Genomic DNA, 57322 nt, shown 5'->3' on the forward strand with positions numbered 1-57322 from the left:
TCGCCTGACGCGGGTCGCGGCTGAAGGTCGGCGAGGCGCCGCGCGTGCACAGCATCTCGACATAGGCGGCGCGATGGCCCGACAGCGCGACGCAATTGTGCAGGATTTCGGCAACGCCGTCGCGGTCGAACGGGATGGTCATGCGAAGCTTTTCCAGCCCGCCAAAGAAGCGCTCGAGATGCAGGTCGAGACGGAAAAAGCGGCCGTCCCAGACATGGACCGTGTCGTAAGTGGCGTCGGAATGCAGAAAGCCCCAGTCCAGCACCGAGACCTTGGCCTGCGACATCGGCAGATATTGTCCATCCAGGTAAGCGACGCCGCGCGGATAGGCATGCGGATCGAGATGACGCTCTGATAGAACGGGTAGAGGCGCGGCAGGCGCGGAGGCGGCTTGGCTCATTTCGCTCCTTCTTCGTCGTTGTAGAAAGGCAGGCTAGCGTCCAGCTTCGAATGAAGTAGAGCCAGGCCAGCGTCGCTGCCTAGTCTAGTCTGTGCTTCACTCGTCCTCGTCATCCTCTTCCAGCAAGCGCGTCGCGCGCCAGCGGGTCAGCATCTCATTGGTTTGGTCGATGACAAAGAAGCGTGCGGAGTCCCGGTCATAGCCTTCGGCCAGCAATTTGTCGTAGTCGGTGTGTGCGTGGCGAACATGAGCGATGGTTGCCAGCCACACCGCGATCGTGGGCGGCAAGGTCTTCATATGCACGGCTCCGGCATCAGCACGGATTTTTTCCATGTCGGAATAGGGCGCGAGCGGCAAGAGCGCGGTCAGCGCCTTGGCAATCGCGCGGCGGCGGCCGGTCGGCGCGCTCATTTCTCCTCGCGTCCGGCAATGGCCGCTTCGGGGAAGGCATCGGTCGAAGCATAGTAGGGCTTGATGTCGATAACCGGCGTGCCGTCGAGCACGTCGATGGCGTCGATCTCGATCCGGCCAGCCTCGATATCGAGCGCGACGAGCTTCGCGACATGCAGGCCGATGGGGTTCGGTCGGGCAGGGGAGCGCAGCGAGAAAACCCCTTTCGGTTCAGCCGCATGGCGGGGTTTCTGCACAATCAGATTCCGTGGCGCGTGATCGAGCCAGGACAGGATGACGATGTGGCTGGCGCGATCGAGGTTCTGCAGCCCGCGGCGGTAGGGCTTGTCGATCAGGATGGCCGCAGTCCGGCTAGTCTCGCGGGCGGCGCGCATGTTCTTGGGGCAATCCTCGCGGCTCGTCCAAGGCGAGGCGATCCGGCCGATGAAGACGACATGGCCGTCCGGCGGCAGATCAGCCGGATCTTTTTCCAGGAGCGTCTCGCCCTCGCGTCTCTCGAACATCGTTCCAATCAATCTGCGGACGCAGGGCCTACAATGCGCGGATCATGGCTGCGCCATTTTCTTGTCCGGCTGCGACATAGCGCTTGCCAGGGTTTCAAATTCGACATAAACATATCTTTATATCTTTTAGCGAGAACCGTTCATGCATGCCACACTCGACACGATGGTAGATACATTGAAGGCGGCTGCCGAATCCAGCCGCCTGCGGATCCTGGTGCTGCTGTCGCGCGGGGATCTCACGGTCTCCGACCTTACCGAAATCCTTGGCCAGTCGCAGCCGCGCGTCTCGCGGCATCTGAAGCTGCTGCTCGATGCCGGGCTGATCGGTCGCTACCAGGAAGGGTCCTGGGCCTTTTTCAGGCTGTCGGACACAGACAGCTCGCGCGATTTCGTGCAGCGCCTGGTCTCGGGCGTGCGCGAAGCCGATCCGCAAGTGGTGCGCGACCTGGAGCGGCTCGCCGCTGTCAAGCGCAAGCGGCAGGACCGTGCCGCAGAGTATTTCTCGGAGAACGCCGCGAGCTGGGATCGCATCCGCTCGCTGCATGTGCCGGACCGCGCGGTGGAGGCGGCACTGCTCAAGCTTGTCGGCAAACGGCCGTTCCAGTCGATGCTCGACCTCGGCACCGGCACCGGCAGGCTGCTGGAGATCTTCGCGCCGCTCTACCGGCGCGGCGTCGGCATCGACATGTCGCGCGAGATGCTGACCGTGGCGCGCGCCAATCTCGACAAGGCCGGCGTCGCCAATGCGCAGGTGCGCCAGGGCGACATCTTCTCGCCGCCCGTCGAGCGCAACGCCTTCGATCTCGTCACCATCCACCAGGTGCTGCACTATCTCGACGATCCGGCCCGCGCCATCGGCGAGGCGGCGAGGCTGCTGCGTCCGTCCGGCAGGCTGGTGATCGTCGATTTCGCGCCTCACAATCTGGAGTTCCTGCGCGACCAGCACGCGCATATGCGGCTCGGCTTTTCCGACCGGCAGATCGGCGACTGGTTCGAGGAGGCAGGGCTTGACCTCGAAGAGAGCCAGGAGTTCGAGCCGCGCGGCCAGGCCGAAGCGAGACTCACCGTCAAGCTCTGGCTGGGGCGCGATCGCCGCCTGCTGATCGCCGATCCGTCCAACGACGCACTCCCAGCAAGGGAAACAGCCTGATGAACCAGTTCCGCTTTTCCCGCCGCCCCGATATTGGCGACAAGGTCCGGGTTTCGTTCGAGTTCTTCCCGCCGAAAACGGATGAGATGGAAGCAAGGCTCTGGGACACCGTCACAAGGCTCGAGCCGCTCAAGCCGCGATTCGTCTCCGTGACCTACGGCGCCGGCGGCTCGACCCGGGAGCGCACGGCGCGCACGGTGAAGCGCATTCTGCACGAGACGACGCTGACGCCGGCCGCGCATATGACCTGCGTCGATGCGGCCCGTCATCAGGTCGACGCCGTCATCCAGGAATTCGCCGGCATGGGCGTAACCCGCTTCGTCGCCTTGCGCGGCGATCCGGCCGCAGGCGTGGGGACCGCCTATCGTCCGCACCCCGACGGCTATGCCAACGGCGCCGAATTGGTCGGAGCGCTGAAGAGCGCCGGCGATTTCGACATCTCGGTCTCGGCCTATCCGGAAAAGCATCCGGAAAGCCCGGACTTCGCCACCGACATCGATATGCTGAAGCGCAAGGTCGACAATGGGGCGACGCGGGCGATCACCCAGTTCTTCTTCGACAACGACCTCTACGAGCGCTATGTCGAGCGCGCGCGCCGCGCCGGCATCTACATCCCGATCGTGCCGGGTATCCTGCCGGTGCACAACTTCACCCAGGTCGCCAATTTTTCCTCCCGATGCGGCGCGCTGTTGCCGGCGTGGCTGGCCGAGCGCTTCGAAGGGCTGGAGAACGATCCGCAAACGCATGCGCTGGTGGCCTCAGCGGTCGCGGCCGAGCAGGTCCATGATCTGGTCGAGCGCGGCGTCGGCGATTTCCATTTCTACACGATGAACCGTGCCGATCTGGTCTTTGCCGTCTGCCACATGATCGGCATCCGTTCGCATGAGGCGGAGGCGGCCGGGTCGGCCGCGGCCTGATACATCCCGCCAAAAGTGTGCAGCGGTTGTGGGAAACGATTCATCAAAACAAAGATTGAAACGGAAAAGGCCGGGCGGAACCCGGCCTTTCGAATTGGTTGGACTATCCTCGGTGCTGGTCTTCCCGGCTTCGGCGGATCAGGGAAGAACGCCCATGATAAGGGCGCCGATGAATGCAAACGCAGCGCAAATCATCAATGCGTTGATTGGCCTCGTCAGTCCCATGTCATAGCCTCCTCTTAAAAAGCTATGGCCGGAATCTAGAGTCATTTGGGTCACAGGCAAGCGGAAAATGTGCTGCATTGCGACGCGATTGTGGAATTTGCGACCTCGAATTTGCCGTTAGCCGTTGAAACTCTTCAGCAAAAATCGATTCAAACGTTTGTGAATAAATTATGGCGAAGCCGTGGCATGGCACCGCTACCATCGGCCGAACAGGCGCCCGTCGATGGTGATGAGGCCGATTCCGATCAGCGCCATGCCGCCCACTTCGAAGAGCTGCAGCCGCTCGCCGAGAAACAGGAATCCGAGCAGCACGGCACTCACCGGTACGATCAAAGTGACCAGCGAGGCGTTGGTAGCGCCGGCCGAGGCAACGACGTTGAAATAGAGGATGTAGGCAAAAGCTGTGGAGAGCAGCGCCAGCCCCAGCACAGCGGCCCAGACCGGCGGCGAGACCGAAGACAGTCCGGCCGGGCCGTAGGCAATCAGCACGACGGGGGTCATGATGATGGTCGACGCGGTCAGTTGCCCCGTGGCGATGACCGGCGAAGGCACCCCCTTGAAGCGGCGCGCGATCATCAGGGCAACCGCGTAGGACACCGAGGCGCCGATCAGCGCGAACTTGGCCCAGACCGGCCCGCCGAGGCCGGCAGCCAAACCAGGACCGATCATGACAGCTGTTCCTGCAACGCCGAGCGCGATGCCGGCCAGCTTGTTCCAGGTGAGTTTTTCGTCTGCGGTGAGCGCATTGGCGAGGAGCAGCGTCCAAAATGGCGTCGTGGAGTTGAGCACGGAGGCGATACCGGCGCCGAGCTCGGTCTGGCCGGCGAAGATCAGCGAAAACGGAATGAGGTTGTTGGCCAACGCCAGCAAGAAGAACAGGCCGGCGTGGGGAAAGGCGAGGCGGAAGGACGGGCCGCGGATCGCCAGATAGAGCTGAAGCGCGACCGCCGCGATGGCGACACGAAACAGCACCAGCGCCAGCGGATGGATCTCCGAGACCGCAATGCGGGCAAAGAAGAAGGAGCCGCCCCAGATCGCGCCGAGCAGCAGGAGCTGCGCCCAATCCCTGAGCGTCATCGGTCCGCCTGTTGGTGCGACGCCTGCCGTCATCGTCATGTCGTCAACCCTCCCACGCCGATCGCTCCCTCAGTCCGCCGAACAGTCCCGATATACGGTTCGGTGGCAAGGGCCACCCGAAACCTGACCAGTGGTTTAGCGTGGCGGAAAAGGTGCGGCCGCTCGCACCCGAAGGTGAGACACAGAACTGTTTTCTTTGGCGGCTAGCTAGGATTAATTGTGCGCGCCCCGATCAAGGATTCGTCCATGCAGCGATTCGAAAATGCCCGCGAAGCGGCACTGGCGCTTCGTCCGGACGATCCGGTCTACTGCTTCCGCCCGCAGGTGCTGAGGGCCGATGCCTTGCAGTTCATGGGCATGTTCCCCGGCAAGACCGCCTATGCGGTCAAGACCAATGGCGAGCAGATCGTGCTGAAGACGCTGGTCGAGGCCGGCGTCAGCGCCTTCGATGTGGCCTCGCCCGGCGAGTTCGCCGCCGTACGCGCCGTCTCGCCGCATGCCGAGATGCTTTACATGCATCCGGTCAAGGCGCAGTCGGACATCAAGCTGGCGCTGGAGAAATACGGCATCCGGGTGATCTCGGTCGACCACGAGGATGAGATCACCAAGCTGACGCGCGTGGTGCGCGCGCTCGACATCGATCCGGGCGCTCTCAGCGTCTTCGTGCGCATCCAGACCAAAGGCCACGCGGCCTATGAGCTGTCGAAGAAGTTCGGCGCCGGGCCCGCCAACGCGGTCGAACTTGCCGAGCGGCTCAACCGTACCGGCTACAAGGTCGGGCTGTGCTTCCATGTCGGCAGCCAGATCGAGGACCCCGACACCTACGAGCGCGCGTTGGCCTCGGCCGACTGGGTGCGCAACCGGCTGACCTTCGACATTGCCGGGCTCGACGTGGGCGGCGGCTTTCCGGCCGAGTACGGCCACGATCCCAACCGCAAGCACATCGAGATGCCGTCACTCGGCCAACTCATGTCGCGGCTCGCCGGCGACCTCAAGGAATACCAGTTCGACGCGATGCCGCTGGTCGCCGAACCCGGCCGCGTGATCGTGGCGCGCTGCCTGTCGCTGATCGTGCGCGTGCTCTTGCGCAAAGGCAAAAGGCTCTACATCAATGACGGCATCTGGGCGTCGCTCTCGGATTCGTGGACCGGCAAGATCACCCTGCCGGCGCGCTTCATCCCCGATCCGGCGATTCGCACGCGCAATGGCAGCGACAAGTCGGTCGTGCCATTCAAGGTCTGCGGCGCGACATGCGATTCCGTCGACATATTGTCGAGGCCGTTCTGGCTCCCCGAAACGGTGGACACTGGCGACTGGATCGAAATCGGCCATATCGGCGCCTATTCGCTGTCGCTGAGGACCCGCTTCAACGGTTTCTATCCCGACACATTCGTGGAGGTGACGACGCCGTTCGACGAGGGCGACGCGCCGCAAGGTTTCGCGAGCTTGGAGACGATGGCGGATTAGGGGAGTGATGATAGTGAAAGTGAATGGTGAATGGTGAATGGTGAATGGTGAATCGTTATTCAGAGTCGGTATTTATATTGACCATTCACGAAGTGGCCTAATCAACCCATTCACCATTCACCATTCACCATTCACTATAGCTTCGCCAGCAATTCCGGCGTCGGCCACCCATCCACGGGCAGCCCGAGCCGCATCTGCTCCTTGCGGATCGCTTCGCGGGTGTTGGTGCCGAGGATACCGTCGACGGTGCCGACGTCGTAGCCCTTGGCCTCGAGCTTGGTCTGGAGTGCCTTCATCTGGTCACTGTTGAGCCCGGGCTCGGGCGTGCGCGGGTCGAATTGCGGCGCCCCGGCCAGACGGGTCGCCAGCACCGCAGCGGTGAGCGCGTAGGTGAAGGACTGGTTCCATTCCAGATAAACGTCGAAATTGTCGTAGGTCAGGAAGGCTGGACCCTTGCGACCCATCGGTAGGGCGAGCCCCGCCTTCAGGCCGTTGTCGACGAGCGGCGTGCCGTTCGGATTGGTCACGCCCCATTGGGCCCATTGCGACAGCGCCAGCTTGTTGGTGCGGCCGGTCTGGTCCCAGGGCATGTCGTCGGGAACGCGCACCTCCTCGACCCAGGGCTGGTCGCGCTTCCAGCCGCGCGACAGGATTTTGTCGGCCGTGGTCATGATCACGTCCGCCACACTGTTCCGGAGATCGACCTTGCCGTCGCCGTCGCCGTCGACGCCGCGGGCGAGATAGTCGGTCGGCAGAATCTGCGTCTGGCCGATCTCGCCGGCCCAGGCGCCCTTGACGTCGACCGGCAGCACGCCGCGGTCGATCAAGGTCAGCAGCGGTACCAACTGCGGCCGGAACAGCTGAGGGCGGCGGCAGTCATGCGCGAGGGTGACCAGCGCGTCCAGCGTGTGGAAATCGCCCTGCACGGCGCCGAAATCCGTCTCCAGTCCCCAGAATGCGGTGATGACGGCCGGCTGCACGCCGAATTCCTTGTCGGCGCGCGCGAAGACGTCGGCATATTTCTTGAGGTTGGCCGCGCCCTGCTTCAGGCGATAGGCCGAGATCATGCGGTTCGAGAATTGAATGAAGGTCTGGGCGAACACTCCTTGAGCGCGGTCGCGCGCCAGCACCTTCTCGTCGATCGCGGCGTTTTCGAGCGCGTCCAGGCCCACGACCCCGACGCCGGCTGCCTTGGCTTCCGCTGTCACGCCTTGTTTCCAGGCTTCGAAATCGCTGCCGCATTCCTGCGCCGCCGCAGGCCAAGCGAAAGCGCCAACCAGCAGCGCCGCCAGGATTTCAACGCGCAATCGCATCGCTTCCCTTACGAGACCGGCGCACGATCACGGCCGGGTGTGGACGGATCATGCGTAGATTTCAAAAATTCCAGGAGCGCCCGTGCGGCACCCCGGTGGGGTGCGCCGCTCCGCATCGCCAGCGGTTGCAACTATCGCCGCCCGCCATGTCGAAAAGCAGGCGAGGGGGCCGATGTCAACGGGTGTTCTGCCGCAGCCACTTGCTCCAGGCGGCTTCCGAGCCGTTGAAAACATTGATGTCGGACTTGCCGGTCATGCCGGGCACGATGCCGGTGCCGGTGTATTGCCAGAAGGTGAAAGGGTGGCTGCCATACTTCTGACGCGGATGGCCGGCGACCGAGCGGAGCCAGTAAGGATAGCCGCGGAACGTCGCCAGGTTATTGTCGTCGAAGAAGTCGAGCGACGTATAGATGATCGGCTTCTTGCCGTAATGGCGCTCGACGATCTCGAGGAAGGTGGTCATCTCGGCGCGGACGGTCGCGGGATCGGGGCGCAGTCGGCAGGTCGGCGACTTCGGGTTCCATTCCATGTCGAGCACCGGCGGCATCGCCGACGGGTCTTTCGGAACATTGGCGATGAACCAGCGCGCCTGGGTGGCGGCCGGGGTGCAGAAATAGAAGAAATGATAGGCGGCGCGCGGGATTCCGACGGCCTTGGTGCGTGCCCAGTGCTCATTGAAATAGTTGTCGAAGCGATCGCCGCCCTCGGTCGCCTTGATGAAGGCGAAGGAGATGCCGCTGGCCTTGGCCGTCGGCCAGTCGACCGAGGTCTGGTATTTTGAGACGTCGGTGCCGTGGACCGCATAGTTCCATGGCGCGCCGCTGTCCCATTCATGCGGCTTGGAATCTTCGAAACGGGGCGCGCGCAGGGCGATTGTCTGCGATGACGGCGCCAGCGGCGATAGGTCGTCCACGGTCGAGCAGGCGCTCAACAGCGCAAGCATCAGGATGGCCGCAAGACGGCGCATGATATTCCCCCAGCCGGGATCAGCCGGCCGCTGATGGGTCCTTCACTGATGGCGGTCGCTTACGCGGGCCCCCTCCGGACGGTCGCCCCACAGGACCGCCCAGTCTCTCCGTTCATCGCCGAACATGGTTGATAATCCATTGACGGCGCTCGACATCGGTCATGATTTTGCAGAAGCAATGGCGGCAAATCGATGACATAAAGCGAGCCGGAAGATCCAAGGGGCGGGAAAAGATGCGGGCTGTCGTTAAGTTCATCAAATGGCTGCTGGGCCTGGTTGTTCTGGCGGTGGCCGCGCTCTTCGCCTGGCTCTATCTTGCGCCGCCCGAACTGATCCGTGTCGGCTCGGGTTATTCGGCCAAGATCGTCTGCTCCAACGTGTTCATCGCCGGTCGCGATCCGAATGAAGTGCTGGCCGTCGACGTGCAGGCGCCGGGCCATCCGCTGCTCAAGCTGATGAAGGTATCCGTCGACAAGGAAAGGGGACTTGTTTCGGCGGGCCTGCTTTGGGTTCTGGGCAAGAGCGTCGCCGTAGAGCGAGACGGGGTCGGCTGCGCGTCGGTTCCGGATGGCGACACCGGCAAGGCACGCCAGACCTCCGTGCATATCGAGCCTCTGGTGGTGGCCTCGCAGGATGCGCTCTGGCCGGAGGGCGAAAGAGTGGACGCCTCGCAAAGCCCCGCGGTGACGAAGATCGTCGCCGATGCCGCGATGCTCGGGATCGGCATGCGCGCGGTCGTGGTGGTGAAGAACGGCCGCATCGTCGCGGAACGCTATGGCGAGGGTTTTTCGGCCAAGACGCCGCTGCTCGGCTGGTCGATGACCAAGACGGTGAATGCCGCGATCGTCGGCACGCTGGTCAAGGACGGCAAGATGGCGCTCGACAACAAGGGCCTGTTCCCGCCTTGGAAGGCCGACGGTCGGGCGGCGATCAGCCTTGCCGACATGATGGCGATGTCAAGCGGGCTGGAGTTCAACGAGGATTATGGCGACGTCGCCGACGTGACGCGCATGCTCTATCTCGAGCCGGACATGGCGACCTTCGCCGAGGCCAAGCCGCTCGGCGGGACGGTAGGCAAGGCATTTTCCTATTCGAGCGGCACGGCTGTCATGCTGTCGCGGCTGTGGCAGGAGGCGATCGGCGATAAGGCGAAGGCGCTGAACTGGCCACGGACGGCGCTGTTCGAGCCGCTCGGCATGCACAGCGCGGTGCTCGAAACCGACGAGCGGGGCACTTTCGTCGGCTCGTCGTATCTTTATGCAACGGCGCGTGACTGGGCCCGCTTCGGCCAGTTCCTGCTGCAGGGCGGTGTGTGGAACGGCGCGCAGATCCTGCCCGCCGGCTTCGTCGACTGGATGCGGCAGCCGGCGCCGGCCTCGAAGGTCTACGGCAAGGGCCAAGTATGGATCGAAGGTCCGGGCGATGAGGAAAATCCGGGCGCGGGCGCTGCCGCTGGCCTGCCCAAGGACACGTACTGGATGGAGGGCCATGACGGCCAGACGGTGGCCATCATTCCGTCGGAGCAATTGGTGGTGGTGCGTCTCGGGCTGACACCTGCCAAGCTCGGCTACCGGCCGCAGACGATGGTGGCCGCGCTGGTCAAGGCCCTGCGTCAGTAGGGGCTTGTCGACTTTCGAGCTCCGATCACGCCGAGCCAGGCATAGCCGCGATAAAGCGTTCTGAAACGAAAGGTTGCGCCGGTCCGGTCGGACTCCGATTCAAGGACGTCGCGCAGCGAGGCACGCGGCTCGACATGGAATTTCCGCAGCCAGCCGCGCAGCAAGGTCTTGAACCAGCGCGGCAGGCCCTCCTGCTGGCCGAAATCGACGACATGCAGCGAACCGCCGGGTGCGAGCGCGGCGAGCGCGGCCGAAACCGTCTTTTCCCAGCCAGGGATCATCGACAGCGAATAGGATACGAAGACACGGTCGAAATGCCGGGCGCCAAAGAGCGCCACGGCATCGAAATCCGTGGCGTCGCCGCACGCCAGGCTGACCCTTGCCGCAAGTTCCTCGCGGGCAATCGCGGCGTTGGCGGTCTCCAGCATCTCGGCCGAGATGTCGAGGCCGAAGAAGCGGGCGTCCGGATAACGGCGGGCGGCAAGAATGATGTTGCGGCCGGTACCGCAGCCGAGCTCGAGCACGGTGCCGCCTTGCGGCACATCGAGCCCCGCAATCAGCCGGTCGCGGCCGAGCAGGTAGTATTTGCGGGTGATGTCGTAGATATGGCGCTGCCAGCGATAGACGCCATCCATCAGTTCGGCATGGCGGGCCGGCAGCTCCGTCGTGCTCATGCGGCGCGCTTCACATAGAGATGGAAGCCGCCATAGATCGCGGAGCGATCCCTGGCCGAGAATTCGCGCGAGGCCTCGGCTTCGTAGCGCCATTGGGCGAGCAGCGAGTTGGAGACGCGGCCCGGCAGCAGGCTGGGCTCCGCCGCAGTGCGGAAGATCACGCGCGCACCAACCGAGGCTGTGCGGGTGATCTCGGTCCACAGATCGTTGAGCAGATCGTCGGTCATCCAGTCCTGGGCATCGAGCAGGACGAAGCGATCGACCGAGCCCGCATCCTTGCCGGCGAGGAATTTGATCAGGTTGGCATGATGGATGGCGACGCGATCGATGTTGGCGCGGACCGTCTTGTAGTTGCGCTGTTCCAGATAGGCGGGCAGAGCTGCCTCGCCGGGCTGCGGATAGCGGCGGGCAAAGGCCTGCCAGGCGAAATAGTTGTTCTTCAGCGGGAAATCGCAGGCGAGCTTCTCCAGCCGCGCCTTCAAGACGCTCGCCATCGAGCCGTCGCCGGACGTGATCAGCGAGTCGTACTGTGCCGGCGGGATACCCAGACCGAAAAGAGAGGCCTTGCGCGATGTCGCCCAGCGCAGGAGCTTCTTGTCGAAGATCGGCGCCAGCTCCTCGTTGAAAAATCGGCGCTGCTCGCCGATGTTCTCGGCCTTCATGATGGCGGCCGGATCGACGCCGAACAGTTTTGCCACGCGATGGCCCATGGCGATGAAGAGGCCAAGCAGGCCGGTCTGGTAGAAGTTGCGGTCGAAGACAGCGATGCGGCGGCGGCCGCGCCAGTTCCTGCGCTCCCAGTAGTGACGGCTGACCGGGTCAAGATGCGGCGCGATGAAGCGGTCGTAAGCTTCCGAGTTGTGGCTGGTGTCGGCTACGCCGAAGAAGCGGAACAGATCGCCCTGCGACGGCAGATGGCGAACCGCCTCCAGCTTCATGCGGTTCAGCGCGATGTGCGCGGCGTTGAGGTCGACGGCGTCGATCCGGGCCGGCGAGCGGGTGAGGTAAGCCAGAATGTTGCAGCCACCCGACGCGATTGTGACGACGCGATGGCCGGCGCCAAGCTCCATGGCGTCCATGTCAATGTCAGGGTCTTCCCAGATCTGTGGATAGACGAGGCCGGAAAACAGGAAGGCGAAAAGCCGCTCGGAAATGCCGTCCTTCGACAAAATGCGGTTCTGGTAGACGGCCTTTCCAACCTCCTTGCCGCGCCTGAAAACGAGTTCTCCCGATACATCTGACATGGCAAGGTGATTCCCCGTTTGCGTTGGCGCAAGCGGGTAGCGCAGCGTTGTGACAGGCGGGTGACAGGCTGTCGACGTTAAGTCTACGCCTTGCCGAACCCGCCTGGCGTCGGCGTCACGACGATGACGGCCTCGCCGGCATCGAGCGTGGTCTGGTCGCAGGCCTTCAGCACGTCGATCGAGCCGTCGTTGCGCCTGACCTTGGTCGAGCCGGCCTCGCCGTTGCCGCCGTCGTTCAGACCCTGGGGCGGGCGGTTGCGGTGCGAGGAAAGGATGGCGCATTCCATTTTTTCGAGGAAGCGGATGGTGCGTTTGGTGCCGTTGCCGGCGTTCCATTTGCCCTTGCCGCCGGAACCATCGCGGATGTGGAAGTCTTCCAGCACGACCGGGAAGCGCAGTTCCAGCACTTCGGGATCGGTAAGCCGCGAATTGGTCATATGCGTGTGGACGCCGGAGGTGCCGGCAAAGCCGCGGCCCGAATTCATTTGGCCGGCCGGCGAGCCGGAGCAAATCGTTTCGTAATACTGGTATTGCTTGTTGCCGAAGGTGAGGTTGTTCATCGTGCCTTGCGCGTTGGCCATCGCGCCCATGGCGCCGAACAGCGCGTTGGTGACGTGCTGCGAGGTCTCGACATTGCCGGCGACGACGGCGGCGGGATAGGCCGGCTTCAGCATGCAGCCGTCGGGGATGACGATGTTGATCGGCCTCAGACATCCGGCGTTCATCGGGATCATGTCCTCGACCATGACGCGGAAGGCGTAGAGCACGGCGGCTCGCGCCACCGGCTCCGGCGCGTTGAAATTGTTCCTCATGACCATCGAGGTGCCGGTAAAATCGACCGTCGCTTCTCGCTTTTGCCGATCGACGGTGATCGTCACTTTGATCACCTGGCCGGTGTCGGTGGCATATTCGTAGTCGGAACTGTCGGGCAGCCGTTCCAGCACGCGGCGCACGCTCTCGGCGGCATTGTCCTGAACATGGCCCATATAGGCTTCGACGACATCGAGGCCGAAATGCCCGACCATCTTGCGAAGCTCCGCCACGCCTTTTTCGTTGGCGGCGATCTGCGCCTTGAGGTCGGCGATGTTCTGCGCGGGGTTGCGGGCAGGGTAGGGATGGTCGGTGAGGAGCGCCTCGAGCTCCTTCTCGCGGAAGCGGCCGCGGTCGACGATGCGGAAATTGTCGAACAGCACGCCTTCCTCGTCGACGGTGGTGGCTAAAGGCGTCATCGAGCCGGGCGCCGTGCCGCCGACATCGGCGTGGTGGCCCCGCGAGGCCGCCCAGAACAGGATTTCCTTGCGTGCGTCATCGAACACCGGCGTCACCACGGTGATGTCGGGCAGATGCGTGCCGCCATTGTAGGGCGCGTTGAGCGCAAAAACGTCGCCGGGATGGATATCGCCCGAATTCAGGCGGATAACGGTTTCGACCGAGCGGTCCATGGACCCCAGATGCACCGGCATATGCGGCGCGTTGGCGACCAGCGCGCCATGGCGGTCGAACACGGCGCAGGAAAAGTCCAGCCGCTCCTTGATGTTGACCGAATAGGCGGTGTTCTGCAGCGTCACGCCCATCTGCTCGGCGATCGACATGAAAAGGTTGTTGAAGACCTCGAGCATCACCGGATCGGCTTCGGTGCCGAGCGCCGCCTGGCGGCGCTTCTTTTCGATCCGGCGCAGCAGCACATGGTTCCTGGCCGTGATCTCGGCCTGCCAACCCGGCTCGACGACGATGGTCTGGTTCGGCTCGATGACGAGCGCGGGGCCGGCTACCTTGTGACCGGGCTTTAGAGCCTCGCGCCGGAAGATACCGGCATCGCGCCAGGCGCCGTCGGCGAAGAATTGCCGGGACTGCCAGGGGCTTGCCACCTCGTCTTCGAGCCTTGATTCACTTTCGTCGCGGCCGGCAGTCCCGACATCGCTGCCTTCGACGCCAACCGCCTCGACGATCATCGGCTTGTCTTCGTAGACGAAGCCGAATTGCGCCTTATGGGCGGCCTCGAAATCGCTCCTGGCGCGGAAAATCGAGCCGTGCTCGAAATTGACCGGCAAAGCCGTGTCGGTGCCGTCATAGCGGATCTGCAGGACCGGTTTGGAGGCGATGGCGTCTTGCGCAATGCCTTGCACTGCAAGCTCGGCGATGACGCCTTGGTGCAAAGTCGCAATCAGTTCCTCGATCGAGGAGCGAGCCTCCTCGGCGAGCGGCTTCAGCAACGCCTGCTGGCGCGAGGCGAATACCGTCGACAGCCCGATGCCGTAAGCCGAAAGCAAGCCGGAGAAGGGGTGGATGAGCACCGCTTCCATGCCGAGCGCATCGGCGACAAGGCAGGCATGCTGGCCGCCGGCGCCGCCGAAACAGTTCAACAGATATTCGGTGACATCGTAGCCGCGCTGCACCGAAATTTTCTTGATGGCGTTGGCCATGTTCTCGACGGCGATGGTGACGAAACCCTCGGCCACAGCTTCCGGCGAGCGTCCATCGCCGATCTCGGCGGCTAAAGCCGCGAATTTTTCGCGCACGGTGGCGACGTCGAGCGGCTGGTCTTGACCGGGGCCGAAGATCGCCGGGAAGACATCAGGCTGCAGCTTGCCGAGCATGACATTGGCGTCGGTGACGGCGAGCGGGCCGCTCCGCCGGTAAGCGGACGGGCCAGGATTGGCGCCGGCGGAGTCCGGGCCGACGCGGAAGCGGCCGGCCTCGTAATGCAGGATCGAGCCACCGCCGGCCGCGACGGTATGAATGCGCATCATCGGTGCGCGGATGCGCACACCGGCGACTTCGGTGTCGAAGGCGCGCTCGTATTCGCCGTCATAATGGGCGACGTCGGTCGAGGTGCCGCCCATGTCAAAGCCGATGACCTTGTCGAAGCCGGCGAGCTTCGCCGTCTCGACCATGCCGACGACGCCGCCGGCCGGGCCGGACAGCAGCGCGTCCTTGCCCTGGAACATGTCGGCGGCGGTCAACCCGCCCGATGACATCATGAACATCAGCCGCGGGCCGGCGCCCAATTCTCCCGCCACCCTTTGCACGTAGCGCGACAGGATCGGCGACAGATAGGCGTCGACCACCGTGGTGTCGCCACGACCGACCAGCTTGATGAGCGGCGAGACCTCGTGGCTGACCGATATCTGGCTGAAGCCGATCTTGCGGCAGACTTTCGCGACTGCCTTTTCATGGTCGGGATATTTCCAGGCATGCATGAAGACGATGGCGACCGCGTCGATGCCGTCGGCCTTGGCCTGCTCGATCGCCGGGCGGCACGCGGCGATGTCGAGCAGGCGCTCGACCCAACCGTCCGCGCGCACGCGCTCGTCGATCTCTATCACCCGCTCAAAGAGCTGTTCGGGCAGGATGATCTCCTTGGCGAAAATATCCGGCCGCGCCTGATAGGCGATGCGCAGCGCGTCGCGAAAACCCTTGGTGATGAGCAGCAGCACGCGGTCGCCCTTGCGCTCGAGCAGCGCATTGGTAGCGACAGTGGTGCCCATCTTTATGTCGCCGATCCGCTTTGCGGGAATGGCGGCGCCGGTTTTCAGTCCAAGCAGATCGCGGATGCCCTGGATAGCGGCATCGGCATAGGCCTCGGGGTTCTCCGACAAAAGCTTACGGGGATGCAGTCGGCCTTGCGGATCGCGGCCGATGATGTCGGTGAAGGTGCCGCCCCGGTCGATCCAGAAATCCCATTTGTTGGCTGCGGCGTCCTGCATTCTGCTTATCCGTTATCTCCGACAACCCGTTCTGTTAGTTCGCCGTTCCGACCCCGGCAACCGTGCGCTGGGTGTTACACATGGAAACGCAACGTTACGAAACCCGCGCGTGATTCCTGCATTTCCCTTGCGACGTTCACCGAAACGTGAGCGTTTGCTGAAGGAGAGATACCATGAAGAAGCTTATTCTGGCGTCTGTTTCGGCGCTCGCCCTGCTGGGGGTCGCGGCTTGCAGCGACAGCGGCACCGACCAAACGACCACTCAGAGCACCAACCCGCCGGCCAACGAACAGCCGATGAAGCCGGCTACCCCTGACGCTTCGAAGCCCGCTGAACCGGCTCCGGCAACACCTCCTGCTGCACCCGCGCAGTAGAAGTTCATCCACTGAAATCAGGAAGGAAGGCCGGCCCTGTGCCGGCCTTCCTTTTGGCGGGACTGTCCGCAACGTCGTTCGACCTGCGGCAACGTCCCGGCTTGATAGCGGTGCCCGGTTCGCACTAAGAAGCCGGCATGTCGATTTGGGACCGCCTCGGCGACTTCATCGCTCGTGTTTCGTCGTCGGCGTCCTCGGGCGTCGGCGATGTCGTCGAGGCCGTGCGGACCGTGTTCTCGGGCGACCCTGATCTGCGCCGGCGCGTGGCCTTCTCGGTGGCGATGATCGCGCTTTCGGCCAAGATGGCGAAGGCCGACGGCATCGTCACCCAGGACGAGGTGCGCGCCTTCCAGGAAATCTTTGAAGTGCCGCCGAGCGAAACGCGCAATGTGGCGCGCCTCTATGAGCTCGCCAAGCGCGATGTTGCCGGATTTGAAATCTACGCCCAGCGCATGGCGCAGCTTTGCGGTTCCGGTCATGCGAATTGCAAGATGCTGGAAGACATACTCGACGGGCTGTTCCACATCGCCAAGGCAGACGGCCTGGTTCACGAGAGGGAAGGGCAATTCCTGCATCGCATCGCCGAGATTTTTCAGATCGATGAGGCGCATTACCAGGCGATCCTGGCGCGCCACGTCAATCTCGGTGCCGCCGATCCCTATGTGGTTCTCGGCGTCGAACGCGGGAAGCCGTTCGAGGAGGTCAGGAAGCGTTATCGCAAGCTGATTTCCGACAACCACCCCGACCGGCTGATCGCGCGCGGCCTGCCGCAGGAATTCATCAAGATCGCCACGACGAGAGTCGCCGCGATCAATGCCGCCTATGAGATGATCGAACGGGGCCTCAGGCACGTATGAGCGGTTTTTTGCCCGACCAGCCGGGTGCAGAGGTCAGGCTATCGCCGAATTTCGGCCCGCGACGCGAGACGCTCAGGCCCGACATGATCGTGCTGCACTATACCGGCATGCCGACGGGGGCCGGCGCCGAGTCCTGGTTGTGCGATCCAGCAAGCGAGGTATCTTCGCATTATCTTGTCCATGAGGACGGCCGCATCGTGCAAATGGTGCGCGAAAGCGACCGCGCCTGGCATGCCGGCAAGAGTTCATGGTTCGGGCGCACCGACATCAACTCCTGCTCTGTCGGCATCGAGATCGTCAATCCCGGGCATTCGCTGGGCTACAAAGCCTTCCCGAAGCGGCAGATCGAGGCCGTGATCGGTTTGTGCGCGGGAATCACCGGCCGGCACTCCATTGCACCGCAAAGGGTGCTTGCGCATTCCGATGTCGCGCCGGGACGCAAGGTCGACCCGGGCGAGAAGTTTCCCTGGAAGGTTCTTTTTGCGGCCGGTGTCGGTCATCTCGTTCCCGCGGCTCCGATCAGGACGGGCGCGGCGCTGAAGGCGGGTGACGCAGGTGCCGACGTGGAAGCCCTGCAATCGATGCTGGCGCTTTACGGTTACAGCGCCGAGATATCGGGTGTCTTCGATCGCCAAACGGAAATCGTGGTGGCGGCTTTTCAGCGGCATTTCCGACGCCGGCTCGTCGACGGCGTGGCAGACGGTTCGACGATCAGCACGCTCCAGAGGCTGCTGGCTGCGGTAAAGGCAGCCTCTTCCAAATAGCCGGCCAAGCTGCCTAAATTACAATTTGTCATACAAAGTGAATTGCCTCGCCTTTATTGGCGCCAATTCACTCTCCAAACGCATCTCCCGCAAGTTGTCGGGCATCTATCCCTCCAAGATGCTCCGGTGTTGAATTGGCCTCGCCGCGTGAAATTCTTCGCGCGGTTCTAACAGAACAGGAATACATGCAAAGATTGACCGTTGTAGCGGCAGCCGTTGCTGCCGGAGTGATGACTTTTGCCTTCAGCCCAGCGAACAGCGCCCCCCTGAGCCTCCGGGCGGCGGACAATGGGTTTGCTGCGACCCCCTCAACGCCCAAGGCTGCGCCAAGCGCCAAGACTTCGACGACCAAGAGAGCTGCCCCTCCAAAGGTGCAGAAAGCCGCCGCAGCGCGGTCCGCGAAATCAAGAGTCAAACGCTACGCAAAGCGCAGCAGGCAAACCATCGACCTGACCGCGACAGCTTCCATCCGTCCTGAAAAGCCCGCCTTGTCGTCTTCGGCAACTGGCGACGGCCAATATTCGGCGATCATCGCCCGCTATGCGGCAAGCAACGGCGTGCCGGTGTCGCTGGCCAAGGCCGTCATCACGATCGAGAGCAACTTCCGGCCCAACATGGTCGGCGGCGCCGGCGAGATCGGCCTGATGCAGATCAAGCCGGCGACGGCCCGGATGATGGGCTATACCGGTTCGGTCAAGGGACTGTTCGACCCCGACACCAACATCAAATACGGCATGAAGTACCTCGCCATGGCGCAGGGCCTAGGCGGCGGCACCACCTGCGGCACCATCCTCAAATACAATGCCGGCCATGGGGCGACGCGGATGAATCCGATTTCGGCCGCCTATTGCAGCAAGGTGAAGGTGCAGATGGCGGCGCTCGGTTCGCCTGTCTAAGCAGGACAGTTGCCTTTTTTGTTGCGTTTTCAGGCGCGAACCCCTTTATACGCCCTTGCCAGCTGGCCGGGCGGCCGCGCCCGCAAGAGCCGAAAGGCTGCGGGCGAGGAAAGTCCGGGCTCCATGGAGACACGGTGCCGGCTAACGGCCGGCGGGGGAGACCCCAGGGAAAGTGCCACAGAAAGCAAACCGCCGCGGCATTTGCTGCGGCAAGGGTGAAAGGGTGGGGTAAGAGCCCACCGCGCGACTGGCAACAGAAGCGGCACGGCAAACCCCACCGGGAGCAAGACCGAATAGGGGCGGTGCGAAGGGAAACCTTCGAGGGCTGTTTCCGGCCCACCGCCCGGGTAGGTTGCGTGAGGCGCATGGCGACATGCGCCCAAGATGAATGGCCGCCACGTTCCCGCGCCGCAAGGCGTGGGGGCCATACAGAACCCGGCTTACAGGCCAGCTGGCATTTCTTCCACAGCGTTCCGAGCCGCTCAGCCGCCAAGCCGGTCCAAAGACTCCTGGATCGCCTGCCAGAGCTCCTCCACCGGTTCGCAGCCGACGGCCAGCCGCACGAAGCCGGGCGGCACGGCATCGCCGCGCTTCGATCGCCGCTCGGCGGATGTATGCACGCTGCCAAACGAGGTCGCCGATTCAATCAGCGCGCAATCGTCGATGAAATCCTCGGCCTTCTCTTCTGAAGCCAGTTCGAACGAGATGAGGAAGCCGAAGCGCTCCATCTGGGCACGCGCCAGATTGTGCGAGGGGTCGCCCTCAAGGCCTGGAAAGCGCAAGCCGCTTACGGCGCGGTGCGCCTTGAGCCGGCGGGCGATCGTTTCCGCCGAGGAGCACATGCGATCGAAGCGCACCTCAAGTGTTTCAAGGCCTCGATGCACGAGCCAGGCCTCGAACGGTCCGGGAATGCCGCCGGCGGTTTCTCGCCAGTCCGTGACCTTGGCGACAATATCCGGGTCGCGACTGGCGACATGGCCGAACAGCACATCCGAGTGACCGTTGATCGCCTTGGTATCGGCCGACACCACGATGTCGGCGCCAAGATCGAGCGGGCGCTGGCCGAAGGGCGTCATCGTCGTGTTGTCGACGATGAGGCGCGCGCCTTGTTCGTGGGCGGTCTTGGCGACGGCGGCGATGTCGCAGATATCCAGCCTTGGGTTCGAGGGGGTTTCGACGAAGACCAGCCGGTAGCCGGCGAAGCCGCCGTCGAGCATGCTCGATGTCGGCCTCACGTCATAGGCGACGCCGAGCGGCTTCAGGAAACGCTCCGCCAGCGCACGCGTCGTGTGATAGCCGTCCGAAGGCAAGAGGATGCGGTCGCCCGATTTGACCAACGCAAAGAACGCTGCCGAAATCGCCGCCATGCCCGACGGAAAGGCGACGCATTGCGCCTCTTCCAGATGACCAAGCGCATGCTCGACCGCGTGCCATGTCGGATTGCTGAAGCGGCCGTATTGATCGAAGCCCGTCGCGTCGCCCGGCGAATGAAAGATCGAGGCCATGGTCAGCGGCAAAGGAATAGGATCGCCCTTGGCGAAATCGCCGCTGCGCAGATGGGCAAGTGTCGCGGCGCGTGACTTCGCGGTTTGTGACATTGGGCTCATTCCTTCACTGACTGAGCTCCGACGCTAGGCGTGCCGGCCGTTCGCAGCAAGCCGCGTCTTTTTGGGCCAGAGCCTTCTAAACGCTTCGTTAGGCTTAATAGACGATAAAGACGAGACGTGCCGTCAGCCTGCTCTTTCAGGTTGTGGCACGCGCGTTTGTGATGCCTCTTCCCGTTGACGCCCAAAATACCCCATGATATCCCATTCGCATCATCAAGCTTTCGTTCCGCGTCAGGGTGAAGCGTACGCCAATCGGGCAGTCGCGGCGGCTGCGCGTTTGCCGGTTTTCGCCTTGGTGAATGAAGCGATTTGTCGCGAGGCGATGCGCGGCGGCGGCGCGGAGAAAAACATGGGCAGGGGTGCGGCGGCGACAGCGGCTGTAGGGCGTAGTGGACCGATTTCTGTCAAGCGCAGTGAACAGAATCGATGCGAAGGGACGGGTATCGGTTCCGGCGCATTTCCGCGCGGTCGTTCAGAAACGTGGCTATGCGGAACTCTATGCGCTACGCTGCCTCGACCTTCCGGCGATGGACGTCGGCGGGCTCGATCTGCTCGACCGCTACGAGCAGCGGATCGCGCTGGAAGATCCCTTCCTGCAGACGGCGGACGACATGTCCTTCTTCTGCCATGGCGACGGGACGTTCCTGAAACTCGACCAGGACGGCCGCATCACGATGACCGATTTCATCCGCGAGCACACGGGCATCTCGAACGAGGTGGCATTTGTCGGCCGCGGCAATTTCTTCCAGATCTGGGAGCCGGGCCGACTTGCCGCCTATGGGGCGCAGGCTCGAGCCAGGCTTTTGCAGCTTCGGCAGGGGACGAAGCCTGGGGAGCGACCGGAATGATGACTGGCCACGGCGATGATCCTCACGCCGTTGGCGGACTGGTCCGTCACATTCCGGTCCTCCTCGCCGAAGTGCTGGAGGCGCTTGAACCCAAGGCGGGCGAGACGATCGTCGACGGCACGTTCGGCGCCGGCGGCTACACCAGCGCCATCCTCGAGCGCGGCGCCTCGGTCGTGGCCATCGACCGCGATCCGGATGCGATCGCCGCGGGCAAGGCTCTGGAACAGCACGCCGGCGGCAGGCTGAAGCTCGTTCAGGCGCCGTTCTCGACCCTGGACGAGCATGTCGAAAGCGCCGACGGCGTCGTGCTCGACATCGGCGTCTCGTCCATGCAGCTCGACCAGGCCGAGCGCGGCTTTTCCTTTCGCGCCGACGGACCGCTCGACATGCGCATGGCGCAGGCTGGCCTTAGCGCCGCCGACGTCGTGAACAGCTTCAAGGCGGGCGACCTTGCCCGCATCTTCGGCTTTCTCGGCGAAGAGCGGCATGCCGGCCGCATCGCCCGCATGATCGAGGCCCGGCGCGAGAAGCGGCCCTTCGAGCGCACGCTCGATCTTGCCGACGCCATCGCCACCCATATCGGCCGCGCGCCGAAGGACAAGATCCATCCCGCCACCCGCGTGTTCCAGGCGCTGCGCATCTTCGTCAATGACGAGCTCGGCGAACTGGCAAACGCGCTGTTTGCCGCCGAGCGGGTGCTGAAGCCGGGCGGCAGGCTCGCCGTCGTGAGTTTTCATTCGCTGGAGGATCGCATCGTCAAGCGCTTCATCGCCGATCGCGCCGATGCGGCCAGCGGATCGCGTCATATGCCGGACGCGCCTGCGCGGTTGGCGACCTTCCGCAAATCCGGCGGCGGGGTGACGCCGGGAGAGGCCGAAATCGCCGGCAATCCGCGGGCGCGCTCGGCGAGGCTGCGCGCGGCAATCCGCACCGACGCGCCTGCCCGCGCCGGCGACTTTTCGATTTTGGGCCTTCCAAAGCTTCCCGCCGTCGAGCGGCCGGGGGAGAGGTAAGCACGTGTTTCGTACCAGCGACATAGTCCTGATCGCCGTCATGGTCTCGGCGGCGGCATTGACCTACAAGACCAAGCGCGAGGCCGAGGACCAGCTGGCGGCGGTTCAGAGGCTGCAGGCGCAGATCCGCTACGAGGAAGACACAATCGATCTTCTGAAGGCGGACTGGAGCCTGCTCACCCAGCCGGCGCGGCTGCAGAAGCTTGCCGAAATCTACAAGTCGCAGCTCGGGCTCGAGCCGCTCAACGCCCACCAAATCGGCGGCCTCGACGACGTGCCGATGAAGCCGGTCAATATCGAGGACCTGTCGTCGCAGCGGCTCGGCGGCATGGCCGACAATTCGGGCAAAGGGCCGTCGGACGGCAAGGATCCGGTGGTGACCGGGAGCACCGTGCAATGATCAGCAGGCTTCCAAGGATCGGCAACCTGCTGAAGCGCCGAAGGAGGGCAGCTGAGGACGGCTCGATCGTCGTCGACGCCGCCCGCAAGGCAACCGGCGGCAAGGCCAAGACCCGCATCGTCATGACGATGGCGGTGTTCTTCACCATCTATTCGACGATTGCCGGCCGGCTGGTCTATCTCGGCCTGCAGAATCCGGACAATTCGGGTGGTCCGCAGAGCCGCGTCACTGCATCGCGGCCGGACATTGTCGACCGCAACGGCGAGGTGCTCGCGACTGACATCAAGACGGCGTCGCTGTTCGCCGAGCCGCGCCGTATCGTCGACGCCGACGAGGCAATCGAGAAGCTCTCGACCGTGCTTCCCGAGATTGATTACGAGCAGACCTACCATAAGCTGAAGAGCGGCGCCGGCTTCGTCTGGCTGCAGCGGCAGCTGACGCCGAAGCAGCAGGCCGACATCATGGCGCTCGGCGTCCCGGGTCTTGGTTTCCGCACCGAAAAGCGCCGCTTCTATCCGAGCGGCGAAACGTCCTCCTACATTGTCGGGCTCACCAACATCGACAATCAGGGCATCTCCGGGATGGAGAAATACATCGACGACCAGGGCCTGACCGACCTGCAGGCGTCGGGACTGGCGGTGGCCAGGGACCTGAAGCCGGTGAAGCTGTCGATCGACCTGCGCGTCCAGCACGTGGTGCGCGACGAGGTGGCGACCGGCATGGAGCGGTTCCACGCGATCGCGGCCGGCGCGGTGGTCCTCAATATCAAGACCGGCGAAGTGCTGGCCATGGCCTCGGTGCCGGATTTCGACCCCAACAATCCCTACAATGCTCAGGAAAAGGACCGGCTGAACCGTATGTCGGCCGGCCTCTACGAGATGGGCTCGACCTTCAAGAGCTTCACCACCGGCATGGCGCTCGATTCCGGCAAGGTGACGCTGGAGAGTCGCTTCGATGCGTCGCGCCCGATCAAGATCGGCCGCCAGACTATCCATGACTTCCACAGCAAAGGCCGTGTGCTTTCGGTGCCGGAAGTGTTCATCTATTCGTCCAATATCGGCTCGGCCAAAGAAGCCGAGGCCGTCGGCATCGAAGGGCATCGCGAGTTCCTGCATCGACTTGGCGTGCTCGAAAAGATGCAGACGGAATTACCGGAAGTGGCGCGCCCGACCGAACCGAAAGTATGGAAGCAGGTCAACTCGATCACCATCGCCTTCGGCCATGGCGTCTCGACGACGCCCCTGCAGACTGCCGTCGGTTGCGCCGCATTGATGAGTGGCTATCTGATCGAGCCGACATTTCTGCCGCGCACGGCCGAGCAGGCGATGGAGGTGGCCAAAAGGGTGGTCAAGGACAAGACCGTGGAAGGGATGCGCTATCTCTATGCGCTCAACGCCGAGAAGGGCTCGGGCAAGAGCGCCAGGGTTCCGGGTTACCGCGTCGGCGGCAAGACCGGCACGGCGGAAAAGGTGGTCAACGGCCGTTATTCGAAAGAGAAGAATTTCAATGCCTTCGTCGCCGCCTTTCCGATGGACGATCCACAATATATCGTGCTGACCATCGCCGATGAGCCGAAGCCGGAAAAGCCCGGCATGGGCGCCACCGCCGCCTCGAATGCCGGCATCATGGCAGGCAACATCATCAGGCGTGCGGCTTCCATGCTTGGCGTCAAGCCAGATTTCAGCCATGAAAATGGTGCAACGCTGGTTTCCTATCAGTGATTCTTGGGGCGCGCCGGCAACTGCGCGCTATTTTGTTGCGGTGAATGGGACTCAATGTATCTGAAAAATCTAGCCGGTATCCTGCCTGTCGAGGGAACAGCTTCCCCCGATCTGGAGGTTACCGGTCTCTCCTCCGATTCCCGCCAGGTAAGACCGGGCGTCGTTTTTTTCGCGCTCGCCGGCAGCAAGGCCGATGGCTCGACCTATGTCGCCGATGCCGCCGGCCGCGGCGCTGCCGCAATCGTGGCGGCCAAAGGCAATACAATCTCCGGTCTGTCGATCCCGGTCCTTGCCGTCGATGATCCCCGTCTGGCATTGGCGCTGAGCGCGGCGCGCTTCTTCGGCAAGCAGCCTCAGACGATGGTCGCCGTCACCGGTACCAGCGGCAAGACATCGGTTGCCGCGTTCACCCGCCAGATCTGGGAGCAGGGAGGTCTTGCCGCCGCTTCGATCGGTACGACAGGCATTGTGGCGCCTGGCCGCAACGAATATGGCTCGCTAACCACGCCAGATCCCGTCGCGCTGCACCAGTTGCTCAAGGAACTGGCGGAGGCAGGGGTAACGCACGCCTCGATGGAGGCTTCCAGCCATGGTCTCGACCAGCGTCGGCTCGACGGCGTCAAACTGGCGGCCGGCGGTTTTACCAATCTCGGCCGCGACCACATGGATTATCATCCGACGGTCGAGGATTATCATCGCGCCAAGCTGCGCCTGTTCGAGACGCTGCTGCCGAAGGGGGCGCCGGCCGTGATCTTCGCCGACGATCCCTGGTCGGGGCCGACGATTCTTGCCGCGCGGGCTGCGGGCCTGAATGTGCTCACGGTCGGCCGCCACGGCGAATTCCTGACGCTGAAGCGCGTCGAGCATGAGCGGCGGCGCCAGCGTGCCGAGGTGGAGGCCGATGGTGTGCTCCACGAGATCGACCTGCCGTTGGCAGGTGATTTCCAGATCGCCAACGCACTGGTTTCGGCCGGCCTCGCCATCTCGACTGGAACATCCGTCGATAAGGCCTTGGCCGCATTGGAGAAACTCAAAGGTGCGCCGGGCCGCCTCGAGCTTGTCGGCACGACGTCCGCCGGCGCTCCGGTCTATGTCGACTACGCGCACAAGCCCGACGCGTTGGAAAATGTCCTGACCTCGGTTCGTCCGTTCACCACGGGCCGGGTCGTTGTCGTTTTCGGCTGCGGCGGCGACCGCGATCGCGGCAAGCGGCCGATCATGGGCGAGATCGCGACCCGGCTCGCCGATGTCGTCATCGTCACCGACGATAATCCGCGCACGGAAATCCCCGAAACCATCCGCGCGGCAATCCTTGCCGCGGCGCCCGGCGCCATGGAGATCGGCGACCGCCGCAAAGCCATTCACGAAGCCGTCGCCATGCTCCATGCCGGCGATACGCTGATCGTCGCCGGCAAGGGGCATGAGGAAGGCCAGACGATCGGCACCGAAACCTTCCACTTTTCCGATCATGAGGAAGTGCGCGAGGCGCTCCAGGAGCGCGCCGCATGAGCTTGCTCTGGACGTCGCAAGCGCTTGTCGAGGCCATGGGCGGCAGGCCGATCGGCTCGCTGCCGGAAGGCATCACCGGCATTTCGATCGACAGCCGCAGCCTGGAACCGGGCAACGTCTTCTTCGCCATCAAGGGCGAGACGATGGACGGCCACGATTTCGCGACCGCTGCAGTGAAGGCGGGCGCTGCCGTGCTGGTTGTCGCCGAGGGCAAGCTGCCGTCGCTCGGCCGGCTGACGGCGCCGATGATCGTCGTGCAGGATGTGCTTGCGGCGCTGGAAAAGCTCGGCATTGCGGCGCGGGCTCGCTCACGGGCCAAGATCATCGCGGTGACCGGCTCTGCGGGCAAGACGACCACCAAGGAAGCGCTGCGCCATGTGCTGTCGGCGGTCGGCAAAGTGCATGCCTCGGCGCAGTCGTTCAACAATCACTGGGGCGTGCCGCTGACCTTGGCGCGCATGCCCGAAGACTGCGACTACGCGATCTTCGAGATCGGCATGAACCATCCGGGCGAGATCAGGCCGCTGGTCAAGATGGTGAGGCCGCATGTCGCGATCGTCACGCTGATCGCGGCCGCCCATCTCGGCTTCTTCAAGAATCTCGATGAGATCGCCATGGCCAAGGCCGAGATTTTCGAGGGCATAGAGCGCGGCGGCGCCGCGCTGCTCAATCGCGACGATCCGCGCTGGAAGCTGCTCGGGAAAATGGCGAAGGAGGCAGGTGTCGAGCATGTCTTCGGCTTCGGCGAAAACGCCCGCTCGGCCTTCCGTCTTGTTGGCTGCGACCTTTATGCCGATCACTCCGATATCGCGGTCAAGATCGGCAAGAGGGACGTGACGGCCCGTGTCGGAGCGCCCGGCCGGCACATCGTGCAGAATGTGCTGGCGGTGCTGGGCGCAGCGCAACTGGTCGGCGCCGATCTCGACAAGGTCGCGGCGGCGCTCACCGATCTTTCGGCCGAGCGCGGGCGCGGCCGGCGCCACATTTTGCGCCATCCGAACGGCCCCATCACGCTGATCGACGAGAGCTACAATGCCAACCCGGCGTCGATGGCGGCAGCCATGGCGCTGCTCAACGCCACGCCGGTATCGGGCGAGGGCAGGCGCATCGCCGTGCTTGGCGACATGCTGGAACTCGGCAGCCATTCGGCGAAGCTCCACGCGGCGCTTGCCGAACTTATTGTCGGCACAGAAACGCGCAACGTCTTTCTCGGCGGCCCGGAGATGCGGGCACTGGCCGAGGTTTTGCCTTCGGATGTCGAAACCGAGTACCGGCCAGGAGCGGAAGAGCTGAAGCCCGTCGTCATGTCGGCGATCAGGCCGGGCGACGTGGTGATGGTCAAGTCGTCGAAAGGCATCGGATTTTCAAAGCTGGTCGAGGCATTGCTCGGCAAATTTCCGGCGGAAGCCGCAACCATTGAACCGACCTGAGGTCGGGATCCGGGGGACCGATGCTCACTTTACTCGTTGATTTCGCGGACAAGATCTCGGCCTTCAATGTCTTCCGCTACATCACCTTTCGCACCGGCGGCGCGCTGATCACTTCGGCGCTGATCGTCTTCATATTCGGACCGACCATCATCAATTCGCTGCGGCTTCGTCAGGGCAAGGGCCAGCCGATCCGCGCCGACGGGCCGCAGACGCACTTCAAGAAAGCGGGCACGCCGACCATGGGCGGCCTGATGATCCTTTGCGGCATCATCGGCTCATCGCTTTTATGGGCGAACCTCTCCAGCATCTATGTGTGGGTTGTGATGCTGGTGACGCTCGGCTTCGGCTCGATCGGTTTCTACGACGACTATCTCAAGGTGACGAAACAGTCGCATCTGGGCTTCTCCGGAAAGGCGCGGCTGGCGATCGAGTTCGTCGTCGCCGGCATCGCGGCCTGGGTGATCATGCATAACGGCCAGGCGCCGTTCTCGTCCTCGCTGACCTTCCCGTTCGCCAAGGAATTCCTGATCAATCTCGGCTGGTTCTTCGTGCCGTTCTCCTGCTTCGTCATCGTCGGCGCCGGCAATGCGGTGAACCTGACCGACGGTCTGGACGGCCTGGCGATCGTGCCGATCATGATCGCGGCGGCGTCCTTCGGCGTCATCGCCTATCTTTCCGGCAACGCCGTCTTCGCCGAATATCTGCAGATACACTTCGTCCCCGGCACCGGCGAACTTGCGGTCGTGCTTGGCGCCGTCATCGGCGCCGGCCTCGGCTTCCTCTGGTTCAACGCGCCGCCGGCCGCGATCTTCATGGGCGACACCGGCTCGCTGGCGATGGGCGGCCTGATCGGCACCATCGCCGTCGCCACCAAGCACGAGATCGTGCTGGTCATCGTCGGCGGCCTGTTCGTGGTGGAGATCCTGTCGGTCATCATCCAGGTCGGCTACTTCAAGATGACCGGCAAGCGCGTCTTCCTGATGGCGCCGATCCATCACCATTTCGAAAAACTCGGCTGGACCGAGAGCCAGGTGGTGATCCGCTTCTGGATAATCGCCGTCATCCTGGCGCTGGTCGGCCTCTCCACCCTCAAGCTCAGATAGGAGGCCCGCTTGATCCCCGCCGCTTCCTTTGCAGGCAAACGCGTTTCGCTCTTCGGGCTCGGCGGTTCGGGGATTGCCACCGCGCATGCGCTGATCGCCGGCGGCGCCGATATCCTCGCATGGGACGACAATCCAGACAGCGTCGCCAAGGCAGCAGCCGCCGGGATCGCGACCGGCGACCTGCGCGGCGCCGACTGGTCGCGCTTTGCCGCCTTCGTCCTGTCGCCCGGGGTGCCGCTCACGCATCCGAAGCCGCACTGGACGGTGGAGTTGGCGCGCGGCGCCGGCGTCGAGGTGATCGGCGACATCGAGCTGTTCTGCCGCGAGCGCATCCAGCGCGCGCCGGCCGCACCCTTCGTCGCGATCACCGGCACCAACGGCAAATCGACGACCACGGCACTGACGGCGCATATCCTGAAGTCGGCCAGGCGCGACACTCAGATGGGCGGCAACATCGGCCGCGCCATCATGACGCTCGATCCGCCCGAGCCCGAACGGCACTATGTGGTGGAGTGCTCCTCCTACCAGATCGATCTCGCGCCCTCGATCAATCCGACCGCCGGCGTGCTGCTCAATCTCACGCCCGACCATCTCGACCGCCACGGCACCATGGCCCATTACGCCTCGATCAAGGAAAGGCTGGTCGCCGGCAGCGACACCGCTATCATCGGCATCGACGATTCCTGGTGTGCCCAGATCGCCGACCGGCTGGAGCGGGCAGGCCGGCAAGTGATCCGCATCTCCAAGCGCCTGCCGCTGACCGACGGCTATTTCGCCGATGGCACCAATCTGATGGAAGCCGTGCACGGCCGCTACAGCCGCATCGCATTCCTGGAAGGCATCGGCTCGCTGCGCGGCCAGCACAATGCGCAGAACGCGCTGGCCGCCGTGGCCGCCTGCCTCAGGGTCGGGCTCGAGCTCGGCGAGATCCAGACGGGGCTGGAAAGCTTCCCGGGGCTGGCGCACCGCATGGAGCAGGTCGGCCGCAAGGGCCATGTGCTGTTCATCAACGATTCCAAGGCGACCAATGCCGATGCGGCCGCTCCCGCGCTGTCGAGCTTCAACCGCATCTATTGGATCGCCGGTGGCCTGCCCAAGGAAGGCGGGATCGAGCCGCTGCGCGGCTTTTTCCCGCGCATCGCCAAGGCCTATCTGATCGGCGAGGCCGCTCCCGCTTTTTCCGCCACGCTCGGCGAGGCCGTGCCTTACGAAATTTCCGGAACGCTGGCTGCCGCGGTCGAGCACGCCGCCCACGAAGCCGCGAGCGACACCGGCGGCGAAGCGGTGGTGCTGCTTTCGCCGGCCTGCGCCAGTTTCGACCAGTTCAAGAATTTCGAAGTTCGCGGCGAAGCCTTCAGGCAAGCTGCGACTGCTATTGATGGAGTGAAACCCATCGGAGGGCCACGTTGATGCAAAGCCGTCTCGACAAAAGTCCGGTCGCAACCTGGTGGTGGACGATCGATCGCTGGTTCCTGGCGGCATTCCTGTCGCTGATGGGGCTCGGCATCGTTTTGTCCTTCGCCGCAAGCCCGGCGGTCGCCGAGCGCATCGGTCTCGATAGCTTCCACTTCGCCACAAGGCAGATCATCTTCACCATCCCGGCGCTCGTCGTGATGCTGGCGGTATCCTTCCTTGAGGCCCGGCAAATAAGGCGCATGTCGCTGGCGATGATCTGCATCATGCTGGTGCTGATGGTGGCGGTTCTCTATATCGGCGTCGAGGTGAAGGGCGCGCGGCGCTGGGTTTCGCTCGCCGGGCTCTCCATCCAGCCGTCCGAGTTCCTGAAGCCGGCCTTTGTCATCATTTGCGCCTGGCTGTTTGCCGAGCACAAGCGCCAGCCCGACATTCCCGGCAATCTGTTCGCCATGCTGCTGCTGGCCTTGGTGATCTCGCTGCTGATCGCGCAGCCGGATCTTGGCCAGACCATGCTGGTGCTGGGCACCTGGGGCGTGATGTTCTTCATGGCCGGCCTGCCGTGGTTCTGGATCGTCGCGCTGGGGGCTGCCGGCGTCGGCGGCGTGTTCGCGGCCTATACGGTGTTTCCGCATGTGGCCGCCCGCATCGACAAATTCCTCACCGGCGAAGGCGACACCTTCCAGGTCGACATGGGCCGCGAGGCGCTGATCAATGGCGGCTGGTTCGGCGTCGGCCCAGGCGAGGGCACGGTGAAGCGGGTCATCCCCGACAGCCATGCCGACTTCGTGTTTTCGGTCGCGGGCGAGGAGTTCGGGCTGATCATGTGCTTCTTCATCATGTCGATTTTCGCCTTCATCGTGCTGCGCGGATTGAGCATCGCGCTCAAGGAGCATGACGATTTCACCCGTTACGCCGTCGGCGGGCTCGTCACCGTTTTCGGCCTGCAGTCGGCCATCAACATGTGCGTGAATCTACAGTTGATGCCGGCCAAGGGCATGACGCTGCCCTTCATCTCCTATGGCGGCTCCTCGCAGATCGCGATTGCCGTCTCGATGGGCATGGTGCTGGCGCTGACGCGCAGGCATCCGGAAAAGCGCAAGCAGATAGGCTACGCCTTCTCGCAGCGCGCCATGCCGGCGGAATGAGGCGGAATGTCGAAGGGTGTCATCCTGCTGGCGGCCGGCGGAACGGGCGGACATCTGTTTCCGGCCGAGGCGCTTGCGCATGAGCTGATCGAGCGGGGCTGGGAGGTGCATCTTGCCACCGACCACCGCGCCGAGCGCTACTCCGGCCACTTTCCCGCCGCCGCGATCCACTCCATCCGCTCGGCGACTTTGGGTTCGAAGAATCCCTTCGCCGTGCTCGCGGCCTTCTGGACGATCTGGCAAGGCGTGCGGCAAGCAGGGCGTGTCATCGCCAGGATCAAGCCCGACGCCGTCGTCGGCTTCGGCGGCTATCCGACATTGCCGCCGCTCTATGCGGCGACACGGCGCAAGGTGCCGACGTTGATCCATGAGCAGAACGCCGTCATGGGCCGGGCCAACAAGGCGCTGTCGAGCCGGGTCGATGCTATTGCCGGCGGTTTCTTGCCGGAAGGGGAAAGTGCGGCCGGCGCCAAGACGGTGACCACGGGCAATCCTGTGAGGCCGCAGATACTTGAAGCGGCGAAATTGCCCTATGTGGCGTCGGACGCCAGCGAGCCGTTTCGCTTCCTGGTCTTCGGCGGCAGCCAGGGTGCGCAGTTCTTTTCCGATGCTGTGCCGGCGGCGATCGCGCTTTTGCCCGAAGCGAAGCGCAAGCGGCTGGCGATCACCCAGCAGGCGCGCGCAGAAGACGTGGCGCGGGTGAAGGCCGCCTATGCCGATCTCGGCGTCGACGCGCAGGTCTCGCCCTTCTTTACCGATATGGCGGCGCGCATGGCGGCCGCGCATCTGGTGATGTCGCGCTCCGGTGCCTCGACCGTATCGGAGATCGCGGTCATCGGCCGCCCGGCGCTGCTGGTGCCTTACCCGCATGCGCTCGATCACGACCAGGCGGCGAATGCCGCAGCACTTGCCGCCGCCGGTGGGGCCGAGGTGCATCAGCAATCGACGCTCTCGGCCGAGCGGATCGCCGTGCTGGTCGGCGGGCTGATGGAGGATCCCGGCCGGCTGGCCGCAATGGCCGCGGCTGCCCGCTCGGCCGGAAAACCGGACGCGGCGCGGTTGCTCGCCGATCTGACAGAGGCTATTGCGTCCGGCAAAACGGTTTCGGACTACAGGAGGACGCGCGCATGAAGATGCCGCAGACGATCGGCCTCGTGCATTTCATCGGCATCGGCGGCATCGGCATGAGCGGCATTGCCGAGGTGCTGCACAATCTCGGCTACAAGGTGCAGGGCTCGGATCAGGCGGACGGCGCCAATGTGCAGCGGCTCCGCGACAAGGGCATCGAATGCTTCGTCGGCCACAAGGCCGAGAACATCGGCGACGCCGAGGTGGTCGTGGTGTCGACCGCGATCAAGAAATCCAACCCCGAGCTCAAGGCGGCGCGCGAGAAACTGCTGCCGGTCGTGCGCCGCGCCGAGATGCTGGCCGAGCTGATGCGCTTCCGCCAGGCGGTCGCCATCGGCGGCACGCATGGCAAGACGACGACCACCTCCATGGTGGCGACGCTGCTCGAAGCCGGCGGGCTCGATCCGACCGTCATCAATGGCGGCATCATCAACGCGTATGGCACCAATGCCCGCATGGGTGACGGCGAGTGGATGGTGGTCGAGGCCGACGAGAGCGACGGCACGTTCCTGAAACTGCCGGCCGACATCGCCGTCGTCACCAACATCGATCCCGAGCATCTGGACCACTATGGCAGCTTCGACAAGGTGCGCGAGGCTTTCCGCCAGTTCGTCGAGAACGTGCCGTTCTACGGTTTCGGCGTGATGTGCACCGACCATCCGGAGGTGCAGGCGCTGGTCGGCAGCATCGAGGACCGGCGCGTCATCACCTATGGCGAGAACGCCCAGGCCGACGTGCGCTTCGCCAATCATCGCATGGACGGAGCTACATCCGAGTTCGACGTGGTGATCCGCGACCGCAAGGGGCGGGGCACGACGACGATCATGGGTCTGCGACTGCCCATGCCCGGCCGCCACAACGTGTCCAACGCGACGGCGGCGATCGCGGTAGCGCACGAGCTCGGTCTGTCCGCCGAAGCCATCAAGAAAGGCCTGTCATCCTTCGCCGGTGTCAAGCGGCGCTTCACGCACACCGGCTCCTGGAACGGCGTCGAGGTCTTCGACGATTACGGCCACCACCCGGTGGAGATCGCGGCGGTGCTCAAGGCCGCGCGCGGGGCCACAAAGGGCCGCGTCATCGCGATTGCGCAACCGCACCGCTTCACCCGGCTGCACGACCTGTTCAACGAGTTTTCCGTCTGCTTCAACGATGCCGACACGGTCATGGTGGCGCCGGTTTATGCGGCCGGCGAGGAACCGATCGAGGGCGTGACCTCGGACGCGCTGGTGTCGCGCATCCGTGCCGGCGGCCATCGCGACGCGCGCTATATCGAAGGCCCGGCGGCGGTCGCGCCGGCCGTCCGCGAACTTGCCAAGCCCGGCGACTTCGTCATCTTCCTTGGCGCCGGCAACATCACGCAATGGGCCTATGCGCTGCCCAAGGAACTCGGTGGGGCACCCTCATGATGCGCGGCCAGGACCTGATCGATAAGCTCGGCGATAAGCTTGCCGGCCTGCGCGGTCGCGTCACGCCCAATGCCGAGATGGACAAGATCACTTGGTTCCGTGCCGGCGGGTTGGCGGAAGTGCTGTTCCAGCCGGCCGACGAGGAGGATCTCGCGGCCTTCCTGCGCGCGGTGCCGGAGGAAATCCCGATCACGGTCGTCGGCGTCGGCTCAAACCTTTTGGTGCGCGACGGCGGCATTTCCGGTTTTGTGGTGAGGCTCTCCGCCAAGGGGTTTGGCGAGGCCGAAGTCACCGGATCGACCACCATCAAGGCTGGCGCAGCAACGCCGGACAAGCGTCTCGCCGCCGTGGCTTATGAAGCCGGCATCGGCGGGTTCCATTTCTATCACGGCATTCCGGGCGCTGTCGGCGGGGCGCTGAGGATGAATGCTGGCGCCAATGGCGTCGAGACGCGCGAGCGCGTGATCGAGGTGAGGGCGCTCGATCGCGCAGGCAATGTCCATACGCTGAGCAATGCGAATATGGGCTATGCCTACCGCCATTCCTCGGCGCCTGGCGGATTGATTTTTACCTCCGCCATCTTCGAGGGCATCCCGGAAGACAAGGCTGCGATCAAGGCGGCGATGGATGCCGTGCAGAACCATCGCGAGACGGTGCAGCCGATCCGCGAGAAGACCGGCGGTTCGACCTTCAAGAACCCGGAAGGCTCGTCGGCGTGGAAAGAGATCGACAAGGCCGGCTGCCGCGGGCTGATGATCGGCGGCGCGCAGATGTCTCCCATGCACTGCAACTTCATGATCAACACCGGCACGGCGACCGGCTACGATCTCGAATATCTCGGCGAGACGGTGCGCGCGCGGGTGCTGGAAAATTCGGGCATCCGCCTGCATTGGGAGATCAAGCGGCTGGGCAACTTCCGGCCGGGTCACGCGGTGCAGGAGTTCCTGGGCCAGCTTCTTTAGCTCGCTGCGATGGTTCAAGTAGTGCTTGAACTTGCGTCGTCGGCGACGCCGTCAAGCGTTACCGCAAAGACTCAACAACACACTTTTCTCGCCCGTTTTCGCGGAAAGTGAATCTCTCGGAATCATAGGCACTTGCCAGGGAATCAACTCTCTGATTCTCTGCTCTAAAGCGTTTCCTGATTTGAGTCGTTTGACGCGTTACCCGCGTTTTCCGTCTGGGGGCAACCTGCCGGAAGACTCGGACTCAATGTGCGGAAATGTTGCGTGCGGAAATATTGGTTGCAGGCCCGGCGTGAGAGGGGAAGGCGGGATGAAGAAGAAGCATGTGGCTGTTCTCCTGGGGGGATTTTCCTCGGAGCGGCCCGTGTCTCTGTCGTCGGGGAAGGCATGTGCGGATGCGCTCGAGAATGAAGGCTATCAGGTCACCCGCGTCGATGTTTCGCGCGATGTCGGGTCTGTGCTTGCCGAGCTCAGGCCCGATGTCGCCTTCAATGCGCTCCATGGCCCGTTCGGCGAGGACGGCACCATTCAGGGAATTCTCGAATATCTCGGAATTCCCTACACCCATTCGGGTGTGCTCGCTTCGGCGCTGGCCATGAACAAGGAGCAGGCCAAGAAGGTCGCCAAGGCATCCGGCATTCCGGTCGCGGAATCGAAGGTGATCAACCGCTTCGCCGTCCAGAACAAGCATCCGATGAGGCCGCCTTACGTGGTGAAGCCGGTCAATGAGGGCTCAAGCTTCGGCGTCGTCATCGTGCATGAGGGCCAGTCGCACCCGCCGCAAGTTATCGGCTCGTCCGAATGGAAGTACGGCGAGATCGTCATGGTCGAGCGCTACATCCATGGGCGGGAATTGACTTGCGCCGTGATGGGCGACGTGGCGCTCGGGGTCTGCGAAATCATCCCGACCGGGCATTCCTTCTACGACTACGATTCAAAGTACGTCCCCGGTGGATCAAAACACGAAACCCCTGCAAAAATTTCACCGAATATTTACCAAAAAATACAGACACTGGCCCTCAAGGCTCATCTTGCTATCGGTTGCCGGGGCGTTTCCCGGTCGGACTTCCGTTACGACGACCGTCACTCCGAAAACGGCGAGGTTGTCTGGCTCGAGATCAACACCCAGCCGGGCATGACGCCGACGTCTCTGGTGCCTGAAATCGCCGCGCAAGCGGGGCATTCGTTCGGCGAATTGTTGAGTTGGATGGTGGAGGACGCTTCGTGTCTGCGTTGAGGTGGGGCCAGGGCAAAGGCGGCGGCGCTGGGCCTGCGCTGTTCGGCGTGCCGCTGTCGTTCGACCATTTCGTGTTGCCGCGTCAGCTTCGGCGGCCGGTGCGTTTGCTTGCCCGTCTCTGCGGTGGCGAGTACGAGGCGCCGCGCTTTTCCGCCGCCATCCTCTCGGCTGCGTTGTTGGCTTCCGCCGGAGCCTACGGCGCCTATCTCGGCGGCTACGCCGACAGCATCGTGCAGGGCGTGACGGCCCGAACCGGGTTTGCCGTCGACCAGATCAAGGTCGTCGGCAATCGCCAGACTTCCGAGATCGACATACTGGACCGGCTCGGCCTCGACGGCTGGACGTCGCTGATCGGCTTCGATGCCGAGGCCGCGCGCGAGCGCATCGCGACGTTGCCTTGGGTCGAGGTCGCGGCGGTGCGCAAGATCTATCCTCATACGCTGGAGGTCCGTGTCGAGGAGCGTGAGCCCTTCGCGCTCTGGCAGCAGGGCAATTCGCTTTCGGTCATCGAGCGGTCGGGCGAGGTGATCGCGCCGTTCTCGGGCGGCAAGCAGGCTTTGCTGCCGCTGATCATCGGCACGGGCGCGCCGGCCAAGGCGCCGGATTTCCTGGAGAGGATCAAGCGCTATCCCGAGCTGGCGGCGCGGGTCAAAGGCTATATCCGTGTCGGTGAGCGGCGCTGGGATCTCAAGCTGGAGAACGGCATCACCGTGAAGTTGCCGGAAGACGGCGAGGATCGGGCGATCGCTAAGCTCGTCAAGCTTGATCATGACAACGGACTGTTGATGCGCGACATCGCTGCCGTCGACATGCGGTTGTCCGATCGCCTGGTCGTCGAGCTCTCGCCGGAAGCGGCGACGCAGCGCGAAGCCGCGCTCAGCGACAAGCCGAAGAGCCTGACCAAACGCAAGCCGGAGACGAAGATATGAGCTGGCTTGGCGGCAGCGGTGATGCCTCTTCGCGCCGGTCGGGCACGCTGACGGTGCTCGATGTCGGCTCGAGCAAGGTTTGCTGTGTGGTGGCGAAGCTGAAGCCGCGCGAGGACGGCAAGCTGTTGCGCGGACGCTCGCATCGCATCCAGGTGATCGGCATCGGCCATCAGAAGTCGCAGGGGGTGAAGTCGGGCGTCGTGGTCGATCTCGACCGCGCCGAGCATGCCATTCGTCTCGCCGTCGACGCCGCCGAGCGCATGGCGGGGCTCACCGTCGATTCCCTTATCGTCAACATGACGGCCGGCCGGCTGAAGAGCGAGGGCTTTTCGGCAACCATCAATCTCGGCGGCCATCAGGTCGAGGAAGCCGACATCAAGCGCGTGCTCGCTGCCGGCGCCAAGCAGGCGCTGCGGGCCGAGCGAGAGGTGGTTCATTCGCTTCCCGTCGGCTTCTCGCTCGATGCCGAGCGCGGCGTGCGGGATCCCCGCGGTATGGTCGGGGAGACGCTGGGCGTCGATATGCATGTGCTGACCGGCGATGCCGCTCCGATGCGCAATCTCGAGCTTTGCATCAATCGCTCGCATCTGTCGGTCGAGCGCATGGTGGCGACGCCCTATGCCAGCGGTCTCGCGGCTTTGGTCGACGACGAGCTCGAAATGGGCGCGGCCTGCATCGATATGGGCGGCGGCACCACCACGATCTCGGTATTCTCGGAAGGCAAGTTCGTGCATGGCGATGCCATCGCCATCGGCGGCAATCATGTGACGCTCGACATGGCCAAGGGTCTGTCGACCTCACTCGACGCCGCCGAGCGGTTGAAGGTGATGCACGGTTCTGCGCTGCCGGGCAGCGCGGACGACCGCGACCTGGTTTCCATCCAGCCGATCGGCGAGGAGGGCGAACTGCCGCTGCAAATCCCGCGCTCGGTGATGACGCGCATCATCCGCGCGCGCATCGACGAGACGCTGGAGCTTTTGCGCGACCGGCTGAACAAGTCGGGCTACGGCAACGCCGTCGGCAAGCGGGTTGTTCTCACCGGCGGCGCCAGCCAACTGGCGGGCCTGCCGGAGGCGGCGCGCCGCATTCTTGGACGCAATGTGCGCGTCGGCCGGCCGCTCGGTGTGGCGGGGCTGCCGGAAGCGGCCAAGGGGCCGGCGTTTTCGACCCCGGTCGGGCTTCTGATTTATCCGCAGATGGCGAGCTTCGAGAGCCATTCGGCGAAAGGACTTTCCGGTTTCAGGATGACCGGAACGGGCGGAAAACTGCATCGCATGAGTCAGTGGTTGAGAGACAGTTTTTAATTTGACGGGGACAGCCCCATAGGCGGCCGCAGCGGCGAGGCGGCGGGAAAGGCAAAGGACGGAGACTATGACCATCAATCTCAAGAAGCCGGACATCACCGAGCTTAAGCCACGCATCACCGTGTTCGGTGTCGGCGGCGGCGGCGGCAATGCGGTCAACAACATGATCACAGCCGGCTTGCGCGGCGTCGAGTTCGTGGTCGCCAACACCGACGCGCAGGCGCTGACGATGTCGAAGGCTGAGCGGCTGATCCAGCTCGGCGCGCATGTCACGGAAGGCCTCGGCGCCGGCTCGCAGCCGGAAGTCGGGCGTGCGGCGGCGGAAGAATGCATCGACGAGATCATCGATCATCTGTCCAACACGCATATGTGCTTCGTCACGGCCGGCATGGGCGGCGGCACCGGCACGGGCGCTGCTCCGGTCGTTGCCCGCGCGGCGCGCGAAAAGGGCATCCTCACCGTCGGCGTCGTCACCAAGCCGTTCCATTTCGAAGGCCAGCGCCGCATGAAGACGGCCGACATGGGCATCGAGGAACTGCAGAAATGCGTCGATACGCTCATCGTCATCCCCAACCAGAACCTGTTCCGGCTGGCCAATGACAAGACCACCTTCGCCGATGCCTTCGCCATGGCCGACCAGGTGCTCTACTCCGGCGTTGCCTGCATCACCGACCTGATGGTCAAGGAAGGCCTGATCAATCTCGACTTCGCCGACGTCCGTTCGGTGATGCGCGAGATGGGCAAGGCGATGATGGGCACGGGCGAGGCTTCGGGCGAAGGCCGCGCGATGGCTGCCGCCGAGGCGGCGATCGCCAACCCATTGCTCGACGAGACCTCGATGAAGGGCGCCAAGGGCCTGCTGATCTCGATCACCGGCGGCCGCGACCTCACCCTGTTCGAGGTCGACGAAGCCGCGACCCGCATCCGCGAGGAAGTGGACCAGGACGCCAACATTATCCTCGGCGCCACGTTCGACGAGGAGTTGGAGGGCGTGATCCGCGTCTCGGTGGTCGCCACCGGCATCGACAAGTCGGCGGCCGAAATCGCCGCGGCGCCGATCTCGATACGCGCGCCGCAGAAGCCGGTCGCCCGTCCCGCGGCCCCTGTTCAGGAAAGCCGTCCCGCACCGGTTCAGCAGCAAGCCTACGAGCCGCGCGCCGTCGATCCGGTCGCCGAGGCGATCCAGCTTGCCGAGGCCAACGCCGCCGCGATGGCGCAGCCGCGCCCCGCGCCGGTCGACGACTTCCGCCCGCAGAGCAAGATCTTCCAGGCTCCGCCGGCCCAGCTTCAGCCGCAGCCCATCGCCCAGCAACCGATCATGCAGCCCGCGCCGCAGCGCGAGATGCCGCAGCCGGTGGCCGCAGCGCCGCAGCGCATGCCGCGCGTCGAGGACTTTCCACCTGTCGTGAGGGCCGAAGTGGAAGCCAAGAGCCGCCCTGCGGATCATGAGAACAGCGGACCGATGGGGCTGATCAAGCGGCTGACCAACGGCCTGACCCGCCGCGAGGAGGAGCCGGCCCGGCTGCAGCCGGCGCAGCCGCGCGAGCCGAAACTGCGCCAAGCGGCACCGGAAATGCGCCGCCTCGCCAGCCAGGACCCGCAGCTCTACGCGCCGCGCCGCGGCCAGCTCGACGACCAGGGGCGCCTCACGCCGCAGAGCCGCACGGTGCAGGAAGACGACCAGTTGGAGATCCCGGCGTTCCTGCGTCGCCAAGCGAACTAATCGTTAAAGCGCGCCGCAGAGGCGGCGCGCTTTAAGCCGTTGTTTGATGCATGCCGTTTCCCCAAAAATCGCTGCGCATCTTTTGGGGACATGCACTAACGATATATAACAGCTGTTAACAGGCGGACGAGAGATCGTCTTCCTTTTGCCTTTTAATATCACGCTAAAACAAAGGGTTAGGATTGTTTTTTCGTTCTGGGTCGCGGTTACATGGGGTAAGAAACCGTGATTTGGAGTCTCCCGGACGGGCCATTATCTTCCGCTCGGACTAAAGTCGGTTTGCCGGGATTCGGGGAGTTGGCCCTGCCTGCCGACATATCAGAGCCGCTGCCTTGCTCATTCGCCGCTTTCGCGCGCAGGCCAGATGATCCATTCGGGCCGAAAATGCCTAAGGCTGACAAAGCGGACGCAGGCGGTTTGGGCTTATGGGGTTTGTCTTGCACGACTATCAGACCACAGTTAAAGCGCGCGTGACGCTGACCGGCACGGGCGTCCACAGCGGCAAGCCCGTCACCGTTCACTTCCTCCCGGCCGACGCCGATACCGGCATCGTGTTCCACCTTGCGAATGGCGGCGAGTTCCGCGAGTTCCGCGCGCTGGTCTCCGAGGTCGGTGCCACCGACCTCTGCACCATGCTCGGCGATCCGGCCGGCGAGCATATCGGAACCGTCGAGCATCTCATGGCGACGGTGTTCGGACTTGGCATCGACAATCTCATCATCGAGATCGACGGTCCGGAAGTTCCCATTCTCGACGGCAGCGCGGTGGCCTTTGTCGAAGCCTTCGACCAGGCGGGAATCGAGACGCTTTCGGTCAAGCGCCGCTATATCCGCGTGGTCAAGCCGGTCCGCATCGAAGCCGGTGCATCCTGGGCCGAGTTCCGCCCTTATGACGGCACGCGATTCGAGGTCGAGATCGACTTCGAGAGCCCGGCGATCGGCCGCCAGCTCTTTGCCTCCGACATCAACCCCGACATCTTCCGCCGCGACATTGCGCGGGCCCGCACCTTCGGCTTCATGAAGGATGTCGAGCGGCTGTGGGCCGCCGGCTACGCGCTCGGTTCGTCGCTGGAAAACTCGCTGGTCATCGGTGACGACAACCGCGTCATCAATGTCGGGGGACTGCGCTATCCGAACGAATTCGCCCGCCACAAGACGCTCGACGCCATGGGCGATCTGGCGCTAGCCGGCGCGCGCTTCATCGGCTGCTTCCGCTCCTATCGTGGCGGCCATCGGATGAACGCGGCGGCGCTGCGCCGCCTGCTTTCGGACCGAACCGCCTTCGAGATCGTCGAGACGCGGCGCCGCGAGCGCGGCCGCGTCGCCGAAATGATCGCCGTCAGCGGACCGGTCTACGCGCCCTGGGTGATCTGATTCTTAACGATTTTCTGGCTTTGTAGCGAAGCCGGTGTTGCGCAAATGCATCACAAACCCGTGAAATCGTGCGGCTTTGGGCACGGTCCCAAACCGCCACAAAAATGTGCGATTGGCCGGACATAGCGTTGCCGGGCAAGGGGATAATGGTTTATGGCTGCGGCCCGGACCGAAACGACGCCGAAAGGGCGGAATCCAAACATGTTCTTTTCGCGAGTTGGTCAATCGAAGGCGCCGTATCGGGCTGTTTTCCTGGCGTTTTCGTTGGTCGCCCCGTCGCTGCTGCTGTCGGCCTGCATGTCGTCCGAGAAGGACGTCAATCTGGCGACTTATGTCGACCACACCGAACCCGCAGACGTTCTCTACAACCAGGGCCTCGCCAATCTGAATGCCGGCCGCCTCGATGAGGCGAGCAAGAAGTTCGATGCCGTCGACCGCCAGCATCCCTACTCGGAATTCGCCCGCAAATCGATGGTGATGGGCGCCTTCGCCGACTATCGCGCCGGCAACTATGACGAGGCGATCGGTTCCGCCAAACGTTACCTGACCCTCTATCCGTCGACCGACGATGCCGCCTATGCGCAGTACATCATCGGCTTGAGCTACTACCGGCAGATCAAGGACGTCACCCAGGACCAGAAGGAGGCGCGCCAGACGGTGCAGACCATGCAGGACCTGGTGACCCGCTGGCCGAATTCCGAATATGTCGACGACGCCAAGGACAAGATCCGCTTCGCCACCGACCAGCTCGCCGGCAAGGAGATGCAGATCGGCCGCTACTATCTCGAACGCCGCGAATATATCGCTGCCGTCAAGCGCTTCCGCACCGTGGTCGAGAACTACTCCAACACGCGCCATGTCGAGGAAGCGCTCGCGCGACTGACCGAAGCCTACTACGCGATGGGCCTGACTTCGGAAGCGCAGACAGCAGCAGCGGTGCTTGGCCACAACTATCCGGACAGCCAGTGGTACAAGGATTCCTACAAGCTCCTGCAGAGCAACGGGCTTGAACCGCGCGAGAATGCCGGGTCGTGGATTTCCAAGGCTGGGAAGCTGATCACCGGCGCCTGACACTTCTGATGCTGTCCAGACTGTCGATCCGCGATATCGTCCTGATCGAGAAGCTGGACATCGACTTCTTGCCTGGACTTTCGGTGCTGACCGGCGAGACCGGCGCCGGCAAATCCATCCTGCTCGACGCGTTGTCGCTGGCGCTTGGCGCGCGCGGCGACGCTTCGCTTGTCCGCCATGGCGCGGCGCAGGGCCAGGTCATCGCCGTGTTCGACGTGCCGCGCAACCACCCGGCGCGCGCGCTGCTTGCCGGCAACGACATCGAGCATGATGGCGACATCATCCTGCGCCGCGTGCAGACTGCCGACGGACGTACCCGCGTTTTCGTCAATGATCAGCCATCCAGCGTTACTTTGATGCGCGACGTCGGCCGTGCGCTGGTCGAGATCCACGGCCAGCATGACGAGCGCGCGCTCGTTGATCCCGGCGCCCACCGCGAATTGCTGGACAGTTTCGGCGGCCATCTCGGCGCCGTGCGCGGCACGGGCGAAGCCTGGCGCTATTGGCGGAACTGCGAGCAGGAGCTTTCGCGGCACCGCGCCAAGGTCGAGGCGGCGGCGCGCGAGGCCGATTATCTCAGGGCCTCCGTCGCCGAGCTGGCAAAGCTCGATCCGCAGCCGGGCGAAGAGACCGAGCTTGCCGAATTGCGCGCGCAGATGATGCGCGCCGAAAAGATCGCGTCCGAGATCCACGATGCGCAGGACGTGCTGTCGGGGCCGTCTTCGCCCCTGCCGCAGCTCGCCAGCCTGCTCAGGCGACTGCAGCGCAAATCGGGTGAGGTGCCTGGCCTGCTCGACGATGTGGTGAAATCGCTGGACGAGGCAATGATCTCGCTCGACGCGGCGCAGTCCGGGGTCCAGACAGCCCTACGCGCCACCGAATACGATCCGCAGCGCCTGGAGAAGGCGGAAGAGCGGCTGTTCTCGCTGCGGGCGGCCTCGCGCAAGCACAATGTTGCGGTCGACGATCTGGCGCAACTGCGCGACACGGCGGCGGCCGACCTTGCCGATCTCGATGCGGGCGAGGAACGGCTGCACGGGCTGGAGAAACAGGCCGCCGCCGCGCGCGAAGCTTACGACATCGCCGCGGCGCAGCTCTCTTCGCTGCGCCATGCGGCGGCGGCGGGCCTCACCAAGGCGGTGATGGCCGAACTGCCGGCCCTCAAGCTCGAGCGGGCGGAGTTCATCGTCGAGATGGTGAGCGATGCCGAGAGCCGCATGGAAGAGGGCATCGACCAGGTCGGGTTCTGGGTGCGCACCAATCCGGGCACACGGCCCGGGCCGATGATGAAGGTTGCGTCCGGCGGCGAGCTGTCGCGCTTCCTTCTGGCGCTGAAGGTGGCGCTTGCCGACCGCGGCTCGGCGCCGACCCTGGTCTTCGACGAGATCGACACCGGCGTCGGCGGCGCGGTGGCCGACGCCATCGGCCAGCGGCTGGCGAGGCTGTCGAAGCGGGTGCAGGTGCTCTCGGTCACGCATGCGCCGCAAGTGGCGGCGCGCGCCGCCACGCATTTCCTGATCTCGAAGTCCGGCGGCAAGGACCGTGTCGCCACCGGCATTGCCGAAATGGACCGCGCAGCGCGCCAGGAAGAGATCGCGCGCATGCTGGCCGGCGCCACGATCACCGATGAAGCGCGCGCCGCCGCTGAACGGTTGCTGCGCGAGAACACGGCGGCCGCCTAGGCTTCTTGATTTCTCCGGCTAGAACCCTGAGTCAGCAGATGGCTGCATGCTGCTGTTCAGCAATGATTTTTGCGCAAGCCGACTCCCTGCCGGCGAATCCTGATTTATAGTGGCCCGCCACAATTCGAGGACCGCGCTTCATGTCGGAAAAACCAGTCGATTCGCTGAGCCAAAGCGAGGCCGCGGAGGAGCTGAAGCGGCTGGCGGCAGAGATCGCCGAGCACGACCGGCGCTACCATACCGAGGATGCGCCGACGATCTCGGACGCCGAATACGACGCATTGGCACTGCGCAACCTTGCCATCGAGGGGCGCTTTCCCGATCTCGTTCGCGAGGACTCGCCGTCGCGCCGGGTCGGCGCGCCGCCGGCGGAAGGCTTTGCCAAGGTGCGCCACGCTGTGCCGATGCTGAGCCTCGCCAAGGCCTATACCGACCAGGACGTCGCCGATTTCATCGAGCGTGGGCGGCGCTTCTTCGACCGCGACAAGGACCTCGGCATCGCCTTCACGGCGGAGCCGAAGATCGACGGGCTGTCGGCATCGCTGCGCTATGAGAACGGCATCTTCGTGCAGGGCGCGACACGCGGCGACGGCGCGGTCGGCGAGGACATCACCGCCAATCTCAAGACCATCGCCGACATCCCGAAGAAGTTGCAGGGCTCGGGCTGGCCGGAGGTCATCGAAATCCGCGGCGAGGTCTACATGACCTACGCGGAGTTCGAGGCGTTGAAGCGGCGCTCGGCGGCGATCGGCGGACAGGATTATGTCAATCCGCGCAACACGGCCGCCGGGTCGCTGCGCCAGAAGGATCCAGCCGTCACCGCCAGCCGCAATCTGAAATTCTTCGCCTATGCCTGGGGCTACACGACGGCGGATCCCGCTCCGACCCAGTACGATTCCGTGCAAAAATTCAAGGAATGGGGGTTCAAGGTCAGTCCGCTGATGGTGCGGGCGAAGTCGATCGACGAACTCATCGCGCACTACCATCGGATAGAGGAGCAGCGTTCTTCGCTCGGCTACGACATCGACGGCGTTGTCTACAAGGTCGACCAGCTCGAGCTGCAGCGCCGCTGGGGTTTTGTGACCGGCGAGCCGCGCTGGGCAGTCGCCCACAAATTCCCGGCCGAACAGGCGATGACGACGGTCGAGAAGATCGACATCCAGGTCGGCCGCACCGGCACGCTGGCGCCTGTGGCACGGCTGGCGCCGGTGACGGTCGGCGGCGTGGTGGTGGAAAACGTCACGCTGCACAATGAAGATTACATCAAGGGTTTTGACAGCAACGGGCAGCCGATCCGCGACGGCATCGACGTTCGCATCGGCGACACGGTGGTGATCCAGCGGGCAGGGGACGTCATCCCGCAGATCGTCAGGGTCGTCATTGACAAGCGGCCGGCCGATGCGGTGCCATATGAGTTCCCGCACATCTGCCCGGTCTGCGGCTCGCCGGCGACGCGCGAGATCAATGAGAAGACCGGCAAGGAGGATTCGCGGCGCCGCTGCACCGGCGAGCTGATCTGCGCAGCGCAGGCGGTGGAGGGGCTGCGCCACTTCGTGTCGCGCGGTGCGCTCGATATCGAGGGCCTCGGCGCCGAAAACATCGACCTCTTCTTCAATGCCGGGCTGGTCAAGACCGCCGCCGACATCTTCACGCTGAAGGACCGCCGGCCGGCCGTCACCAAGGCGCTGGCGGGGCGGCGCGAGGAGCAGGCGAGACTGCGCGAGGCCGCATCGGGCAGGACGCGCAAGAATGTGCGCAGCGTCGAAGAGCGCAACTACGAAGGCCTCGACAAGCTGTTTGCGGCCATCGACGCGCGCCGCGAGCCGGAGCTCGACCGCTTCATCTTCGCGCTTGGCATCCGCCATATCGGCGAGACGACGGCGGCGGTGCTTGCCCGCCAGTTCTCGACCATCGAGGAACTGATCCGCGTCGGCAAGGAGACGGCGAAGGCGGAGGATCCGCATGACGTGTTCCCGTCGATCAACGGCATCGGCGACACCGTGATCAACGCCTTGCGCGACTTCTTCGGCAATGAGCGCAATGACGACGTGCTCGATGCGCTGCTCGCGCAAGTCCATCCCAAGCCCTATGTGGTCGAGATCTCGGCCGGCAGCGAAGTTTCCGGCAAGACGGTGGTGTTCACCGGCACGCTGGAAAAGATGACGCGCTCCGAGGCCAAGGCGATGGCAGAGCGCCTGGGGGCGAAGGTCGCCGGCTCGGTTTCGGCCAAGACCGATCTGGTGGTGGCGGGTCCGGGCGCCGGCTCCAAGCTCAAGGCTGCGAGCGATCTCGGCATCGAGGTGATCGACGAGGACACCTGGCTGCAGCGCATCGGCAGGGGCGGCTGATGGCCGGAGCGTTCAAGGGTTTTGGCGAGAAGGCCATTCCGTTCCTCAAGGCGCTCGACTTCCACCAGAGCCGCGAATGGTTCCAGGAAAACCGCGGCCTCTACGAGAGTGAGCTGCACGAGCCGTTCTGCGATCTCGTCGAGTCGCTCAGCGAGCATTTCGCGGCGGCGGGGCTTGGCCTGCGCGGCGACCGCAAGAAGTCGCTGTTCCGCATCAATCGCGACGTGCGCTTCTCCAAGGACAAGCGCCCCTACAACCGGCATCTGTCGGCAATCCTGTCGCCCGACGGCACCAAGATGGAGCAGGGCGTATTCTATGTGCATATCGGGCTTGAGCGCTGCTTTGCCGGCGTCGCCTGGTGGCAACCGGGACCGGAACTGCTGCAGGCGATGCGCAAGGCGATCGTGACGAAGCCGGCCGCCTTCCGCGCCATGGTTTCAGCGCTGAAACAAACAGGACTGGAGCTGGACAGGGAAGATTGCCTGAAGCGCGCCCCGCGCGGTTTCGAGGACGTCAGCGAACCCGATCTCGCGCAAGCCGTCCGCAACCGCCATTTCGTGGTGCGGCATCATATTGATCCCGAAACCATCCACGTGGCGGCGCTGGTTGACGATCTCGTCGGCTTCAGCTTGCGCGCCAAGCCGCTGCTCGATTGGGGCAGGGCAATCCAAGGCACGGCTGCCTGAGCCGCTCGAGCGCCCGGCAATCAGTTCCGCTGATCGTCGGCTCAAGCGAATTGGTGTGACAAGCGGGGCGACGCTCCCTACATCAAGCCGCTCAAGGGAGCAGTTGGATGACGGCGGAAGCAATCTCCGAAAGCCGTGCGAGGAGCGATTTCTGGGACGGCGTGCGGCTGTCGATGCCGGTCGTCGTCGCCTCCGCGCCGTTCGCGATCCTGTTCGGCGCGATAGCCGTCGACAACGGCTTTTCGGTTCTGGAAGCATTCCTCATGAGCGCGCTGATCTTCGGCGGCGCCAGCCAGATGGTCGGCATCGAATTGTTCGGCCAGCACGTCGCGCCCTGGCTGGTCGTGCTCTCGATCTTCGCGGTGAATTTCCGTCACGTGCTCTATTCCGCCGGCATCGGCCGGCGCATCGCGCATTGGCCGGTGCTGCAGCAGGCGCTCGGCTATTTCATCCTGACCGATCCGCAATATGCCGTGGCCGAGGCGCGCGCGGCCTCCGGCCAATCGGTCAGGTTCGTCTGGTATCTGGGGCTCGGCCTGCCGGTCTATGTGTTCTGGGTGGCCGAAAGCGCGCTCGGCGCTGTGTTCGGCAAGATGATCCCGAACACCCATGCGCTTGGCATCGATTTCCTGCTGCCGATCTATTTCCTCGGCCTGGTTCTCGGCTTCCGCAAGCGGCCGCTGTGGCTGCCGGTGGTCGTCGCCAGCGCGTTCGCCTCGATCGTCGCCTATCAGACCGTCGGCTCGCCCTGGCATGTCTCGATCGGCGCCATTGCCGGCGTGCTTCTGGCGGTCATCCTGCCGCCGCATCACAGCGGCGTGGGGAAGCGCACATGAGCACGACCTTCTGGATCATCCTCGCCGGCGCCGTCGCCACCTATCTCACCCGCGTCGGCGGCCATCTCGTCATCTCGCGCTTCCAGACCGTCCACCCGCGCGTCGAGGCCGGCCTCAACGCCGTGCCGGCCGCTGTGCTGACGACGCTTGTGGCACCTGCCGCGCTCGGCGCCGGACCGGCCGAATGGGCAGCGCTGATCGTCACCGCGCTGATGTCGCTGCGCGGCGGCCTGATGGCGATGTTTCTGGCCGGTGCCGCGGTGCTGATTCTGGCCAGGCAGTTCGTCGGGTAGAAATCAGATCTTGGCGTCGTGAGGCAGCGGCGCCGTGGCTTTCTCCAGCCAGGCCAGCGTCTCACCGTCCACCATCGGACCGATCTCGGCCAGAACGCGCGCGTGATACTGGTCGAGCCAGTGCAGCTCGTCGCGGGTCAGCAGGTCGCTGCGGATCAGGCGCTTGTCGATCGGCGCCAGCGTCAGCGTCTCGAAGCCGTGCATGGCGATGTCGCCGCCGTCGACCTGTTCGGCAGGCGTGACCAGGATCAGGTTCTCGATGCGGATGCCGTAGGAGCCTTCCTTGTAGTAGCCTGGCTCGTTGGACAGCATCATGCCGGCAAGCAGTTTTTCGGTGCCGGTGCGGGCGATGCGTTGCGGCCCCTCATGCACGGCGAGGTAAGAGCCGACGCCATGGCCGGTGCCGTGGGCGAAGTCGCAGCCATGCTTCCACAGCGCCACGCGGGCGACGGCATCGATTTCCGAACCGCGCGTGCCGGCCGGAAAGCGCAGCGTCGAGATGCCGATCATGCCCTTCAGCACCAGCGTGAAGCGCTCCCGCATCTCCGCGGTCGGCTGGCCGATCGGCACGGTGCGGGTGATGTCGGTGGTGCCGTCCTGGTATTGTCCGCCGGAATCGAGCAGGAACAGTTCGCCGCTTTGGAGCTTGCGGCTGGTGGCGCGGGAGACGCGGTAATGCATGATGGCGCCGTTCGGGCCGGCGCCGGAAATCGTGTCGAAGGCGACGTCGCGCAGCGGCATCTGCGTTTCCTCGCCGGTCTGCCGGCGCACCTCTTCGAGTTTGGTCACGACGTCGATTTCGTCGAGCGTGTCCGGCTGCTGCCGATCCAGCCAGCAGAGCAGCTTCGCAACCGCGGCGCCGTCGCGGCGGTGCGCGGCGCGGCTGCCGGCGACCTCGGCCTGGTTCTTGGTGGCGCGCGGAATGCGGGCGGGATCTGGCGCAGAGACAACGGTGCCGCCATTGCCCTCGACCAGCATCTTGAGCTTTTCCGCCGCCAGCACAGGATCAAGCGCGATTTTGGCGCCGCCCTTGGCAAGCTCCGCGACGGCCGCCTCGAACGCGCCCGGATCGTGCAGATCGGCAAGCTGCGTCAGATAGGCCGCGACCTGGCGCGAAAATTTGCGCTCGTCCATGAAGAGCTGGTGATTGCCGTCGGCAGCAAGAATGGCGAAGCCGAGCGCCAGCGGCGTATGCGCCACGTCGCCGCCACGAATGTTGAAGGCCCAGGCTATTGAAGAGGGGTCGGTGAGCACGGCGTGCGTCGCGCCCTCCTTTTCGATCGCGCCCGCCAGCCGCGCCAGCTTGTCCTTGGCAAGCTCGCCGGCGAAGGCGATCGGGTGGAGCTCCACTGGTGCCCGCGGCGGCTCGGGCTGATCTTCCCAGATGATATCGATCGGGTTCTTGTCGAGCGGCACCAGTGTCGCGCCGGACTGCTCGGCCGACGCTTTCAACGCCTTGATCTCACTGAGCGTGTGCAGCCACGGGTCGAAGCCGAGGCTGGCTCCCCTGCCGAGATTGTCCTTGATCCATGAGGCTGGCGGATTGTCGATGAGGCTCTCGACGGTGAAGATCGAAAGATCGACCTCGCCCCGCACCTGAAGCATGTAGCGGCCGTCAACGAAGATGAAGGCACGGTCGCGCAGGATGATGGCGATGCCGGCTGAGCCGGAAAAGCCGGTCAGCCATTTCAGCCGGGCCGAGCGGTCGGCGACATATTCGCCCTGGTGCTCGTCGGCGCGCGGCACCATGAAGCCGTCCAGCCCGTTCTCGGCCAGCCATTGGCGCAGCATCGCCACGCGCGGCTTGCCGACAGCCGGATCGCCGGCGGAATCAAAGGTCTGGAACATTGTGCCGCATCTCCTCGAATGGCGGCGCATGACCCCGAAAATCGGAATCGATTTTCGGAAAGGATCATGCGCGAAATCAAAGTGCTACAGCGTCCTTTGCGCATCCCAAGGGGACGCGCGGCGCTGTAGTGGCGACCGTAGCGCAAGGTCTTCGAAACCGGAATCGATTTCGACAGGGCCAGTTTTGAGCGGTCCGATTTTCAGCGCTTGAGGTGGATAGTCACCCAGCCCTCGCGGTGCAAGGTGCGGACGTGGCGGAAGCTCTGGCCGACATAGGCCGAGATCACCGCATCGCGCTGCCGGTCGAGGATGCCGGAGAGCACCAGCGAGCCGCCGAGCCTGATGTGCCTGGCCATCTCGGGCGCCAACCGCATCAGCGGCCGAGCCAGTATATTGGCGACGATCAGGTCGAAGGGCGCGCGCCTGGCGAAGATCGGATGGTGGAAGCCGGGCGCCGTCACCGTCTCGACAAGTGCCTTCACGTGGTTCAGTCGCGCATTGGCCGCGGCAACCCTGACCGCCACCGGATCGATGTCGGTTGCCAGCACCGGGATGTGCGCGAGCTTGGCCAGCGCTATCGCCAGCACGGCACTGCCGGTGCCGAGGTCGAGCGCGTTGCCGGGGCGTTCGCGCAGCACCACCTGTTCCAGTATTTCGAGGCAGCCGGCCGTGGTGCCGTGATGGCCAGTGCCGAAGGCAAGACCCGCCTCGATCTCAATGGCGAGGTCACCGCTGCGGCGCTTGTCGCGATCATGCGCGCCGTGGACAAAGAAACGCCCGGCGCGGACCGGCTTCAATCCTTCGAGCGAGCGCGCAACCCAGTCGATGTCGGGGAGCGCCTCGCGCTCGACCTGCTTCGGCAGGGCGAGGTCCGCGAGTATGCCGTTGATCCGGGCTTCGACGGCATCGACATCGCCATCGGCATAGAGCGACAATTCGTGGATATCATTGGCCTCGTCGACCTCCAGCACGGCAAGCGGCAGGCCTTCGTCCTCGAAGGCGGCATCAAGAGCCGCGAAGATGCGGTCGGCGTCGGCCTTGCCCGCGGTGAAATGGAACCTGGTCTGCCCCATCAGGGCGACTCATGTTTGAGCGTGATCATTTCCGAGAAACCGGTTCCACTTCTTGCTACGCAAACCTTCGGTTCGTGATCACGCCTGGCCGCCTGCTGCGAGCCGCTTCAGCTTCGCAACAGCCGTGTCGGCGCTTTCGCCATAGGCGATGGTGCCGGCGAACTCGCCCTTGGCGTTGAGGAGCAGCACGGAGGCCGTGTGGTCCATCGTGTAATCGCCGTCGCCGGTGTCGACCTTCTTCCAATAGATGCCGAAGGCCTTGGCCATGGCATGCACCTTGTCCGGATCGCCGGTGATGCCGGTGATGCGGTCGGAAAAGTTGCCGACGTAGGAATTGATGATCTGCGGCGTGTCCCGCTCCGGGTCGACCGTGACGAAGTAGGCGTTGAGGTTCTTGCCGCTGTCGCCCATCGTCTTCAGCCAGCCGGCCATTTCGAACAGCGTTGTCGGGCAGACTTCCGGACAATGGGTGAAGCCGAAGAAGACGACGCTTGGGTGACCCCGGAACGCGGCCTCGGTGATCGGCGCGTTCTTCTGGTCGATCAGTGTGAACGGGGCGCCGTAGGGCTGGCCGCCATAATGGCCGCGATACCAGTCGAAAGTGAGCCAGCCGATGCCCGCCGCCATCAGGACGAGAATGCCGACCAGAATTGAGCGCATCATCAGAAACAATCCGTCGTGATCGTCGCGGCCCGGCGGATCCCGCGCGAGCCTGTTTCGGCGACAGTCTTAACGGTTTGGCGGCGCGCGCGCAAAGAGGTCGCGTTGCCGCAACCATGAGACCTGCCGCCTCTCTGCGACCTGCACCAGGCCTGGCGCCGCTAGCAACACCGAACGGCTTGCAAATGCCATGGTCGTATCCCACCTGACATCGGCTAAAAGCAAACCCCGAGGAGGCTCCCTTGCGAAAACTGATCGGCTTGATTGCCGCGTGCCTGGCCCTCAGCGCCGGCAACGCGGTGGCGGACGAGGTCGGCAAGGTCGGCGTCGACTGGGTCGGCAACGACATCATGATCGACGCGATCAAGGATCCGAAGGTCGACGGCGTCACCTGCCACGTCGCCTATTTCGATCGCAGCGTCATCGACCGCCTGCACAAGGGCAACTGGTTCGAGGACCCGTCGGACTCGTCGATCTCATGCCGCCAGACCGGGCCGATCAGCATCGGCGACATCGACATGAGCGAGGGCGGCGAAGAGGTGTTCAAGCAGGGCCTCAGCCTGATCTGGAAGAAACAGGTGGTGAACCGCATCTACGACAAGAAGAACGAGACGCTGATCTATCTCTCGCATTCGCGCCAGGTGCAGAACGGCTCGGCGAAGATGTCGGTGACGACCGTGCCGCTCTATGGCCAGAACGTCGTGTGGACCAAGGGCAAGCCGCAATAGGCTCCGATCGGCCAAGCGGACGATTGGTCCCGCTTGCGGGGCTAATCGCTCGGGCGTAAAGCCGCGCTATGGACCGTCCTGAACATCTCGTCGCGAAGGATTCCGAGCCGCGCATTCATCCGACCGCGGAGCTGAAGGGGTGCAAGCTTGGCCGCTATGCATCGATCGGCGAGCGGGTGATCCTCCGCGACGTGACGGTCGGCGATTTTTCCTATTTCGAGCGTCATTCGGAAGCGATCTACACGACGATCGGCAAGTTCTGCTCCATCGCCGCCAACAGCCGCATCAACGCGCTCGAGCATCCGATCGAGCGGTTGACGCAGCACAAGGTGAGCTACCGGCCAAACGAATATTTCCGCTGGCTTGGCGTCGACGCGGCATTTCGAGAGCGGCGGCAGGCAGAGCCGGTCAGCATCGGGCACGATGTCTGGATCGGCCATGGCGCCGTCATCATGCCAGGCATCACGATCGGCAATGGTGCCGTCATCGGTGCCAACGCGGTGGTGACGCGCGACGTGCCGCCTTACACTATCGTCGCCGGCGTTCCGGCCAAACCCTTGCGTCAGCGCTTTGCCGCCGACGTCGCGGCGCGCATTGAAGACCTCGCCTGGTGGGACTGGACGCCGGAAAAGCTCGCCAAGGCGATCCCGGACATGCAGTCGTTGCCCATCGAGGTCTTCCTCGATCGTTGGGAAAACGCCGCGACCTGAGCGCCCGTGAAGTGGCGCCCTTCCGCGATGCGGGGGTGGCGCAGCGGAAGGGGCCGGAGGTAAACCGCCGTGAGGCGGGACGAGCAGGCTTTCGACCTGCACCGCACTATAGAAAACAACACATAGTATGGTTTTCCGTCGTCATGCGCCTTTCGCGTGTATGCGATTGCAGACGCGTGCAAGCGGAAAATTGGACCGGCGGGAACCGGAGAGCCGGCGCCTTGTTTCTCTCGAAATGCCGCGCTCTTGCGCTTTGTGAGGATTGGATGATCGAAAAGCTTTTCACCAAGGTTGCCAATTGGGTGGCTCACCTGGCCGGTATGCCGTTGACTTTTGCCATCTGCGTTCTGATCGTAGTGGTCTGGGCGGCGACCGGGCCGTTTTTCGGCTTCTCGGATACCTGGCAACTGGTGATCAACACGGGGACCACCATCATCACCTTCCTGATGGTGTTCCTGATCCAGAACACGCAGAACCGCGATGGCGCCGCAATCCAGACCAAGCTCGACGAGTTGATTCGCGTCAGCGAGGCCCACAACCACTTCATCGGCATCGAGCATCTGACGGAATCGGAGGTCGAGGAGATCCGCGCCAAATGCGAAGCGGCGGCAAAACGGCACGACCGCAAGATCGCCGAAACAGCGGTCAAAAAGGCTGTGACGATGAAAAACGGTTCCGGGCGCCACCGCAAGATCGCTGAGGCGGCCGCAAAGAAAACCGTGCCAGGGAAGGCAGGTACCAAGAAGAAGGCGCCGCCTGAACGGCCTGTCAGCGGTTCATAAAGGCGGCGAAAGCGTCCTTGTGATCCGGATGCCAGCGCGACAAAGCGGGGCGGTTTTCGATGATGTCGCCGATCGCCCAAGCCATGCGCTTTTCATCCATGGGACGAGCGACCTCGTTGTCCGGGCAAAGGATGTAGAAGTCGTCCTGCTTGAGCGATGCCAGCATGAAGTCGATCACCTGCTCGCCCGTCCAGGCGCCGGCCGGCTTTTCCGTCGCGCCCTCGGTCAGGCCGGTATAGGTGAAGCCGGGGATCAGCAAATGCGCGGAAACCTTTGCTCCAGGCTCGTTGCGCAGCGTATGCGCCAGGCCCTCGGTGAAGGTCTTCACGCCCGCCTTGGAGACGTTGTAGGCGAGATTGCCGGGCGGCGTGGTGATGCCTTGCTTGGATCCGGTGTTGATGATCAGGCCGGGCTTGTCCGCTGCCAGCATGCGCGGCGCGAAGGCCTCGACGCCATGCACGACGCCCCAGAAGTTGATGTCCAGAAGCCGCTTCCAGGCATCACGGTTTTCCCACGGCTTGCCGGGATTGTTGCCGACGCCGGCATTGTTCATCAGCACCGAAACCGCACCGAATGCACCGTCGGTGAGTTCCGCGAGCCGGTCGACTTCCTCGGCTTTGGAGACATCAGTGGTGATAGGGAGAACGGCATCATCCCCGGCAATGGCGGCAACCGCCTGCCGGGCCTGGTCGAGGCGCACGCCGCCTATGTCTGCAAGCACGGTCTTCATGCCCATGGCCGCGAAGCGCTTCGCCGCGGCAAGGCCTATGCCGCTGGCGGCGCCGGTGATGACGGCGACATTGCCGGAGGTGAAAGCGGGCAGGGCGGTCTGAATTTCGGCGTCGCTGGTCATGGTTGATGTCCTTGTTCCGGGTCGAGCCGAACTTAACGCCGGTCAGGGCCGAGACAAGCCTTGATCGCCGCAATGATTGACCGCGATAGCGGCAATGGATTGACCGCGATAGCGGCAATGGGTTGACCGCAGCAGCTTGCCCCGCGCATGCTGCCAAAAAAAGGAGTTCGGCATTGACCGACTGGATCGGAATCCTGAAGGAGCAGACCGCCACCGGCGAGCAGATGGGCCGGGATGTGCCGAAGATGCTCGCCAACCCCGATATCAGCGAGACGCAGGTCAAGACACTGTTCTCGGCACTGGAGCAACAGGCGGATTTCGCAGAGAAGCTGCGCCTGGCGCTGGAGAAGTTCGGCCATGACTTTCCCGTCATCAAGGCCGCGGAGCGGCTGGAAGAGCGCTATGCCGACCTTGCCGCCTCGGCGGCCGAAAAACTGAAGGCGATGCGGCAGTAAAAACCCGCTATTTTTCCACGAGCCGCTCGAACCGCTTGTCCGGCGTAAACCAGATGATCGCCACCAGGACGTAGATCGCCACGCTGATCCACTGGCTGAGCAAGGTCAGCAGCACGGCGGCAATATAGAGCGCCAGCGAAATCTTGCCCTTGCGGTCATGGCCCACGGCTCTGGCGAAGGTGGTGTCGGAACCGTGCAGGTGGCGAAGCTTGAAGACCAGGATGGTATAGGCAATGGCGCAAAGCGCCAGGTCGATGCCGTAGACGGCGACCGGCACCGGGGCGAAGTGGTTCTCGCCCATGAAGGCGGTCGTCACCGGCATCAGCGACAGCCAGAACAGGAGGTTGAGGTTGGCCCACAGCACCCGGCCATCGACGCGCTGCACGGTATGGAACATGTTGTGCAGATTGTTCCAGTAGATGCCGACATTGATGAAGGACAACACATAGCAGAAGAAGATCGGCCATAGCGGAGCCAGCGCTGCAAGGTCCTCGCCGTGCGGCACTTTCAACTCCAGCACCATGATCGTGATGATGATGGCGACAACGCCATCGGTGAAGGCTTCGACCCGGCCCTTGCCCATGGTTCTTCCCTCGTCGTTTGACGAACGTTACGGGAGGATTTCGCGCGAGGCCATACTGCCATAATTGTCAGGAGAGCGTTCGGCATTCGGAACAGCCGCAATTACGTGGACGTTGGGCTTGCAACCAGCGGAGGTCGCGATGGCCAGCTACACTCAAACTATCACGCGCGACAACGAACTTGGCGGCGGTGTCGCAAGGGCCACGGTTGCCGCCATGATCGCTGCACTGTTTGCCGGCAGCACGGCTCTGACGCCACTCTATGTGATCTACAAACAGGCCTTCGGGTTTTCGCAGATCACCCTGACATTGGTCTATGCCGTCTATGTGGTGGGAAATTTGGCCGCACTTCTGTTTTTCGGCCGATTGTCGGATGTCATCGGTCGCCGTCCGGCAGCCATGGCGGCGATGGGCGTCGCCGTGGTCAGCGCGCTGCTTTTCCTCTTGGCTGAAAACCTGGCGTGGCTCGACATCGCCCGCATCCTCAGCGGGCTCGGCATCGGGATCGGCGCGGGAACCGGGACCGCTTGGCTCGCTGAGCTGATCGAAGGCGAGGACAAGTCACGCGCCGCTGTCATCGCCACCAGCACCAATTTCGTCGGTCTCGGGGTCGGCGCACTGATATCGGGATTGCTCGCCCAATACGCGCCTTGGCCGCTCAGGCTGACATTCGCCGTCTATCTGGTCCTGCTTGCGCTGATCACTCTGCTGATCTGGCGTACACAAGAAACAGTTTCCAGGCCTGGACGACTTTCGGATGTCTCGATGCGGCCGCGGCTTTCGGTCCCCGACAAAATTCGCCCGCAATTCGTGGCGCCGGCGGTTACCGGCTTCGGCGCCATGGCACTGGTCGGTTTCTATGCCGCGCTTGCGCCAAGCATTCTGGCACAGGAGCTCCATGCGACGAACCACGCCGAGGCCGGCGCGCTGTTCTTCGAGCTGGCGATCGTGGCAGCGGCGGCGATCCTGGCGACGGCGCGCCTGTCCAGTCGCTTCACGATGCTTGCCGCGCTAGTTCTGATGATCCCGACCGTGGCGCTGATCGTCGCGGCGCAGGCCTTCGCCTCCATGACGATGATGATTGTTGCCACGGCGTTCTGCGGCGTGGCGGCGGCGCTCGGCTATCGCGGCGGCCTGCAGGTGGTGAACCAGATCGCGCCGGGCGACCGACGCGCCGAAGTGGTCTCGGCCTTCTTCATCTGCTGCTTCTGCGGCAATGCGCTGCCGGTCATCGGCATCGGCGTGCTGTCCAGTTGGACGAGCGCGGCCGTGGCAAGCCTGGCCTTCGCCGGCATGATCACGATCTTCTCGCTGGTGGCGCTGGGGTTCGGCGCCAAATACGCGCGATAAATTCACCCGTTCGGTGTCTCGACGGCAAGATTGGTGCGCCGGCGCGGCACGCCGAGGCCGGTGTCCGGCGGCTCGCCTGCAGCCGGACGGTGTCGCCCGTCCGCCGCCGGCGAGCGTGTTGTCTTCCATGGCGGGCACCGAAGATAAATCAGGCCCGCGATCGCAGGCCTGATGCTTTATGCGTCCGTTCGGGCTGCGCCGGAGGCCTGGGCATCCGCCCAAGGCGCAACTAGTTTGCGGCGAGACTGTTCCCCGACAGGCCGGGCAGGGTAACCTGATAGACCAGAAAGGTGGTGTCGACATCGGCGCCGTCCTCGGCCTTGTACGGCGCACCGACCTGGAAGCCGTCCTGGGTGAGAAAATCGTTGTCGTTGGCGACGAACAGGAAATAGTCGTCGGGCAGCTTCGGGTCCAGCACGCTCACCAGCGACATCGCCTCCCACTTCTCCGAGAGGTTGTTCCTGTCGTTCGGCGCGCCGTTGTGCAGGCCGAAGCGGCCGAGTTCGCCCTTGTCGTTGATGTCGATGAAGGCGGTGAGCTTGGCCGG

The 57322-nt window shown here is 64.0% G+C and carries 52 protein-coding genes and 1 other RNA gene (2 of these 53 only partly in view); 37 read left to right on the forward strand and 16 right to left on the reverse strand.

Features of this window, described 5'->3' with window-relative positions; all coding sequences use genetic code 11:
• The 3 genes from CK220_RS16140 to tsaA all read right to left on the reverse strand — a co-directional run.
• On the reverse strand, positions 1–400 hold the beginning of the coding sequence (locus CK220_RS16140; RefSeq protein ID WP_095812488.1) for a D-amino acid aminotransferase. It extends 560 nt beyond the left edge of the window; only the first 400 of its 960 coding nucleotides appear in the window; the start codon lies at positions 398–400; its stop codon lies beyond the left edge, outside the window.
• 96 nt (positions 401–496) lie between these two features.
• Positions 497–811, reverse strand: a complete 315-nt coding sequence (locus CK220_RS16145; protein WP_095812489.1) for a DUF2293 domain-containing protein — start codon at positions 809–811, stop codon at positions 497–499.
• Positions 808–1314 (reverse strand): tRNA (N6-threonylcarbamoyladenosine(37)-N6)-methyltransferase TrmO, encoded by a 507-nt coding sequence (tsaA, locus tag CK220_RS16150; protein ID WP_095812490.1) that lies wholly within the window; start codon positions 1312–1314, stop codon positions 808–810. The genes CK220_RS16145 and tsaA overlap by 4 nt, the downstream gene beginning before the upstream one ends.
• Before the next feature lie 142 nt (positions 1315–1456).
• Here tsaA and CK220_RS16155 point away from each other — a divergent pair, with 142 nt between their 5' ends.
• Both CK220_RS16155 and metF read left to right on the forward strand, forming a co-directional pair.
• Entirely contained in the window at positions 1457–2464 is a 1008-nt protein-coding gene (locus CK220_RS16155; RefSeq protein ID WP_095812491.1) for a metalloregulator ArsR/SmtB family transcription factor, read from the forward strand.
• Complete coding sequence (gene metF / locus CK220_RS16160; protein WP_095812492.1) at positions 2464–3381, forward strand: methylenetetrahydrofolate reductase [NAD(P)H]; 918 nt, start codon at positions 2464–2466, stop codon at positions 3379–3381. The genes CK220_RS16155 and metF overlap by 1 nt, the downstream gene beginning before the upstream one ends.
• 420 nt (positions 3382–3801) lie before the next feature.
• Here metF and CK220_RS16165 read toward each other — a convergent pair whose 3' ends face one another.
• A complete protein-coding gene (locus CK220_RS16165) occupies positions 3802–4722 on the reverse strand; it encodes a DMT family transporter (RefSeq protein WP_095812493.1) in 921 nt (306 codons plus the stop codon).
• Between the two features lie 207 nt (positions 4723–4929).
• Between CK220_RS16165 and CK220_RS16170 the strand changes: the two genes are divergently transcribed.
• Positions 4930–6150: an alanine racemase gene (locus tag CK220_RS16170; protein ID WP_095812494.1), complete on the forward strand. Its 1221-nt coding sequence runs from the start codon at positions 4930–4932 to the stop codon at positions 6148–6150.
• Between the two features lie 134 nt (positions 6151–6284).
• Here CK220_RS16170 and CK220_RS16175 read toward each other — a convergent pair whose 3' ends face one another.
• Together CK220_RS16175 and CK220_RS16180 are read right to left on the reverse strand one after the other, a co-directional pair.
• The gene (locus tag CK220_RS16175) at positions 6285–7463 is read right to left on the reverse strand and encodes a lytic murein transglycosylase (protein ID WP_095812495.1); all 1179 of its coding nucleotides are present in this window, start codon (positions 7461–7463) and stop codon (positions 6285–6287) included.
• A 175-nt stretch (positions 7464–7638) separates the two neighbouring features.
• Positions 7639–8430, reverse strand: a complete 792-nt coding sequence (locus CK220_RS16180; RefSeq protein WP_095812496.1) for a GH25 family lysozyme — start codon at positions 8428–8430, stop codon at positions 7639–7641.
• Between the two features lie 233 nt (positions 8431–8663).
• On the opposite strand from CK220_RS16180, the gene CK220_RS16185 reads away from it, so the two are divergent.
• A complete protein-coding gene (locus CK220_RS16185) occupies positions 8664–10049 on the forward strand; it encodes a serine hydrolase (RefSeq protein WP_095812649.1) in 1386 nt (461 codons plus the stop codon).
• Here the strand turns inward: CK220_RS16185 and CK220_RS16190 are convergent.
• The 3 genes from CK220_RS16190 to CK220_RS16200 all read right to left on the reverse strand — a co-directional run bounded on the left by CK220_RS16190 (position 10043) and on the right by CK220_RS16200 (position 15674).
• A complete protein-coding gene (locus CK220_RS16190; protein WP_095812497.1) occupies positions 10043–10723 on the reverse strand; it encodes a class I SAM-dependent methyltransferase in 681 nt (226 codons plus the stop codon). The genes CK220_RS16185 and CK220_RS16190 overlap by 7 nt on opposite strands.
• Positions 10720–11967, reverse strand: coding sequence for a DUF3419 family protein (locus CK220_RS16195; protein ID WP_095812498.1), 1248 nt, complete (start codon positions 11965–11967; stop codon positions 10720–10722). Before CK220_RS16195 ends, CK220_RS16190 begins: the two co-directional genes overlap by 4 nt.
• An 83-nt stretch (positions 11968–12050) precedes the next feature.
• Complete coding sequence (locus CK220_RS16200) at positions 12051–15674, reverse strand: hydantoinase B/oxoprolinase family protein (protein ID WP_095812499.1); 3624 nt, start codon at positions 15672–15674, stop codon at positions 12051–12053.
• A 173-nt stretch (positions 15675–15847) separates the two neighbouring features.
• Between CK220_RS16200 and CK220_RS16205 the strand changes: the two genes are divergently transcribed.
• The 5 genes from CK220_RS16205 to rnpB all read left to right on the forward strand — a co-directional run bounded on the left by CK220_RS16205 (position 15848) and on the right by rnpB (position 19024).
• Positions 15848–16048, forward strand: a complete 201-nt coding sequence (locus tag CK220_RS16205; RefSeq protein ID WP_095812500.1) for a hypothetical protein — start codon at positions 15848–15850, stop codon at positions 16046–16048.
• Positions 16049–16185: 137 nt separating this feature from the next.
• Positions 16186–16905, forward strand: coding sequence for a DnaJ family molecular chaperone (locus CK220_RS16210; protein WP_095812501.1), 720 nt, complete (start codon positions 16186–16188; stop codon positions 16903–16905).
• On the forward strand, positions 16902–17669 hold the full coding sequence (locus CK220_RS16215; RefSeq protein ID WP_095812502.1) for an N-acetylmuramoyl-L-alanine amidase: 768 nt from the start codon (positions 16902–16904) through the stop codon (positions 17667–17669). The genes CK220_RS16210 and CK220_RS16215 overlap by 4 nt, the downstream gene beginning before the upstream one ends.
• A gap of 185 nt (positions 17670–17854) precedes the next feature.
• The gene (locus tag CK220_RS16220) at positions 17855–18565 is read left to right on the forward strand and encodes a transglycosylase SLT domain-containing protein (RefSeq protein WP_095812503.1); all 711 of its coding nucleotides are present in this window, start codon (positions 17855–17857) and stop codon (positions 18563–18565) included.
• A 58-nt stretch (positions 18566–18623) separates the two neighbouring features.
• Positions 18624–19024, forward strand: an RNA gene (rnpB, locus tag CK220_RS16225) — RNase P RNA component class A.
• Positions 19025–19047: 23 nt separating this feature from the next.
• Here the strand turns inward: rnpB and CK220_RS16230 are convergent.
• Positions 19048–20163: a cystathionine gamma-lyase gene (locus CK220_RS16230; protein ID WP_095812504.1), complete on the reverse strand. Its 1116-nt coding sequence runs from the start codon at positions 20161–20163 to the stop codon at positions 19048–19050.
• A 398-nt stretch (positions 20164–20561) separates the two neighbouring features.
• On the opposite strand from CK220_RS16230, the gene mraZ reads away from it, so the two are divergent.
• The 23 genes from mraZ to CK220_RS16345 all read left to right on the forward strand — a co-directional run bounded on the left by mraZ (position 20562) and on the right by CK220_RS16345 (position 47735).
• The gene (mraZ, locus tag CK220_RS16235; RefSeq protein WP_095812505.1) at positions 20562–21020 is read left to right on the forward strand and encodes a division/cell wall cluster transcriptional repressor MraZ; all 459 of its coding nucleotides are present in this window, start codon (positions 20562–20564) and stop codon (positions 21018–21020) included.
• Positions 21017–22033 (forward strand): 16S rRNA (cytosine(1402)-N(4))-methyltransferase RsmH, encoded by a 1017-nt coding sequence (gene rsmH / locus CK220_RS16240; RefSeq protein WP_095812506.1) that lies wholly within the window; start codon positions 21017–21019, stop codon positions 22031–22033. The genes mraZ and rsmH overlap by 4 nt, the downstream gene beginning before the upstream one ends.
• 4 nt (positions 22034–22037) lie before the next feature.
• On the forward strand, positions 22038–22433 hold the full coding sequence (locus tag CK220_RS16245) for a hypothetical protein (protein ID WP_095812507.1): 396 nt from the start codon (positions 22038–22040) through the stop codon (positions 22431–22433).
• A complete protein-coding gene (locus CK220_RS16250; protein ID WP_095812508.1) occupies positions 22430–24154 on the forward strand; it encodes a penicillin-binding protein 2 in 1725 nt (574 codons plus the stop codon). The genes CK220_RS16245 and CK220_RS16250 overlap by 4 nt, the downstream gene beginning before the upstream one ends.
• 54 nt (positions 24155–24208) lie before the next feature.
• A complete protein-coding gene (locus tag CK220_RS16255) occupies positions 24209–25663 on the forward strand; it encodes a UDP-N-acetylmuramoyl-L-alanyl-D-glutamate--2,6-diaminopimelate ligase (protein ID WP_095812509.1) in 1455 nt (484 codons plus the stop codon).
• Positions 25660–27093 carry a UDP-N-acetylmuramoylalanyl-D-glutamyl-2,6-diaminopimelate--D-alanyl-D-alanine ligase gene (locus CK220_RS16260; protein ID WP_095812510.1) on the forward strand — a complete coding sequence of 478 codons (1434 nt, stop codon included), beginning with the start codon at positions 25660–25662 and terminating at the stop codon, positions 27091–27093. Before CK220_RS16255 ends, CK220_RS16260 begins: the two co-directional genes overlap by 4 nt.
• 20 nt (positions 27094–27113) lie before the next feature.
• Positions 27114–28196, forward strand: a complete 1083-nt coding sequence (gene mraY / locus CK220_RS16265) for a phospho-N-acetylmuramoyl-pentapeptide-transferase (protein ID WP_095812511.1) — start codon at positions 27114–27116, stop codon at positions 28194–28196.
• Positions 28197–28205: 9 nt separating this feature from the next.
• Positions 28206–29606, forward strand: a complete 1401-nt coding sequence (gene murD / locus CK220_RS16270; RefSeq protein WP_095812512.1) for a UDP-N-acetylmuramoyl-L-alanine--D-glutamate ligase — start codon at positions 28206–28208, stop codon at positions 29604–29606.
• On the forward strand, positions 29606–30757 hold the full coding sequence (gene ftsW, locus CK220_RS16275) for a putative lipid II flippase FtsW (RefSeq protein ID WP_095812513.1): 1152 nt from the start codon (positions 29606–29608) through the stop codon (positions 30755–30757). Before murD ends, ftsW begins: the two co-directional genes overlap by 1 nt.
• Positions 30758–30763: 6 nt before the next feature.
• A complete protein-coding gene (gene murG / locus CK220_RS16280) occupies positions 30764–31888 on the forward strand; it encodes an undecaprenyldiphospho-muramoylpentapeptide beta-N-acetylglucosaminyltransferase (protein ID WP_095812514.1) in 1125 nt (374 codons plus the stop codon).
• Complete coding sequence (gene murC / locus CK220_RS16285) at positions 31885–33291, forward strand: UDP-N-acetylmuramate--L-alanine ligase (protein WP_095812515.1); 1407 nt, start codon at positions 31885–31887, stop codon at positions 33289–33291. The genes murG and murC overlap by 4 nt, the downstream gene beginning before the upstream one ends.
• Complete coding sequence (murB, locus tag CK220_RS16290) at positions 33288–34253, forward strand: UDP-N-acetylmuramate dehydrogenase (protein ID WP_095812516.1); 966 nt, start codon at positions 33288–33290, stop codon at positions 34251–34253. The genes murC and murB overlap by 4 nt, the downstream gene beginning before the upstream one ends.
• A gap of 310 nt (positions 34254–34563) precedes the next feature.
• Positions 34564–35490 (forward strand): D-alanine--D-alanine ligase, encoded by a 927-nt coding sequence (locus tag CK220_RS16295; RefSeq protein WP_095812517.1) that lies wholly within the window; start codon positions 34564–34566, stop codon positions 35488–35490.
• A complete protein-coding gene (locus CK220_RS16300; protein ID WP_095812518.1) occupies positions 35478–36419 on the forward strand; it encodes a cell division protein FtsQ/DivIB in 942 nt (313 codons plus the stop codon). Before CK220_RS16295 ends, CK220_RS16300 begins: the two co-directional genes overlap by 13 nt.
• Positions 36416–37723, forward strand: a complete 1308-nt coding sequence (gene ftsA, locus CK220_RS16305) for a cell division protein FtsA (protein ID WP_095812519.1) — start codon at positions 36416–36418, stop codon at positions 37721–37723. The genes CK220_RS16300 and ftsA overlap by 4 nt, the downstream gene beginning before the upstream one ends.
• 67 nt (positions 37724–37790) lie before the next feature.
• Entirely contained in the window at positions 37791–39446 is a 1656-nt protein-coding gene (ftsZ, locus tag CK220_RS16310; protein WP_095812520.1) for a cell division protein FtsZ, read from the forward strand.
• A 425-nt stretch (positions 39447–39871) separates the two neighbouring features.
• Entirely contained in the window at positions 39872–40819 is a 948-nt protein-coding gene (gene lpxC / locus CK220_RS16315) for a UDP-3-O-acyl-N-acetylglucosamine deacetylase (RefSeq protein ID WP_095812521.1), read from the forward strand.
• 201 nt (positions 40820–41020) lie between these two features.
• The gene (locus tag CK220_RS16320; RefSeq protein ID WP_095812650.1) at positions 41021–41890 is read left to right on the forward strand and encodes an outer membrane protein assembly factor BamD; all 870 of its coding nucleotides are present in this window, start codon (positions 41021–41023) and stop codon (positions 41888–41890) included.
• A gap of 8 nt (positions 41891–41898) precedes the next feature.
• The gene (gene recN, locus CK220_RS16325; RefSeq protein WP_095812522.1) at positions 41899–43572 is read left to right on the forward strand and encodes a DNA repair protein RecN; all 1674 of its coding nucleotides are present in this window, start codon (positions 41899–41901) and stop codon (positions 43570–43572) included.
• A gap of 140 nt (positions 43573–43712) precedes the next feature.
• Positions 43713–45920, forward strand: coding sequence for an NAD-dependent DNA ligase LigA (gene ligA, locus CK220_RS16330; protein WP_095812523.1), 2208 nt, complete (start codon positions 43713–43715; stop codon positions 45918–45920).
• Complete coding sequence (locus CK220_RS16335) at positions 45920–46606, forward strand: TIGR02453 family protein (protein WP_095812524.1); 687 nt, start codon at positions 45920–45922, stop codon at positions 46604–46606. Before ligA ends, CK220_RS16335 begins: the two co-directional genes overlap by 1 nt.
• Before the next feature lie 107 nt (positions 46607–46713).
• Positions 46714–47442, forward strand: coding sequence for an AzlC family ABC transporter permease (locus CK220_RS16340; RefSeq protein WP_095812525.1), 729 nt, complete (start codon positions 46714–46716; stop codon positions 47440–47442).
• Positions 47439–47735: an AzlD family protein gene (locus CK220_RS16345; protein WP_095812526.1), complete on the forward strand. Its 297-nt coding sequence runs from the start codon at positions 47439–47441 to the stop codon at positions 47733–47735. Before CK220_RS16340 ends, CK220_RS16345 begins: the two co-directional genes overlap by 4 nt.
• Positions 47736–47738: 3 nt before the next feature.
• Here the strand turns inward: CK220_RS16345 and CK220_RS16350 are convergent, their stop codons facing one another.
• The 3 genes from CK220_RS16350 to CK220_RS16360 form a co-directional block, all read right to left on the reverse strand.
• Positions 47739–49583, reverse strand: coding sequence for an aminopeptidase P family protein (locus CK220_RS16350; protein ID WP_095812527.1), 1845 nt, complete (start codon positions 49581–49583; stop codon positions 47739–47741).
• Positions 49584–49783: 200 nt separating this feature from the next.
• Positions 49784–50656, reverse strand: coding sequence for a 50S ribosomal protein L11 methyltransferase (locus CK220_RS16355; RefSeq protein WP_095812528.1), 873 nt, complete (start codon positions 50654–50656; stop codon positions 49784–49786).
• A 78-nt stretch (positions 50657–50734) separates the two neighbouring features.
• Positions 50735–51319, reverse strand: coding sequence for an SCO family protein (locus CK220_RS16360; RefSeq protein ID WP_095812529.1), 585 nt, complete (start codon positions 51317–51319; stop codon positions 50735–50737).
• Positions 51320–51558: 239 nt separating this feature from the next.
• On the opposite strand from CK220_RS16360, the gene CK220_RS16365 reads away from it, so the two are divergent.
• From CK220_RS16365 to CK220_RS16375, 3 genes are all read left to right on the forward strand, one after another.
• Entirely contained in the window at positions 51559–52044 is a 486-nt protein-coding gene (locus CK220_RS16365) for a CreA family protein (RefSeq protein WP_095812530.1), read from the forward strand.
• Positions 52045–52112: 68 nt separating this feature from the next.
• Entirely contained in the window at positions 52113–52754 is a 642-nt protein-coding gene (locus tag CK220_RS16370; protein ID WP_095812531.1) for a DapH/DapD/GlmU-related protein, read from the forward strand.
• 266 nt (positions 52755–53020) lie between these two features.
• Positions 53021–53536 (forward strand): low affinity iron permease family protein, encoded by a 516-nt coding sequence (locus tag CK220_RS16375; RefSeq protein WP_176479111.1) that lies wholly within the window; start codon positions 53021–53023, stop codon positions 53534–53536.
• Here the strand turns inward: CK220_RS16375 and CK220_RS16380 are convergent.
• Positions 53523–54389, reverse strand: a complete 867-nt coding sequence (locus CK220_RS16380; RefSeq protein WP_095812532.1) for an SDR family NAD(P)-dependent oxidoreductase — start codon at positions 54387–54389, stop codon at positions 53523–53525. The two genes, CK220_RS16375 and CK220_RS16380, sit on opposite strands and share 14 nt — an antisense overlap.
• A 173-nt stretch (positions 54390–54562) precedes the next feature.
• Between CK220_RS16380 and CK220_RS16385 the strand changes: the two genes are divergently transcribed.
• Positions 54563–54844, forward strand: a complete 282-nt coding sequence (locus CK220_RS16385) for a hypothetical protein (protein ID WP_095812533.1) — start codon at positions 54563–54565, stop codon at positions 54842–54844.
• Between the two features lie 7 nt (positions 54845–54851).
• On the opposite strand, the gene CK220_RS16390 is transcribed toward CK220_RS16385, so the two are convergent.
• On the reverse strand, positions 54852–55427 hold the full coding sequence (locus CK220_RS16390) for a TMEM175 family protein (RefSeq protein ID WP_095812534.1): 576 nt from the start codon (positions 55425–55427) through the stop codon (positions 54852–54854).
• Positions 55428–55566: 139 nt separating this feature from the next.
• Between CK220_RS16390 and CK220_RS16395 the strand changes: the two genes are divergently transcribed.
• Complete coding sequence (locus tag CK220_RS16395) at positions 55567–56775, forward strand: MFS transporter (protein WP_095812535.1); 1209 nt, start codon at positions 55567–55569, stop codon at positions 56773–56775.
• Between the two features lie 229 nt (positions 56776–57004).
• Here the strand turns inward: CK220_RS16395 and CK220_RS16400 are convergent, their stop codons facing one another.
• A protein-coding gene (locus CK220_RS16400; protein ID WP_095812536.1) for an esterase-like activity of phytase family protein crosses the window boundary here: on the reverse strand, positions 57005–57322 show its end. Its footprint extends 1164 nt past the window's final position; 318 of the gene's 1482 nt are visible here — the last part of the coding sequence; its start codon lies beyond the right edge, outside the window; its stop codon occupies positions 57005–57007.

The sequence above is a fragment of the Mesorhizobium sp. WSM3860 genome, assembly GCF_002294995.1.
Classification (GTDB): Bacteria; Pseudomonadota; Alphaproteobacteria; order Rhizobiales; family Rhizobiaceae; genus Mesorhizobium.

Coding starts and splice junctions, on each gene's coding strand:
- CK220_RS16165 (WP_095812493.1), bottom strand. CDS start 4,722: ATGACGATGACGGCAGGCGTCGCACCAACAGGCGGACCGATGACGCTC.
- murB (WP_095812516.1), top strand. CDS start 33,288: ATGATGCGCGGCCAGGACCTGATCGATAAGCTCGGCGATAAGCTTGCC.
- lpxC (WP_095812521.1), top strand. CDS start 39,872: ATGGGGTTTGTCTTGCACGACTATCAGACCACAGTTAAAGCGCGCGTG.
- ftsZ (WP_095812520.1), top strand. CDS start 37,791: ATGACCATCAATCTCAAGAAGCCGGACATCACCGAGCTTAAGCCACGC.
- ftsA (WP_095812519.1), top strand. CDS start 36,416: ATGAGCTGGCTTGGCGGCAGCGGTGATGCCTCTTCGCGCCGGTCGGGC.
- ligA (WP_095812523.1), top strand. CDS start 43,713: ATGTCGGAAAAACCAGTCGATTCGCTGAGCCAAAGCGAGGCCGCGGAG.
- CK220_RS16195 (WP_095812498.1), bottom strand. CDS start 11,967: ATGTCAGATGTATCGGGAGAACTCGTTTTCAGGCGCGGCAAGGAGGTT.
- CK220_RS16255 (WP_095812509.1), top strand. CDS start 24,209: ATGTATCTGAAAAATCTAGCCGGTATCCTGCCTGTCGAGGGAACAGCT.
- CK220_RS16155 (WP_095812491.1), top strand. CDS start 1,457: ATGCATGCCACACTCGACACGATGGTAGATACATTGAAGGCGGCTGCC.
- CK220_RS16180 (WP_095812496.1), bottom strand. CDS start 8,430: ATGCGCCGTCTTGCGGCCATCCTGATGCTTGCGCTGTTGAGCGCCTGC.
- CK220_RS16170 (WP_095812494.1), top strand. CDS start 4,930: ATGCAGCGATTCGAAAATGCCCGCGAAGCGGCACTGGCGCTTCGTCCG.
- CK220_RS16200 (WP_095812499.1), bottom strand. CDS start 15,674: ATGCAGGACGCCGCAGCCAACAAATGGGATTTCTGGATCGACCGGGGC.
- CK220_RS16380 (WP_095812532.1), bottom strand. CDS start 54,389: ATGACCAGCGACGCCGAAATTCAGACCGCCCTGCCCGCTTTCACCTCC.
- CK220_RS16360 (WP_095812529.1), bottom strand. CDS start 51,319: ATGATGCGCTCAATTCTGGTCGGCATTCTCGTCCTGATGGCGGCGGGC.
- CK220_RS16205 (WP_095812500.1), top strand. CDS start 15,848: ATGAAGAAGCTTATTCTGGCGTCTGTTTCGGCGCTCGCCCTGCTGGGG.
- tsaA (WP_095812490.1), bottom strand. CDS start 1,314: ATGTTCGAGAGACGCGAGGGCGAGACGCTCCTGGAAAAAGATCCGGCT.
- CK220_RS16375 (WP_176479111.1), top strand. CDS start 53,021: ATGATCGAAAAGCTTTTCACCAAGGTTGCCAATTGGGTGGCTCACCTG.
- CK220_RS16335 (WP_095812524.1), top strand. CDS start 45,920: ATGGCCGGAGCGTTCAAGGGTTTTGGCGAGAAGGCCATTCCGTTCCTC.
- CK220_RS16250 (WP_095812508.1), top strand. CDS start 22,430: ATGATCAGCAGGCTTCCAAGGATCGGCAACCTGCTGAAGCGCCGAAGG.
- CK220_RS16395 (WP_095812535.1), top strand. CDS start 55,567: ATGGCCAGCTACACTCAAACTATCACGCGCGACAACGAACTTGGCGGC.
- CK220_RS16390 (WP_095812534.1), bottom strand. CDS start 55,427: ATGGGCAAGGGCCGGGTCGAAGCCTTCACCGATGGCGTTGTCGCCATC.
- CK220_RS16370 (WP_095812531.1), top strand. CDS start 52,113: ATGGACCGTCCTGAACATCTCGTCGCGAAGGATTCCGAGCCGCGCATT.
- CK220_RS16210 (WP_095812501.1), top strand. CDS start 16,186: ATGTCGATTTGGGACCGCCTCGGCGACTTCATCGCTCGTGTTTCGTCG.
- CK220_RS16260 (WP_095812510.1), top strand. CDS start 25,660: ATGAGCTTGCTCTGGACGTCGCAAGCGCTTGTCGAGGCCATGGGCGGC.
- CK220_RS16320 (WP_095812650.1), top strand. CDS start 41,021: ATGTTCTTTTCGCGAGTTGGTCAATCGAAGGCGCCGTATCGGGCTGTT.
- CK220_RS16220 (WP_095812503.1), top strand. CDS start 17,855: ATGCAAAGATTGACCGTTGTAGCGGCAGCCGTTGCTGCCGGAGTGATG.
- CK220_RS16190 (WP_095812497.1), bottom strand. CDS start 10,723: ATGAGCACGACGGAGCTGCCGGCCCGCCATGCCGAACTGATGGATGGC.
- ftsW (WP_095812513.1), top strand. CDS start 29,606: ATGCAAAGCCGTCTCGACAAAAGTCCGGTCGCAACCTGGTGGTGGACG.
- CK220_RS16340 (WP_095812525.1), top strand. CDS start 46,714: ATGACGGCGGAAGCAATCTCCGAAAGCCGTGCGAGGAGCGATTTCTGG.
- CK220_RS16230 (WP_095812504.1), bottom strand. CDS start 20,163: ATGTCACAAACCGCGAAGTCACGCGCCGCGACACTTGCCCATCTGCGC.
- CK220_RS16355 (WP_095812528.1), bottom strand. CDS start 50,656: ATGGGGCAGACCAGGTTCCATTTCACCGCGGGCAAGGCCGACGCCGAC.
- CK220_RS16295 (WP_095812517.1), top strand. CDS start 34,564: ATGAAGAAGAAGCATGTGGCTGTTCTCCTGGGGGGATTTTCCTCGGAG.
- CK220_RS16345 (WP_095812526.1), top strand. CDS start 47,439: ATGAGCACGACCTTCTGGATCATCCTCGCCGGCGCCGTCGCCACCTAT.
- CK220_RS16145 (WP_095812489.1), bottom strand. CDS start 811: ATGAGCGCGCCGACCGGCCGCCGCCGCGCGATTGCCAAGGCGCTGACC.
- murC (WP_095812515.1), top strand. CDS start 31,885: ATGAAGATGCCGCAGACGATCGGCCTCGTGCATTTCATCGGCATCGGC.
- metF (WP_095812492.1), top strand. CDS start 2,464: ATGAACCAGTTCCGCTTTTCCCGCCGCCCCGATATTGGCGACAAGGTC.
- CK220_RS16215 (WP_095812502.1), top strand. CDS start 16,902: ATGAGCGGTTTTTTGCCCGACCAGCCGGGTGCAGAGGTCAGGCTATCG.
- CK220_RS16185 (WP_095812649.1), top strand. CDS start 8,664: ATGCGGGCTGTCGTTAAGTTCATCAAATGGCTGCTGGGCCTGGTTGTT.
- CK220_RS16350 (WP_095812527.1), bottom strand. CDS start 49,583: ATGTTCCAGACCTTTGATTCCGCCGGCGATCCGGCTGTCGGCAAGCCG.
- mraY (WP_095812511.1), top strand. CDS start 27,114: ATGCTCACTTTACTCGTTGATTTCGCGGACAAGATCTCGGCCTTCAAT.
- murG (WP_095812514.1), top strand. CDS start 30,764: ATGTCGAAGGGTGTCATCCTGCTGGCGGCCGGCGGAACGGGCGGACAT.
- CK220_RS16175 (WP_095812495.1), bottom strand. CDS start 7,463: ATGCGATTGCGCGTTGAAATCCTGGCGGCGCTGCTGGTTGGCGCTTTC.
- recN (WP_095812522.1), top strand. CDS start 41,899: ATGCTGTCCAGACTGTCGATCCGCGATATCGTCCTGATCGAGAAGCTG.
- rsmH (WP_095812506.1), top strand. CDS start 21,017: ATGATGACTGGCCACGGCGATGATCCTCACGCCGTTGGCGGACTGGTC.